Below are 56001 nucleotides of genomic sequence, written 5' to 3'. Positions count from 1 at the left end.
CCTCGCCAACTACGTCAGTGCGGTCGGCCCGGAGCCCGACGACGTACTCGAGGAGATGGACGCGTACGCAGAGGAACACGGTTTCCCCCACGTCGGTCCGGCGCTTGGCGGCTGGCTCCAGCTGCTCGCGCGAATGGTCGATGCCGAGCGCGTCTTCGAGTTCGGCTCCGGCTACGGTTACTCGGCGTACTGGTTCGCCCGGGCGCTGCCGGCCGACGGCGAGATAATTTGTACCGAGATCGACGCCGACGAGATCGAGATGGGCGAGACGTATCTGGAGCGTGGTGGCTTCGACGACGTCGTCACGTACGAACACGGCGACGCAATGGAGATTGCCGACTCCTACGATGGCCCGTTCGACGTCACGCTAATCGATCACCAGAAAACCCGGTACGTTGACGCGTTCTCGGCGTTCCGCGATAAGGTCGCACCGGGGGGCATCGTCGTCGCGGACAACGTCATGACCGGTGGCACGATCGAGTTCGAGCAACTGTTGCGCTCCTGGCACGACGACGAACCGCTCGCGAGCGACGACGAGATGACCCAGAGCATCGACGAGTATCTCCACACCGTTCGCGACGATCCGGCATTCGAGACGACGATCCTGCCGATCGGGTCGGGGCTGGCCGTGAGCCATCGCGAGTCCTGAGGCTACCGATCGGGGCCTTCAATGCTCGCGGTCGTCGCCTCACGCGCCACGCCGATGCGGTGTCGCTGACCGCGACGAACAGCCTTTTCTCGCCCAGTGATCGACGGGGTACCATGCCGCCGGCCATCGAAACAGAGCGTCTGGTGAAGGAGTACGGGGACCTCCGGGCGCTCGACGAAGTCTCTCTACGGGTGGAGGACGGCGAGTTCTTCGGCTTGCTCGGTCCCAACGGCGCGGGGAAGACCACATTCATCAGCATTCTCGTCGGCCTCGTCCGCCTGAGCGGCGGATCTGCGCGGGTCTTCGGCCACGACGTCGTCGACGACTACCGCGAGGCACGGGACGCGATCGGCATCGCGCCACAGGAGTTCAACGTCGACCGGTTCTTCCCGATCGAGGAGGTGCTGATGCACAAGGCCGGCTACCACGGGATTACCCACGACGAGGCGAAAGAACGAGCCCACGAGGTGCTGAAGACGGTCGGCATCTACGAGAAGCGCGAGCAGCGGTTCGACTGGCTCTCCGGCGGGATGAAACGCCGACTCCTCCTCGCGCGTGCGCTCGTGACGGATCCCGATCTCCTCATCCTCGACGAGCCGACTGCGGGCGTCGACGTCGAACTTCGTCACGATCTCTGGGAGATCGTGAGCGATCTGAACGCGAACGGGACGACCGTCCTCCTCACGACGCACTACATCGAGGAGGCCGAACGGCTCTGTGATCGCGTCGCGATCCTGGACCACGGCGAGGTCGTGACCGTGGAGTCGCCGGAGGATCTCATGGACCGTGGCACGGACACGATCTACGTCACGCTCGAGGCCGATCTCGACGCTCCGCCAGCCCTCGACGGCTACGCGATCGACGCGTGGATCGACGCAGGTCGCCTCGCGGTGCAGGTCGACGACGGTGGCGCCGTCGCACCGCGCTTGCTCCGCGATCTGAGCGACGGCGGGCACGAAGTAGTCGATCTCGAAATCGCGCGAACGTCGCTCGAAGACATCTTCGTGGACCTCACGGAGCGCTCCGGGGGGATCTCCTGATGTGGTCGATCGGCGGTCGCGCGCTGTTCAAGCGAGAAGTCCAGCGGTTCGTTCGCCGGCCCAAGAACACGTTCATGCCGCCGGCGATCACGAACGTCCTCTACTTCGCCGTGTTCGGCATCGTCCTCGGCGGTCGCATCGACGAGATCGCGGGCTTTCCCTACGTCCTCTTCATCCTGCCGGGCCTGATCGTTCTCGGCGCAGTCTCGAACGCCTTCGAGAACGCTGCGTTCTCGATCTTCCACGGGCGTTGGAACGAGTACATCGACGAGCCGCTGACTTCACCGCTGTCCTACACCGAAATCGTCGCCGCGTACGTGGGTGCGAGCGCGCTCAGAGGTCTGCTCGTCGGCGTCATTATCGGTGCAGTCGGTCGGATCTTCACGCCGATCGGCATCAAACACGCGGCCGTCCTGGCCGTGACGATGGTCATCGTTTGCGTGCTCTTCGCGGGACTGGGACTCATCGGCGGTCTCTACGCTCGAGATTTCGACGACCTGACGGTGATGAACCAGTTCATCCTCAGGCCGCTCGTCTTCTTCGGGGCCGTCTTCTACTCTCTCGACGTCCTCCCCTCGACCTGGCGGACGGTCTCGCTCTTGAACCCGATGGTCTACATGGTCGATACGATCCGCTACGGCCTGCTCGGCTACTCCGATCTGACGCCGACGGTGTCCGTCGGCGTCCTGCTGGGAGCCACGGTCGCCGTTCTCGCTCTTGACATCTGGTTGGTGAAGCGGGGCGTGGGACTGACCGATTGACGGGTCGGCCGATCCACTCTGCAACGCTTCTACCGACAGCTAGACGGGCCCCTTTGACGTCCCGAACAGCGGTACAACGACTTCTGCGGCGTCACGAATTCACGCCGGATATTTGCGCCTTCGGTGCGTTGTACGACCATGGAACTGCTCGAGGAGTCCGTCGTTCCGGAGCACGCTCGTCCGGTCAAGCAGGATGCTCGTGAGTTTGCCGCCGAGCACATCGAGCCGAACGCCGAGGAGTGTTTTCGTGAGGGCGAGTATCCCTGGGAGATCCTCGAAGCCGCTCGTGACGCCGATCTGATCGCACAGGACATCCCAGAAGAGTACGGAGGCCGCGGGCTCTCGCTGACCGAAGTGCTCGCGATCGCAGAGGAGTTTTTCCGCGCAGATGCAGGCATCGCGCTCACGCTCCAGCTCGCGAGCTTCGGCGCCGAACTGGTCACGGAGTACGGATCGGAGGCCCAAAAGGAGGAGTATCTTCGGCCAGTCGCCGAGGGCGAGCAGCTGACGGGGCTCGCCGTCTCCGAGCCAGAGACGGGCAGCGACCTCGCGGGGATGACCACGCGAGCGGACCTCGAAGAGGGAACTGGACCCGACGGCGAGGACGAGTACGTCCTCAACGGCGAGAAGTACTGGATCGGCAACGGCGTCGAGGCCGACTGGCTCACCGTCTACGCCCGGACTGATGACGACGAGGCGAACCAGTACGGCAATCACAGCTGTTTCATCGTGCCCACTGACGCCGACGGCTACCACGCCGAGCACATCCCCGAGAAGATGGGGATGCGGGCGTCGAAACAGGCACACGTCGTCTTCGACGACTGCCGGATTCCCGCCGAGAACGTGGTGGGAACGGAGGGTGCTGGTTTCTGGATGCTCGCGGAGTTCTTCAATCACGGCCGTATCGTGGTGGCAGGACACGGTCTCGGTCTCGCCGCCGCGGCCTTCGAGGAGGCCTGGTCGTTCACCCACGATCGCGAGGAGTTCGATCGAACCATCAGCGACTTTCAGGCAGTCCAGCACGGTCTGGCCGACATGCGAATGGACTTCGAGAGCGCCCGCGCGCTGACCTGGCGTGCAGCGAAGAAGGTGGAGGCTGGCGAGGAACCCGGCTTCTGGGCGGCGATGGCGAAGACCGTCTCGACTGAGGCAGCCGTCGATTGCGCCGAGCAGGGGATGCAGTTCCACGGGGGCCGTTCGATTCTAACCGATCGTCGGATCGCTCGCGTCTACCGAGACGTGCGGATCCCGGTCATCTACGAGGGCGCAAACGAGATCCAGCGGAATCTCGTCTACCGTCAGTCCGGAGACTGACGTCGTCCCTCGCTGACTTGCCGCCGCGATAGCTGGATCCCTTGCGGCAGTCGGTTTCGCGGTGGCAGGAAGCATTAAAGTCCAGTGCTGTGTATGGTTGATCAAGTGTCCGTACTCGTGGGAAACGGCAGTTGGTTCGGGGTGGGGGAACGGTGACGAGCCGCGTTCTCTGTGTGAGCGACGACGAATCGTTCGCATCTCGCGTCAGCGCGCCACTCGAGTACTCCTATCCAGGAGTGAGTGTTCTCTCTGTGACCGACGTCGCCGATGGCGTCGAGGTCATCGAGAACGAGCACGTCGACGCGGTCGTCACCGACGCCCGCACGATCGCGAGTGCACCACGCTTGCTGGCAGCGGTCCGCGATCGGCGGCCCGAGCTATCTCTGCTCGTCCTTTCGATGCAGTCCGTCGACTCCGATCGGCTTACCGCCGTCGCCGAGGTCGTGGACTTCCTCGACGCCAGCCGAGCGGCCGACGATCCGGCGCTCGCAGACTGGGTCGCGAACTCGGTCGTCGACGACGTTTCTTCAGGACCGTCCGCTGCTGACGACGGTCCTCCACTCACCGGAGGGACGAACCGGATCGAGGAGACGATTGCAGCGATCAAACGCCAACTCGTCGACGCCACGCGTCCGGGCGAGGTCGAGACTGCAGTTTGCGATCAGATCGTTCTCACCGATTCCTACGAGTTCGCGTGGATCGGCGAGTTCGATCGAGGGGAAGGTCAGGTCGTTCCGTGGGGGACTGCGACCTCTGGAGACGAGTGGCCGCGTTCTCGCACCTTCCCTGCGGGGAATGGGGCAGAGGGCGTGCTCGCTCAGGTCCTTGCCGAACGCACGCCGATATTTCTCGAGGACGTCGAGGGATACGACTCGTTCGTGCCCTGGCGGGAGGAGGCTATCGCGCGGGGCTGTCGGTCTATAGCCTTCGTTCCGCTCCAGACCGAGGACGAACTGTTCGGCGTGTTCGCGGTCTACTCGACTCACTCTGGCGGGTTCGACGCTGGCGAACGCTCGGCGCTATTGGACGTCGCCGAGACCACCGCTCGAGTTCTGGAAGGTATGGCAATCCGGGGACGCATCGATCAACAGGAACGCATCCTTCGCAGACACGAGCGACTCGTCGAGACTGTCGGTGACGGTATGTACGCGCTCGACGCGGACGGTCACTTCATGACCGTCAACGACGCGCTCTGCTCGATGACCGGCTACGCCAGAGAAGGGCTGTTGGGCGAGCACATCGAGATGATTCTTACCTCCGATAGCAGCACGTTCTGGCACGCGGCTGTGGAATCGCTCCAGGACGTCGAGAGCACCTCCCAGTCACTGGAGCTTACGGTGCAGCCCAAGAGGGGGGACCCCTTTCCCTGTGAGAACAAGGTCGGCCTCCTCCCGAGCGACGAAGCTGGTCGCTCCCGAGGAACGGTGGGAGTCCTTCGAGATATCACCGAGCGGAAGCAACGCGAACGCGAACTGCAACGTCAGAACGAACGGCTCGACGCATTCGCGTCCATCGTCTCCCACGATCTCCGGAATCCCCTCAGCGTTGCACAGGGGTATCTCGAACTCGTCGAGGAGTCTGCGGACGATCAGGAGTCGGTCGAACGGGTCGACGAAGCACTCGCCAGGATGAACGAGATGATCGACGACGTGCTCGCGCTCGCACGTGGTGGTCAGTCCGCGACGGATGCCGCTCCCGTTCAGCTAGCTGCCGTCGTAGACGCAGCCTGGTCGAATGTCGACACGGGGCAGGCACACCTGTCGATCGAGGCTGACGTGCTGATCAATGCCGACGAGTCTCGGCTCCTCAGGATGCTCGAGAACCTGTTCCGGAACGCAATCGAGCACGGTGGTGACGCTGCGAGTGCCATCGCACGTGCGGACGATCCTGAAGCCAGTTCCGACGATCAGTCCATGAATCCCCTCTCCGTTAGGGTTGGGGAGCTCGAACAGCCCGATCCCAGCATGGTCGGTTTCTACGTCGAAGACGACGGGAGTGGGATACCGCCGGACGTTCGGGACAGTGTATTCGAGTCAAACTTCACGACGTCTTCTGACGGCCACGGCATCGGACTGTGGGTAGTCAGCGAAGTTGCGGACGCCCACGGCTGGACGCCGACTGCGACTGTCGGATCCGAAGGCGGTGCCCGCTTCGAGTTCACGAACGTCGAACGGGCAGACTAATTCTGATCGCAGGCTATCGCCACCGGGTACGATGTACGATCAGATCTCGTCCCAGTACTCTGGCACGTTGCCGTCGCGCCACTTGATCGTACACCCTCGCGACGGTTGGGAATCGATGTCGACTGTCTCACCATCCAGTACTGCTTCGATTGCCTCGCGAATGTGCACTCGCGAGGCTACATCGTCGGGGTTCAGTGCGTCGTCGAGCTGGTCGTGGTAGGCCAGTTCGAACTCGTCGTTGTTGGTGAAGAGGAATGGGTCCGGTGTGCAGACGGCGCCGTACGCTGCAGCGGCTGTTTGGGACTCGTCGAAGAGATAGGCGTCGTACGCGATCTCGCCGTCTTCGACCCTCTGGATCATTTCGTCGAAGGAGTCCTCCTGGTACTCCTCCGGATCGTTGGCGTTGATACCGACGACGGCGACGTCGTCGTACTCCGCTGCGATTTCGTTGAGGAGCGGGTGTTTCGCTTTTGCGTAAGGGCAGTGGTTACAGGTGAACACGACGAGTAGCGCGCTTGCGTCGTCGAAATCCGCGAGTGAGTACGTTCCTCCGTCCGTCCCCCGCAGTTCGAAGTCTGGTGCCACGTCACCGGTCTCGAGTCGATCGACTGATTCTCCGGCCATGATCGACCGATCGGATGCGGCGTTCAAAATGATTTGCGTGCTGGTCAGTCCTCGACCACGACTGGCTGGACCCGGGTTTGCGGCCCAGAACCGGTACTTCCGTCCCCAACGTGCCCACATCAGCCAACAACGGATTTGATATAGCGGCATACGATTTACCAGTCTGGAATCTGTCGGCGTTATTGTTGACTGATATGATGGGTGTGTGGTACAAATCGTCTAGTTTCGGAGTTTCGAGCCGGCAGCTCGCGTGACGTGCACTGGTCCCCAGCGGTTTCTGGCACAGCGAATCCCGTATCGCGCGCCGAGCACAGGGGTTAAACCCAGTCCTCCCGCAGCAATCATATGGTCGAGAACGTTCTCTGGCCGGCGTACTTCGACGCCGCCCTCTCGCGCTCTAACGGCCGGCGCGTCCCCGGCGATATGGCCGTCGACGAACCCACCGTCGAAGAGATCGCCGAAGCCGTGGGGCAGGTCGGATACGACGCAACGGTAGAACGTGACGTAGCCTACCCTCGAGAACACTATACGGCTCGGGGCCGCGTTATCGTTCACGACGCGACTGACACGGGGAAAGCTGATCTGATACAGGCTGTCGGGGCGTACGTCACGGCACTTCGAAACTGACCGGCTTACCGCTGTACTCACGAGATGCCAATGGAACGACTTGGAACGACGAACCGGATCGCGCAGGGGCTCGCTGTGGTCCGCGTCGACGACCTTCCGGACATCGGTACCGAAGTCGTCGACGATCAGCTCGAGCCAGTCGGCACGGTGGTCGACGTCTTTGGACCGGTCACAGCGCCGTTTGCAACCGTCTCTCCGGTGGAATCGCGCCGTTTGCCTTCCCTACTTGGCGAACCGCTGTACGTTCGCTGAGGACGGTGTTGGACTGGCGAGAACCAACAGCCACGTCAGAAGCGTAACCGGGAAGGGGCGACCGACCGATCCTCCCGTATGGACGACCGGACGCGATCGTTTACCGCGGTCGCAGGGACGATCGGCCTCTTTCTTTGCATTCAACTGGGTGCACTCGCGTTGCTGGATCCGTACGTTGCTACCGGTGCCCAGCCAGTCGATGACCCCTCGAACGCCGGGAACGTTGCGTACTTCTTCGGCGTCATTCTGGTGGCGACGGCCGGGATGTTGGCAGCGATCAAGTTCGGCCTCGAGCGACTCATCCGCGGGTTCGTGTTGCTCTCGTGTGGCTGGATCTGCTGGATTGTCCTCGACACCATCCTGACGTCGCTCGAGCCAGGTGACCTGGCGTCTGGAACTACCGCTACGGCGCTCGAGAACCTGGCAATCGTGATTCCGTTCGCTGTGGCTGGCGGCCTCGTTATCGCGCTGTTCGTCTACCCAGAGTGGTACGTCATCGACGCGGCAGGCGTGTTGCTCGGCGCCGGTGCTGCTGGTCTGTTCGGATTGGCGTTTACCCCTGAGCTGACGGTTCTGTTCCTGTTGATCCTGGCCGCCTACGACGCCATCAGCGTCTACGGCACCGAACACATGCTGGCCCTCGCGGAGGGTGTTACGGACCTCAACGTCCCCGTGCTCCTGGTCGTGCCGACGACGACATCGTTCTCGTTGCTCTCCGACGACGGACCTGCTACACTCGACGACGGGGAGACATCCGACGAGCAGGGGGATTCGATCCTGGAATCAGAGCAGGAGAAGGGGCATGAGCAAGAGGAAATGGTGGGGAACTCCGAAAGCGAAGACGACGAGCAGGAAGCAGAACAGACGGAAGCAGCCGGGGGCCGCGATGCGATCTACATCGGCCTCGGCGACGCCGTCATGCCGACGATTCTCGTCGTCAGCGCCGCGTACTTCCTTCGGGATTCCGCGCCGCTGTTCGACGTCCCACTGCTCGCGATCAATCTCCCGGCACTGACGGCGCTCGTGGGTACCCTGATCGGTCTCAGCTTTCTCCTGCGGATGGTGCTCAAAGGGAGAGCACACGCTGGACTCCCGATGCTCAATGGTGGTGCAATTGGTGGTTATCTGATCGGTGCGGTCGCCAGTGGCATCGGGCTCGTCGAGGCGCTCGGCCTCCCGCTGTAAGCGGCTACCTCGTTTGTGTTCAACGCCCGGTGAGCGCTTCGCTGGCCGGTGAAAGCTGGATTTCCGTGCCCAGATCTCGGTCCCGAGCACGTTCGTAGAGGAGATGGGCACCTGCAACTGTCTCGATGCCGGTCCCACCGCTATCGAAGACGGTTATCTGTTCCTCGTCAGTCCGTCCAGAGGCACGGTCTGCGACGATCTCTCCGAGTTCTGCGTGGACGTGGGCCTCGTCGATCAGGCCCGCCTCCTGGGCGCTACGGAAGGATCCAGCGTCCTGTGAGATGCGATCCCGAAGGTCGGGCACGTACCGGGATCGTGCGACAGTTTCGTGGTCGAGTTCCCGCTTTTCCGGGTGGTACTGGCCCATGGCCGTAACGTGCGTCCCCGGTTCGAGGTTTTCACCGTCGAACACCGGCTCGCTGGCGTTCGTGGCCGTTACGACGACGTCGGCGTTTTCGACGGCACTGGCGCTGTCGGAAACGGCGCTGACGTCGGCCTCGAGCTGTTCGTCGAACTCCTCGGCGAAGGACGTTCTGTTGGCTTCCGTCGGCGAGAAGACGCGAATTTCGGCCAGATCACGTACTGTGGCGATGGCGCGGAGCTGTCCCCGTGCCTGCGCTCCAGAGCCGATGATGCCGACGGTGTCGGCGTCCTCCCGGGCGAGTTCGTCCACTCCGACGGCTCCCGTCGCTCCGGTTTTGTACGGGTTCATCCACGCACCATCGAGTATTGCGAGCGGCGCACCACTCTCTGCGTCGAACAGCGGTGTGACGAACCAGGCGTCCGCTGCTTCGAACCCTGCCGAGTAGGTGTAGCCGCCCATGACACCGGTGTCGGGGAGGATCGCTGTGTATCCCGTAAGCATCCCTGGCGGATCGGACGATCCGAGCGTCGTCCGTGGCTTGGCTGGACCGCCCATTCCACGCTGCCGGTACCCGTCTCGAACTGCGTCGACGAACTCTCCGGGCTCGGCGAGTCCTTCGAGCTCGTCGCTGGAGAGGAACACTGGCTGCATAGGAGGCATATAGAACCGCGGAAGGATAGTCCTGTTCAGTCGGCCTGCACGGACGCACCGGCGGTACCAGCAGACGCAGACGTGCTCTCGGTAGCGGTCGTATCGGTAGCTGCGACGGGGCCGTTGACGAATATCGCGTGCCCGATCATCCCGACCGCTGCGGCCCCTGCCAGGGAGACGGCGAGGGGGTGTGGGACGCCGGCGACCAGAAGAATGCCGCCGATCCCGAGCAGTGCGGTGGGAATGAGGGCGAGGACGAAATCGTAGTATTCAGTCATACTATGTTTCGGAATAGCACGGGATATGGTATAAGTGTTACCCCGATATGCGAGTTGAATTCCATCCGTCACTCTTCAATGCTGTAGCTGTGATTGATGAATAACTTATGCAGATTATACGGGCCCTCCTTTGTGACCGGTCTGCTTCTTTCGTTGCTCGGTCCCGCTGGCTTTCGCTGACTTTCCCGGTGCCCATTTTCCCAGTACTCACCCTTGCCCGTCTTCTCTCTTCTTTCGAAGTTCACGGATGCGCACAGTCTCCGGTTCCCGCATGCAGGTCCTCCAGCGGGTCCTCGATGGGTCAACTGCAGAGTCGGTCTTCGAGGCCAGATCACCCGCGGTCAAATGCGAGCAGTACACGCTTCCCACTGCCTTCAGATATACACACGATCGTGGGATATAACACTATGTCTGCAATAATGGTATCTTGATTGACAACAGATTCTGGTTACGGGCGAAATGGCGCCGAACCATGGGTTCATATATGACGATAAGAGTCCTTATCCACATATTTGGGGATAGATTGATGTGGGTGGCCCGAGAGCCTCGATCCATGGCTGATCAGGACACCGAACGCACCTCCGTTCGAACGTACGTGCCTGCCTACCAGAAGGACGAGTGGGCCGAACACGCCGAGGAGCTCGAAATGAGCCTCAGCGAGTACGTTCGGACGATGGTACAGGCCGGAAAACGTGGTTTCGAGGGCGTCGACGAATCCGCCGCTAAACCGTCCAAAGAGGAACCCGGTTCTGGCGACGCTACCCCTGGGGGTGACGGCCTCGAAGACACCGTCCTCCAGGCTCTCCAAAACGGGCCCCTCGAATTCGACGAGCTTGTCGACGCGGTGGCCGAGGACGTCCGCCGTGACGTCGACGCTGCGCTGAATCAACTCGAGGAGCGAGGCCTCGTCGAGCACGATCGACTCGACGGTGGCTATCGGGTGACCGACGATGGCTAGGACCGTTACGTCCGAAGCAGCCACCGGTGATCCGATCGCGCACTTCCTGGAGGAACAGCGCTATCACGGCAAGAGCCAGCGAACGCTCGACGCGTACGAACGCGTTCTCAGACGGTTCGAGACGTTTCTAGCCGATCCGGACCGTGTGCCCGGAGAGACGACCGTTCCAGCGGAGGCGACGCGCAGGGAGTGCATGGCGTGGATTCACGAACTCCGCGGCGAGTACGCCCGCAGCACGATCGCCTCCTACGCCGCCTACGTGCACCGGTTCTACGGCTACATGGTGCGCGTGGAGGAGTTCGACGCCAATCCGATGGCGCTCGTGCGCGAGGAGATGGACGAACGGATCGAGAAGAACCCGACGCGACGCGATCTCAGCGTGTCTGACGTCCGTTCGTTCGTTTCGTCGATCGACCATCCTCTCCACAGGGCGGTGATCGTAACCTTGCTCAAAACCGGCATCAGGGTCGGTGAGCTCTGTAATCTTGACCTCCGGGACTGCTCGCTGGAGAGTGATCTCCGGGCTGACGCGTCGGTTCGACCGCGGGCAGCACTCGACAACCGCCCGAACGCGCTCTACGTCGCTGCAGGCACGGAGCTCTCCGATGATCGACCTGCAGCGAACAAACGACAGCGGTCGACGATCGTCCCGATCGACGACGAGCTGGCCCGGGAGTTGACCTGTTGGCTTGCGATTCGTCCGGATTCCAGATCCGAGCTAGCGCCGCTGTTTCGATCGACCGACGGCGACTGGGGTGCGCGGCTCGAACCCCATGCAGTACGTAGAATCGTCCGCAACTACGCCGAGGCAGAGGGCTGGTACGAGGCCGGTGCAGGCGCCGGAGAGAACGTGACGCCGCATTACTTCCGTCACTTCTTCACGACACATCTTCGGGATCGTACGGGCGATCGAGGCATCGTCAAGTATCTTCGCGGCGACGTCGCGGAGGACATCATCGACACCTACACCCACAACTGGGGCGGTCGCGTCCGTGACGTGTACGAGTCAAATATGTACTCTCTGACGGCCGGGCCGGAGTAACGGGCGCGCTCAGTTGGTTCGTCTGCCGGAAACGTAGCCCCGGTGGGATCCTATCGCTATTACATACTGTACTGAATATTTACCAATTCGAACTGGTGGAGGCTGATACGCGACTGATATACTGTATGTCGCTATACAGAGTGCGGTGAGGGTTTTGCTCGGAATATTTCACGTGAGAAGCGGGGAGTCACCCTGCGAAAACCGTGTATGCGGAGGGCTCTCGCCGGCCGTCCTCCAGAGTGGAAAATCACAGGCGCTATGTTCCTCACCCGTCGAGAGTGAACATAGAATGGCACGAGCTAGCGTTATCGGGTGTGGCAACATGGGGAGCGCCCTCGTGCGCGGCCTCGCCCGCTCGGGCGATCACAACGTGATCGCCTACGACGTGGACGAGGAGGCACTCGCGTCGGTCGCGGAGTACTGCACGGAGACGACGACGGATCTCGAGATAGCGACGCAATCCGACGTCGTGTTTCTCGTCGTCAAGCCGGACATCGCCGTCGGTCTCGTTGAGGATCTGGATCTCTCGGACGATCAAACGTTGGTTTCCTTCGCTGCTGGCGTCTCGACGGACGTTCTCGAACCGATGACGGACGCCGCCATCGTCCGCGTCATGCCGAATCTCGCTGCTGCGAGCGGTAACATGGCTGCGGCAGTCACGGGCGAGGCCCTCACTCCCGAGATCGAGGCGCTACTGGAGGAAGCCGGTGTCTTCGTCGAAGTCGACGAGGAACAGATGGACGTGGCCACCGCGGTCAATGGGAGTGGCCCCGCGTTCGTCTTCTACCTGATCGACGCGATGAAACAGGCCGGCGTCGAGGCGGGGTTGAGTGAGTCGGACGCACGCGTGCTCGCCGCACAGACGTTCAAGGGCGCGGCTGAGACTGTGCTTCGCTCTGACGATTCCCTCGATGAGCTCATCGACGCCGTCTGTTCGCCACAGGGCACCACTATCGAAGGGATGGACGTCCTCTGGGATGGCGACGCCGACGAACAGCTCGCCGCGGCGGTTGGCGCAGCCGAGCGGCGATCCAGGGAACTCGCGAGCGAATCCGCGGGGGAGTGATTCGATGAGCGACACGACAGGCGACGCTGCGACGACGTTCGAATCTGTCGACGCCGACACGGTGGAGGCCGCCAGAGAGCAGGCAGCGAACGCCCAGAGAGTCGTCGTCAAGGCTGGAACGAACACCCTGACCGACGACGATTCGAACCTCGATCGCGAGAAGGTCGACAAACTCGTCGACGACATCGCCGATCTCCTCGCCGACGGTCGCGAGGTCCTGCTCGTCTCCTCGGGTGCCGTCGGCGCAGGGAGCGGTCGCGTCGACTACCCCAGCGACACCGTCGAGGAGGCGCAAGCACTCTCTACGGTCGGCCAGTCCCATCTGATGGCGACCTACGCCGACAGCTTCGGCCGGTACGATCGCAAGGTTGCCCAGTTACTCCTGACCGAGACCGATCTCGACGACAGCGAACGGTTCACGAACGTCACGAACACCGTCGAGACGCTCCTGGATTGGGACGTCGTGCCGATCATCAACGAGAACGACGCCGTCGCCACGGAGGAGATCCGTATCGGTGACAACGACATGCTTTCTTCCTCGGTGGCGATCGGCGTCGGCGCCGACCTGCTCGTCACGCTGACCGACGTTGGCGGCGTCTACACCGCGAACCCCAAACACGACGCCTCGGCGGAGCTGGTCGAAGCTGTCGGTAGCAACTACGCGGCGGTGCAGGAGACCGTCGAAGCCAGTTCGGAGGTGACCTTCGGTGGTATCCAGACGAAGGTCCACGGCGCACGCGCGGCTAGCGAACACGAGATCCCGGCGATCATCGGCAAGTCGACCGAGGAGTCGGTCCTCGCGAAGATCGGTGACGGCAAGCCCGTGGGAACCATCTTTGTCCCCACGAACGGTGAGTCCAATGAGTGAGACGACGGAGAAATCCACGGAGACGAAGGTCGCCGAGGCCGAGCGAGCGGCGCTCTCTCTCGCGAAATGCTCGGACGAGGAGCGATCCGCTGCGATCCACGCGATCGCCGATGCGATCGCGGCGAACCACGAGGAAATCCTCGCAGCGAACGAGCGTGACGTCGAGAAAGCCGAGGAACTGCTCGCGGCCGGAGAGTACTCCCAGGTTCTCGTCGATCGACTCGAACTCTCTGCCTCGAAGCTCGAGAGCATCGAATCCATGGTCCGAAGCGTCGCCGAGCAGGACGATCCCCTCGGTGAGACGCAGACTGCCCGCAAACTCGACGAGGGGCTGGAACTCTACCGGTGCTCCGTCCCGATCGGGGTCGTCGGGACGATCTTCGAGTCTCGGCCCGATGCTCTCGTCCAGATCGCCGCACTCTCCTTGAAATCCGGAAACGCGGTGATCCTCAAAGGCGGCAGCGAGGCCAGCCACTCGAACCGGGTCCTCTTCGATCTGATCGAGGACGCGACCGCGGAACACGCTGCCACCTCCGATTCGGCGGACGCGGTCCCGGACGGATGGGCGCAGCTCATCGAGGCCAGGGCAGACGTCGATACGGTCCTCGAGATGGACGACTCGATCGACCTCGTGATGCCGCGTGGTAGCTCCGAGTTCGTCGAGTACATCCAGCAGAACACGCAGATTCCCGTTCTCGGTCACACCGAGGGTGTCTGCCACGTCTACGTCGACGACGAGGCGGACCTCTCCATGGCGACGGAGATCGCGTACGACGCGAAGGTCCAGTATCCGGCGGTGTGCAACGCCGTCGAGACGGTGCTCGTCCACGAGGACGTGGCCGAGTCCTTCCTTCCTGGGATGGTCGAACGGTACGCGGACGCAGACGTCGAGGTTCGCGGTGACGAGACCACGCGCTCGATTCTCGAGAGCGAAGCCTCCGAGGCCGACGCCGCCACGGCCAACGTGGCCCCGGCGACCGAGGAGGATTGGCAGACGGAGTACGGCGACCTGATCGTCTCGATCCGCGTCGTCGACTCGATCGAAACTGCCGTCGACCACGTCACGACGTACGGCTCGAAACACACCGATTCGATCGTCACGGACAGTTCCGAGCACGCCCGACTGTTCATGCGGAGTCTCGACTCCGCGAGCGTGTTTCACAACGCGTCGACGCGCTTCGCCGACGGATACCGCTACGGGCTCGGTGCGGAGGTTGGCATCAGCACGGGAAAGATCCACGCGCGCGGACCGGTCGGTCTCGACGGGCTGACGACCTACCAGTACTACCTCGAGGGTGACGGGCAGATCGTCGGCACGTACGCGGGCGCGGACGCGAAACCCTTCCTCCACGAGGACTTCGGCGGCGAGTGGGAGCCGGGGCGGCGATCGACCGACCGATCGCAGTAGGCAGGCCACGCTGGACCACTCCGAAGCCCTCCGACGAATACGGGGCTTACCGGTACGTACGCTGTATATCTCCGTTGCAAGATGCTGCTTTATGCTAATATTATTTCAGCTACTGCCCATATTGGTACGAGGATGTAGTTTTGGTATAGTACTTTGAAAATACTATCCTATATGTCTCTATATTAACCATGAACTATTAGGCCACTTCGCGCATCGGTCTTGCTATGTCGGACGATCATTGGTTCGATCGGCGGTCGTTTCTCAAGCACGGCGGTGCCGCTGGCGCCTCAGTGGCCACTGTCGCACTCGCAGGCTGTTCGGGCGACGGCGGTGACGGCGACGACGGCAACAACACCGACGGCGAGAATGGCGGCGGTGTCGGCAACGGTGTCGATGAGGAGGAGAACTGGCAGGATCTCGACGAACCTAGCAACCGGGCTGGCTACCTCCAGCGCGCGAATCTCGCTGCTCACCAGGAAGCGCCGTGGATCTTCCTGAACCGACAGTACAGCAACTACGGCAAGCGGACGAGTCTCGACTGGGAGCCACGCAGCGACGAACTCATCTGGGCGTACACGATGGCGCCGGAGGGGAGCTCCGTCACTGTCACGCAGGGCAAGATGGACACCGGGCTCGACCCCCACAACCATCGGGAGACGCCGACCGACAACATCGTCACCCAGGCCTACGACCGGCTGTTGATGCGAACCAGTGACGGATCGATCGAGGCGGCACTCGCCGAGGACTGGGAGCGCATCGAGCCGGGACACGTCCGATTCCACATCCGAGAGGGCGTGACCTTCCACAACGGCGACGAGCTCCAGCCCTCTGACGTCGCGTTCAGCATCAACCGCGTCGTCGATCCGGAAGTCAGTCTGGAGAGCCCCCAGAACGACCAGCTCGCCGGCGTCACCGGCGCAGAGGTCGCCGACGAGGGGAACGCGGTCGACGTGTTCTCCGATGGCATCAACCCCGTCATCTTCTCCCTGTTTGCATCGTACTGTAACATCGTCCAGCAGGACTGGATCGAATCGCGGAACAGCGAGGAGATCAACCGTAACATGAACGGGACTGGCGCGTTCCAGCTCTCCAACTACGAGGCGAGCGTCGAGGTCTCCTTCGAGGCCTACGAGGATCACTGGCGCGGAGCCCCCGACTTCGATAGCCTCGTATTCCGCGCAGCCGGCGAGGACAGCACGCGGGTCAACCAGCTCGTCCAGGGCGAGACGGACATCATCGTCAACGTGCCGCCACAGCAGGTGTCGTCCGTACAGGACGCCAGCGGTGCCGAGATGGCGCCGGTGCCCAGTACGCGCATCATCTACAACGGCATGCGATACGACGTCGAGCCGTTCGACGATCCGCTCTTCCGCCGGGCGATGAACTACGCGATCGATCTGGAGACGATCGTACAGGATACGCTCCAGAGCTTCGCCGACCAGACTGCACAGCCCACGCTCGAAGGGTTCGTCGGCTACAACGAGGATCTCGACCCGTACCCCTACGACCCTGAGCGTGCCAATCAACTCATCGAGAAGTCTCAGTACGACGAGGCAGATCTCGTGCTTCACACGCCCGTTGGGCGGTATCTCAACGACCTCGAAATCGCACAGGCGACCGCCGGATACATCGACGATCTCGACAACGTCAGTGCCGAAGTGAACCAGGTCGAGTTCGGTGAGCTGGCCGGCAAGCTGACGGACGGAGACATCGAGACGAGCCCCGACTGGTATCTCATCGGGTGGGGGAACGCAGTGTTCGACGCGTCGCAGACCCTCATTCCGCTTCTCACCAGTGACGGCGCACTGACCTCCTGGAAGAACGACGAGTTCGACCAGCTGGTGAACGAGGCCCAGGGCCTGCCCGGTAGCCAGTAACTCGCCAGCGAGCGATGTCGCTGGGACGATTCCTCGTCAGACGAACCCTACAGGGCCTGCTCGTCGTCTGGGGCGTCATCACCGTGGTCTTCGTGCTCCGGTTTCTCTCGCCGGGCGACCCGGTGACGTTCGTCGCGCCACTCGACGCGAGCCCCGAGCTTCGCCAGCGGATCGCCGCTGATCTCGGATTGAACAAGCCAATGCACGTCCAGTACGCCGACTACCTCGCCGGCCTGCTCCAGGGCGACATGGGTTACTCCTATCAGCGAGGATTGCCCGCCAACGACATCGTTCTGTCACGGGTGCCGGCGACCGTCGAGCTCGCAGTTGCATCCAGCATCGTGGCGATCGTCCTCTCGATCCCACTGGGCGTGGTCGCGGCGACGCGTCGACACAGCCCGGCAGACTACGGCGCGACCCTGTTCTCGCTGGTCGGTATCTCGACGCCGAACTTCTGGCTGGGCATCATGCTCGTCCTGTTCCTGTCCGTGCAGCTGGACCTGTTCCCGACGAGCCAGCGTCCTGTCGGCTTCCTCGAGGCGTGGACGCATCTGATCCGGTTCAAATTGGCCGGACCGTCGCTCTCGGTGCCGCTCGACGCCGGTGCGTTCGCCGACGATATGGGGACCTGGCTCTGGCACATTACGCTGCCGGCGGTTACCCTCGGAACGTACTTCACGGCTCTCATCACGCGGCTGACCCGGAGCGGAATGCTCGACGAGCTCGGGAAAGAGTACGTCACTGCAGCGAGGGCGAAGGGACTCCCCGAGACGCTCGTGCGCTACCGGCACGCGCTTCGGAACACGCTCATCCCAATTCTGACCGTTCTCGGGCTCCAGCTCGGGACGCTCATCGGCGGCGCGGTCATCACCGAAGCGGTCTTCGCGTGGCCGGGTCTGGGATCGCTGCTGATCGACGCCATCAACAGCCGTGACTGGCCGATCATCCAGGCCGCGCTGATCGTCATCGGCGTGAGCTTCGTGGTCATCAACGTCGCCGTCGACGTCGTCTATGGCTACCTGAACCCGCAGGTGGGGTACGAATAATGGTCTCAGATCGAACCTGGCGCAATCTGACAGTCGAGCTCAAACGCAGCCACCTCGCGAAGCTGGGCGTGGTGTTGATTCTGTTCATCCTCCTCGCGGCGACCTTCGCGCCACTACTGGCGCCACACGACCCCAAGCAGACCAACCCGGGGGAGGCGAACCTTCCTCCGCTCGGTTTCAGCGAGACGCGGACGGAGTCGACGACGGTCATGGAGGACGGTGAGATCACGATCGTCGAGGAGCAGGTACAGGTGAACGCACAGATGGAGCATCCACTCGGCACCGATCACGTCGGGCGTGACGTGCTCTCGCGGGCGCTGTTCGGAGCGCGCACGTCGCTCATCGTCGGCATCGGCGGCACCGCACTCGCCGCGATGTTCGGCGTCATCGTGGGTCTCGTCTCCGGTTTCTACGGCGGTCGGATCGACGACGCGCTCATGCGCATCGCGGACATCATGTTGGCGTTCCCGTCGCTCGTGCTCGCGATTGCCCTGACCGGACTCTGGGGCCAGCAGTCCGAATCTATCCCTGACCCGTTTCACGAACTCGGGCTGGCACCCGATATGCCAGCCGAGATCGTGATACCCAGCACTATCATCGCCGTCGTCGCGCTCGTGAACTGGGTGTGGTTCGCGCGCGTCGCCAGGGGCGAGGCCCTGAGCGTCCGCAACGAGGAGTACGTCAAGGCTGCACGGAGCGTCGGCGCTTCGGACCTCGAGATCCTCTGGCGGCACGTCCTCCCCAACAGCCTGACGCCGATTCTCGTGCTCGGAACGATCCAGGTCGCAGCGATCATCCTGCTCGAAAGTTCGCTGTCCTTCCTCGGGTTCTCCGGGGCGAACCTCTCCTGGGGACTGGACATCGCACAGGGGCGGGACTACCTGTCCTCGTCGTGGTGGATCGCGACGGTGCCCGGCGCCGCCATCGTGATCGCCGTCGTGGGTATCAATCTCGTCGGCGACTGGCTTCGCGACGCGCTCGACCCTGGCATCGATCAGGGGGAGGGAGGGGTCTGATGCCCCGTGATCTCCTCAGCGTTCGCGATCTGACGACCCGATTCTTCACCCAGGAGGGCCAGGTCAACGCCGTCGAGAAGGTTTCCTTCGACGTGGAGGAAGGCGAGGTGCTCGGTATCGTCGGCGAGTCCGGATCGGGGAAGAGCGTCACTGCGCTCTCCCTCGTCGATCTGGTCGAGGACCCCGGGCGGATCGTCACCGGCGAAATTAACTACCGGAACTCGGAGCTGGCGGAGTCGGCCAGCGAGAACGCTCCGGACGCCGTCGACGGTGATTTCGTCGACGTCCGGAAACTCCCCGAACGCCATCGGCGAGCGCTTCGCGGACCGGACTTCGCGACGATCTTCCAGGATCCAGCGAGCAGCCTGAACCCGTCGCTCCCGGTCGGCGAGCAGATCGCCGAAGCTGTCGAGGTACAGCGTCGAGCCAGCGCGAACCCCCGGTCCACGCGCTCCCGGACCCAGTCGTACGGACTGGGCAAGTTCCTGCTTGGGACCGCGCTCCCAGGGCAGGGGTATCTCACGGAGGAGAGCAAGGCCAGGGCGATCGAACTGCTCGAACTCGTCGGCATTCCCGATCCTGCTGAGCGCGCCGAAGCGCTGCCCCACGAGTACTCCGGTGGGATGCTCCAGCGTGCGATGATTGCGCAGGCGCTCGCGGGCGAACCGGAGCTGCTGATCGCCGACGAGCCGACGACGGCGCTCGACGTTACGATCCAAGCGCAGATTCTCGACATCCTCGGCGACATTCAGGAGGAAACTGGCATGACGATCCTCCTCATCACGCACAATCTCGGAGTCATCGCCAGGATGTGTGACCGCGTCGGCGTGATGTACGCCGGCGAGATCGTCGAGCGAGGGTCGCTCGAAGACGTTTTCGACAATCCCGTCCATCCCTACACGCAAGGGCTGCTCGGGTCTATCCCCGATCTCGAATCCGCCGGAGGGCGGCTACAGCCCATCGAGGGCAACGTTCCGAGTCTCCTCGATCAGGAGATGGAGGACCGCTGTTACTTCGCCGATCGCTGTCCGAATGCGATGGAGGAGTGTCTCGAGAAGCCCCCGGAGTTCCCCGGTCCGGGCAGTCCGGACCACGCCGCGAAATGTTATCTCGCAGATCATCCCTACGAGCCGGAGCAGGCGTTGCCCGAGGACTACTTCGATGACGAATCCAGTGACACGACAGTTGGTCGGGACGATGGAAAGGACGACGCCAGCGGTGAGGGGGTGAGCGCCGATGACTGAGTCACTCCTCGAGGTGCGCGATCTCGAGAAACACTTCTACGAGCGGGACACCCTCGTCGACAGAGCGCTCGGCGGGGAGCCCGTGTCGATCCAGGCCGTCGACGGCGTCAGTTTCGACGTACGGGAGGGAGAAACGCTCGGCCTCGTCGGCGAGTCCGGTTGCGGGAAGTCGACCTGTGGCGAGACGCTGCTGCGCCTTCAGGATCCGACAGGTGGCACGGTCCGCTTCGACGGCGAGGACGTCCTCGATCTCTCCGGCGACGACCTGCGTTCCTTCCGCCGGAACGCACAGGTGGTCTTTCAGGATCCGTTCTCCAGCCTCGATCCCCGAATGACGGTCGGGGCGACGGTACGCCAGCCACTCGACGTCCACAGCGTAGGCACGAAAGCCGAACGCACCGAGCGCGTTTGCGAACTGCTGGAGCGCGTCGGACTGAGCTCAGATCAGTACGATCGCTATCCCCACGAGTTCTCCGGCGGTCAGCGCCAGCGCATCGGCATCGCGCGAGCACTGGCACTGGAACCGGATTTCATCGTGCTCGACGAGCCGACGAGCGCTCTCGACGTCTCGGTCCAGGCGCAGATTCTCAATCTCCTCTCCGATCTGCAGGACGAGTTCGACCTTACCTACCTGTTGATCTCCCACGACCTCTCGGTCATCCGGCACATCTCCGATCGGGTTGCCGTGATGTATCTCGGCGAACTCGTCGAGGTCGGGCCAGTCGCCGACATCTTCGAGTCGCCGAAACACCCCTACACGCAGGCGCTCCTCGAGAGCGTTCCACGAGCGTCCACCGACGAACGGGATCGCGAGATCGAGACGCTCTCGGGGGACGTCCCCTCGCCGCGGAATCCGCCGAGTGGGTGTCGATTCCGGACGCGCTGTCCCTCGGTCATCCCACCCGAGGACGTCACGATCGACCAGCGCGAGTACAGGCAGATCATGGACGTGCGAGAGCGCATCGAATCGCGCGAGGTGGACCTCGACTCCGCCTGGGAGTACGTCGCGGACGAGCAGCCCAGCTCCGGCGGATCGTCGCTTCGGTCGCTGCTCGGGGACGACGTTCGCGAGGACCCGTTTCGCGAGCGCCACGCCGAGGCGTTCGTGGATCGACTCGAGGAGCGAATGCTCGACGTCGAGCTATCGGGGTCCCACGCTCAGACTGTCCGCTCGGCACTTCACGAACTGTGTTACGAGGACTGGGAGGGTGCCGCTTCGATCCTGGCAGAGGAGTACGAGAGCGTCTGTGAGGTCGTCTCACCGGCGCTGCAGGACGATCGAACGCACCCGGTCGCCTGTCACCTCTACGACCAGCCAGACTCGGTGACGGCGAACGTCGCGGATGCGGACGTCTCGGCGCCAGTGGGCGATACAGTGCGTACCGACGGTGCAGAGTCGGACTGAGGGAGTGAGTGCGCAAAGAGACGGAGAGTGTGGATTGAGGACAGCGAAACAGACTCACGCTCCGCTTACGATCGGATCGACGCGTCGAAAATCGTTTTTTGCGCCGCTTACGCGATCGCGCCCTCGGCTTCGAGGAGCTCGTGGTACCGGTTTCGGATGGTCACTTCCGAGATGTTCGCTACTCGGCTGACCTCGTTCTGTGTGACCTTCTCGTTGGTGAGGAGGGAGGCGGCGTACACTGCCGCGGCAGCGAGGCCGACGGGCGATTTCCCGCTGTGAATCCCCTCGTCCTTCGCCGTCTTGAGGAGCTTTCGAGCACGTCGCTCGACCTCCTCGGAGAGTTCGAGCTCCGAGACGAACCGTGGCACGTACTGCTCGGGATCGGCGGGTTTGATCTCGAGGCCGAGTTCGCGGACGACGTACCGGTACGTTCGTGCGATCTCGTCCTTCTCGACGCGTGATACCGCGGTAATCTCGTCGAGACTGCGCGGAGTGCCTGCCTGTCGTGCGGCGGCGTACAGCGACGCCGTCGACACGCCCTCGATGGATCGACCGGGGAGGAGATCCTCTGCGAGAGCGCGCCGATAGATGACGCTTGCCGTCTCGCGAACGTTCTCGGGGAGCCCGAGCGCGCTCGCCATACGGTCGATCTCGCCGAGTGCCTGCTTGAGGTTCCGCTCCTTGGAGTCACGCGTGCGGAACCGCTCGTTCCAGGTGCGCAGGCGCTGCATCTTTTCGCGCTGGCGCGAGGATAGCTGGCGACCATACGCGTCCTTGTCCTGCCAGCCGATGTTCGTCGAGAGCCCTTCGTCGTGCATCATCTTCGTCGTCGGGGCACCGACGCGGGATTTCTCGTCCTTCTCGCGAGAGTCGAAGGCTCGCCACTCGGGACCGCGATCGATTTCGTCGGTCTCGACGACCAGTCCGCAGTCCTGACAGACGGTCTCGCCGTGTTCCTCGTCGTTCACGAGGTGTCCGCTGCATTCCGGACACTGGACCGTCTCGTCGACCTCCTCCGTCTGCTGCTCGGACTCGGTCTCGGTTCGCTCCCGTTCCCGGGTTCGTCGTCCATCTGACATTGTGTGTGGTGGCCCCCTCGGAAGAACCGCTCCCTTATTTGTTGCGCAGGACGGGACTTAAGGTCTTTGCCCAATTTTCCCCCAATTTCGCCGCCAAGTGGCAGTTCGTGGCGTCTCGCTGCCGTTTCTCTGTCCGCAGGAGGGGATGGTGTAGAGACCGGCTCTCCAGCCGAAAAACAGCATTTGCGATCGCAAATCGAGGGGACTCAGCGCGACCGGTCAAAACTGGACGTTCGGTCAGGATATGGTGTCAGATGGGTCCCCGTAAGAACCCTGGGTCCGCGTTCGGAGCGTCCGCCGATGGTAGAGGCTATCGGGCCGATCCGCTATTCGAAACGCTTACTCCCGGGCCGAAAGTGGATCTCGACATGAGCGAGCAACGCGTCGAGACGGACGACGTCGAACACGTCGCGGGCCTGGCGCGGGTGGACCTCGACGAGGGCGACGCCGAGCGGTTCGTCGATCAGTTTGCCGACATCCTCGAGGCCTTCGACGCGCTGGAGGACGTCCCCGACGTCGACCGGGACGTGGAACTGACCAACGTCATGCGCCCCGACGAGGAGCGCGCGTCGCTCTCACAGGACGACGCTCTCGCGAACGCCCCCGACAGCGAGGACGGCTACTTCAAGGGCCCAAACGTCTCCTGACATGGCCAGAGACGCATTCATCACCGAGGCGGAGATCGCCGGGAACGAGTCGGGACCACTCGCCGACGCGACCGTCGCCGTCAAGGACAACATCTCGACGCAGGGCGTGCCGACGACCTGTGGCTCAGCCATGCTCGAGGAGTACGTACCGCCGTACGACGCGACCGTCGTGGAGCATCTGCTCGATGCCGGCGCGACGATCGTCGGCAAGACGAACATGGACGAGTTCGGCATGGGGACGACGACGGAGACGTCGGCGTTCGGGCCGACGGAGAACCCCGCCGCACCGGGTCACGTTCCGGGGGGCTCTTCGGGTGGCTCTGCCGCGGCCGTCGCCGACGGCGAGGCAGATCTCGCGCTGGGCTCGGACACTGGCGGATCGGTCCGTTGTCCCGCAGCGTTCTGTGGCGTCGTCGGCATCAAACCGACTTACGGCCTCGTCTCGCGTTACGGTCTCGTCTCCTACGCCAACAGCCTCGAACAGATCGGTCCGATAGCACCGACAGTGGAGGAAGCGGCAGAGCTCCTCGACGTCATCGCCGGCCCGGATCCCAACGACGCGACGACCAGAGACGAGGGCGCCGACAGCGAGTACGCCGCCGCAGCCGACGGCGACGTCGACGGCCTCGAGATCGGCATCCCGACCGAGCTACTCGACGGCGCTCACGAGGGCGTCGTCGAGACGTTCTGGGACGCCATGGACGAGCTCGAAGCACAGGGCGCATCGACTCACGACGTCTCGCTGCCGTCCCTCGAGCACGCAGTCGAAGCGTACTACGTGATCGCCATGTCGGAAGCTTCCTCGAACCTCGCGCGCTTCGACGGCGTCCGGTACGGCCAGGGCGGCGGGTTCGACGGCAACTGGAACGAGACCTTCGCCCGGGCGCGACGAGATGGGTTCGGTGACGAGGTCGTCCGTCGGATCCTCCTCGGCACGTACGCGCTCTCGGCTGGCTACCACGAGAAGTACTACGACCAGGCCCAGGCCGCGCGAGCGTGGGTAAAGCAGGACTTCGACGAGGCCCTCGACGATGCCGACGTTCTCGCCTCGCCGACGATGCCGATCCCGCCGTTCGAACTCGGCGAGTCACTCGACGACCCGATGACGATGTATCTCGCGGACGCGAACACGACGCCGGTGAACCTCGCGGACCTCCCAGCGATCTCCGTCCCTGCCGGCGAGACAGACGGGCTGCCCGTCGGCCTGCAGCTCGTCGGCCCAGCGTTCGGCGAGGAGACGATCGTTCGGGCGGGAAGCGCGCTGGCGTAAGATCCGATACGATCCGCCGCTGACGGCACTTCTGAGACTGAGAACGACGATCAGTGGCAGTAGCGCTGAGGACGCTCAGTGGCAGCAACGCTGAGGGTAGCACCAACGCGGCCGCTAGAACCGACGCTGCCGCTGGCTGGATGAGACACTCTACGTACTGTCCGCGACGGTCACCGCGGTGGGCGCGGCGCTCGCTCGTAGCGGAGAATTCTGTCGGGCTTCTCGAGGCTTGCGTAGGTCTCGTGGAGCGCGCGCTGTCGGTCGTCGGTGAGCCGGCGATCGAGGATCTCGTCGCCGAAGTCCGTCGTTCCGAGGAACCGGTCCGGGAGCTTCGGTGACGGCGCGCCCTCCTCGAACCTGATTTCCTCGATGAGCCCCCGCTCGACGAGTCGGCGTACTCGACGCTTGATCAGCTCGCGACCGTGACCGCCAGCCGCCCAGCAGAGCTCCGGCAGCGTCGGCATCTCGTATGGGTGGCCGACGATCCCCGTCAGGATGGCGACGTCGGCCTCCGTCAGGTAGACCTCCGCTGGATCGTCTGGCTGGTCGATCGGCACACTCGGCGGTTCGCGTGGGATCGAATTAACCGTTCGGGAGGTCTGGGTTCCGAGTTTCACTCCTCCATGACGCTGGCCGGCCTCGGACTTAACCGCGTGACGACCGGAGAAACGAGACGGGAAGCGGGGACTATCACAGTCCCACCATGACCGACATCGGCTACACGTTATCGAGCGAGGAGCACAGTCCCACCGACCTCGTCGAACACGCGGTCAGCGCGGAGTCCGCGGGCTTCGACTTCCTCTCGATCTCGGACCACTACCATCCCTGGATCGGCGACCAGGGCGACTCACCGTTCGCGTGGGCGACTCTCGGCGGCGTCGCGACAGCGACTGACGATATCGACGTCGGCGTCGGCGTGTCGGCGCCGATCATCCGATTCCATCCGGCGATCTACGCACAGGCGAGTGCGACGGTCGCATCGATGTTCGACGGGCGGACCTTCTTCGCCGGCGTCGGTACCGGAGAGAATCTCAACGAGCACGTGCTCGGCGATCGTTGGCCCGAGCACGAGGTCCGCCTGGAGATGCTCGAGGAGGCCGTCGGGGTGATCGACCGACTCTGGTCAGGAGAGACAGTCAGCCATCACGGAGAGCATTACACTGTCGAGAACGCACGGCTCTACACGCTCCCCGAGGAGCGGCCGCCGATCTGCGTCTCCGCCTACGGCGAGCGTGCAGCGAAAGCGGCGGCGACGTTCGGCGACGGATTCTGGTCCGTCGGGCCGCAGGAAGCCGTCGAAACCTGGGAAGACCACGGCGGTGAGGGGCCACGATTCTGCCAGCTACAGGCCTGTGTCGCCGAAACGGAAGCCGAAGCGCTCGACATCGCGTACAACGAGTGGCCGAACTCGGCACTGACGGGCGAACTGAGTGCTCAGTTGCCGACGCCGGCGCACTTCGAGCAGGCCTGTGAGATGGTAGACGAGGACGACGTTCGGGAGAGTTCGATACTGCTCGGCTGGGACGTCGATCAGCACGTCGAGGCGATCCAGACCGCTCTGGATGCCGGCTACGATCACGTGTACGTCCATCAGATTGGCGACGATCAATCGGCACTCATCGAGCGCTATAAGGACGCAGTGCTGCCGTCGTTTTCCTAACGGTCGCTCTGTGGTTCGAGGGACCGGACGATGGCAGGGGGAACCGTCCGCTCTCAGACCGGACTAATTTCGTCGTTATCGTCGGTTATCAGGTCCTCTATCTCCTGTTCGCGGGCCTCGCGTTGTTTCTCGACGTTCGCCTGGGCGTCGAGGGCCTGTGACTGCAGGCGATCGATGCGCTCGACCTCGGTCACGTTCGAGACGATCACTGCCACGGAGAGCACGTCCGCAGAGGGCGTCGGGCTGTCGCCAGCGAGGACCTCGATACTGTCCGTCCGCTCTTCGACCCACCGGCGAGCGCTCTCGAGACCCTTCCGTGAGAACTCCTCTGCCGGTCCGGAGACGACGATCAGTGACCGCTCCGCGGAGTCGACGCTCGCGGGGAGCGTCAGCCGGGACTGGACGGCCTGGCGCACGAGGCCGCTGATCTTCTTCGCCGAGTCCGAGTCCTCCTCGACGCCGTTGCTCCGGAACCTGTTCAGAAACCCTCTGGACTCGTAGGTCGAGCGGTCGATGCCCGTTTCGGCGTAGGCGATAGAGCTGACGCCACCCGTTCCGAGCGTTCTGCGGACGTCGCTGGCGTCCATCGCGTTTTCGGAGATTTCCTCGCCGACGTTGCCCGCAGAGAGCAGCGTCTCGATGCGCTTGGCGATCTCGCGGTTCGTCCGGTCGTAGCCGCCGCCGACGGAGTCGGCGTGGCCTCGCCACGCGTCGTTGTCGAAGACGATCAGGTTCTCCGTCGCCTCGACGAAGGATGGGAAGGCGCGGGCGGCGTTGTAGGTCGCACGCCCACCTTCGTCACTACTGGGAAGCACGCCCAGGCCGTAGACCGGCTCCTCGTAGGTGTCTTGCAGCTTCTCACAGAGCACCGGCGCACCGCCGCTGCCTGTCCCGCCACCTAAGCCTGCGACGACGAGGAAGGCGTCCACGTCGTAGATCGGCACCTCTGCGAGAGCGTTCTCGATCTCGTGGAGGTCCTGGCGCGTGACCGCTGCGCCGAGATCGGGATCCGCACCGACGCCGTGGCCCTTCGCTCTGCCATCCGTCTGTCCGATCAGGATCCGATCTTCCTCTGGAATCCTGTCGAGCTTCGCGAGATCCGTCTGAGCGGTGTTGACCGCGAGCACTGCCCGGCAGAGCTCTCGATCGGAGTCTAGCTGATACTCGAACAGCTCATCGGCGATCTTTCCCCCGGCGTTTCCGAATCCGATGAGCGCGATTTTCATCGTGACCGACCATTTGAACCGTCCCCAATTTGTAATGGAGCGGTTATTGGGGTAGGGAGACGCTCCGTGCTGCCCATTGCCCGGATACGCTGTGGCCAATCGCCAGAACCGATCCGTAGGTTTATCCCCGCCGGGCGACCGTCTCGAAATGCTTCCTCAGGATCATTCAGGAAGCGGCGAGCCGCTTTGCGGCTCGTTTCCACTCCACGTGAGTGAAATCTCCGTCGTCGCGGTCGATATCATACATTGCCCGTCCATACTCTCACCATCCAACTGCGTCGACGCCGATCAGCGACCGATCGTCCCCTGTCGTGTGATCGGCGCGTCGGGATCGATGGTGAATGCGACGAGAGTCGAGTTTTCTGTAGCCGTCACGGGCACGTCGTCCTCGCCGATTACGAGGGCGCTCTCGGTGTAGTCGATCGCAGTCTCGCTCTCGCCGATCGTCACGGCGCCGTCGAACACGTAGAGGTAGGTGTCCCGGTCCGGGTGGGTGGGCAGTGAAATCGTCGTCCCCTCGGCCAGCCGACAGTCGTAGCAATCGACCTCGTTCCGGACCGACAGCGGCGGGTCTCCGTCAACTGATCCAAAGAGGTGACGCCACTCGTTCTGAGCTGCGTCGGGGATGGGCTCGTGCTGGATGTCCGGCTCGAGATCCAGACTGTGCGGACGGACGAAAATCTGGAGCATCCGCAGCGGCGGGTCGTCCTCGTACGTTTCCTCGGCGTGCCAGAACCCGCTTCCGGCGTTCATAACGAGCATGCTCTCCGGGTCCGTGACGAGTTCGTTGCCCAGGCGGTCGTCGTGGCGCATTACTCCGTCAGGCACCCACGAGATGATCTCCTCGTTCCGGTGCTGGTGCATCGAGATGAGCGTTCCCGGATCCATGAACGACTCGACGACGGTCGCGAGCGGACCGTAGCCGTGGTCGTCGTGGTCGGGAACTTGGCTTCCGGGGAAGTTGAAGTGGATCCTGAATTTCCCCTGGTTCTGGGATATCTCCGTCCGTGGCGCGGTGTAGATCCGAGGCTCTGAGGTCGTCTGCTCTGGGTTCTCCATTACCATCTGTACGCTGCCGACGGGGAAAGGCGTTCTGAGCACGTGTCCGTTTGCCGGTGTATTGGCGCACCCGCCGAGTCCGCGCCCGTGATGTTCCAGTAGTGATCGGGCGGGCATCGTTGGCGTCGTGCCGAGCGACCGCTCCAGACGATTCGAGAACTCGCAGAGACGGGACTGCTCGATACTGACGCCGTCGAGGAATGGACGCCCCGCAAAGGTGCGCAGTCGGTAGTGACGTCATTTGCTCGTTTTCCGGTGTTCTGCTACCCCCGCCTTCGAGTATTTGAATACGAATGCTGACCTCCATCGTCATCTCCGAACCCGCTTCGAAGGTTGAAGTGCATCGCTGCACAGTCTACTGTACGAATATGTCCTCGCCAACATCGGACGACGGTCCCCGAGAGTCTCCGGACGATTACGGGGCGAGTGAACAGCGTGCAAGTTCCGCCGCCACAGAGCGGACTGCTATCGACGTCGACGATCTCGAACTCGTGTACGCCGATGGCACTGCCGCGGTCGACGGAGTCACGATGCGTATTCCCGAGGGCGAATTTTTCGGCTTTCTCGGACCGAACGGCGCCGGTAAGACGACCACCATCAAGGTGTTTGCCACGTTGCTCTCCCCGACGAGCGGCGAGGTGGTGGTCAACGGGTTCGACGTTCGATCGGAGCCCCGGAAGATCCGGGAAACGATCGGCTACATGGCCCAGGAGACGAGCATCGATCCGGAGCTCACCGCCGAAGAGAACATTCGATTCGCGTGCGAAGCCTACGGCGTCCCGCGTGGCGAGCGATCCGACCGCGTTGCCGAACTGCTCGACCTCGTCGACCTCGGCGACGTCGCGGACAAACGGGCCGAGGAGTTCTCCGGCGGCATGAAGAAACGACTGGACGCTGCGACCGCGCTCGTACACCGACCGCCGCTCGTCTTTCTCGACGAGCCGACGACTGGGCTCGACCCGAAAGCCCGCAACCGCCTCTGGGAGTATTTTCGGCGGATCAACGACCGCGGCACGACGATCCTTCTCACGACGCAGTATCTCGAAGAGGCCGACCAGCTCTGCGACCGGCTGGCGGTCATTCTGGATGGGACGATCGTCGCCGACGGAACGCCTGCCGAACTGAAACGGCGCGTCGGCGGGGAGGTGCTCGACGTGGAACTGGAGGGTGGTGAGAGCGAGCACGCGGAATGGAAATCGCAGAGGAAATCGACGTGTTCGAGGACGCAGCCATCGCCGAAACCGAGACTGGCATCAGCGTGACGGCAGAGACGGCCCGCCAGCACGGGACGGATCTGCTGGTCGCGTTTCGGGACGCGGGGCTGACCGTGACCGGATTCAACGTTCGAGCCCCGACCCTCGACGACGTCTTCCTGGCGATAACTGGGGACGAACTCGACGCCGATCAGGTGGATGCCCAGGAGGGGGTGCGGAACTGATGAGCAGTCCCGATTCCGAGGGGGTTGCTGGCACTGCGGCGATGCGTGACGATCTCCAACGGTCCGGCAATACGTTCCTCGGGGACTTCTGGGTCAATTTCAAACGGTGGAATCTCAAGGCCGTTCGCAATCCGTTCGTGCTGGTCGTCTCGCTCGTGCAGCCGATCATCTTTCTCGTCCTCTTCACCGAGGTGTTCGGCAACGTCGCCGGGGGCGCTGTCAATCAGGGAATCCCCGGCATAAACTACGAGACCTTTCTCGTCCCGGCGATCGCCATCCAGGTCGCACTCGCTGCGGCAATCACGTCGGGCATCGGCCTGGTCAACGACATCGAGAACGGAATGTTCGAAAAGGTCCTCGTGACGCCGATGAACCGCACGGCCGTCTTCCTGGGCAAGACTGCCGCCGAGGTGTTCCGAATCGCCATCCAGATCGGCATTATCCTCGTGCTCGGCGTCCTCCTTGGCGCGGAGATCGTCAGTGGATTCGCTGGCGCCATCGGCATTATCGCGATCGGCGTCCTCTTCTCGCTCTGGTTCGTGGCGTTTTCGAACGCTCTCGCGATTCTCACGAGGGACCAGGAATCGACGATTATCGGTGCGAACCTGCTGCAGTTTCCACTGCTGTTCCTGTCGAGCGCGTTCCTCCCACTGGACGCACTTCCGGGCTGGATTCAGACGTTCGCCCGTCTAAACCCCGTTACCTACGGCGTCGATGCCGCCCGGTCGCTGATGCTCGATCGGGACGTGATGACGGTCATCGAGGTGTCGTGGTTCGGTGGCACGCTGGACGGCGTCCTCCCAGGCATTGCCGTCCTCCTCGGACTCGATATCGTACTGGGCGGTGTCGCTGTCTATCTGCTCTCTCGTGCATCGAGTTCGGACGTGAAGTGACGAGCCGGTCTCTGAATCGATCCCTCACGTCCATTCCCCGAAGCGGACTTGTAGCTTCGAGCAGTCGCTCGAACATCTCTCGACGGAGTCGCAGAGAAGTGGGCGCTGCAGGATTGTGAACTACGGCAAGACGGTCGCCTCGCTGCGCTCGGCGCTGCGACTTGCCTCGTTCAAATCCTTGGCGCTACACTTCTCGCTCCTCACGTCCGTTCGTCGCAGAGAAGTGGGCGCTGCAGGATTTGAACCCGCGACAGCTTGGTCCGAAGCCAAGCACTCTATCCAGACTGAGCTAAGCGCCCTGTCCAACCGTATCGCTGGACTGCGTTTAAGTCCGACGATTCTGCGCAGCAAATACTGTTAAACGGGTGGGGTGAGTGTATCGTCGCATGGCCGTCCGTCCCGGGACCGTTGGCCTCATTGCTGCGGACGCAAATCGCGCTAAGACGCTCGAATCTGTGCTGGCCGCGGAGGGGCATACCGTTCGGTGTGCGACCAATCTCGAGGATACTCGGAAGCTCGTCACCGAGCACGTCATCGATTGCGTCGCGCTCTGTGGCGGGCCGGAGCTCGACACGATCGACGTTCTCGAGGCGGTGACCGATCTCGACAGTCTCCTGCCGATCGTCTGCTGCCCGAACGACGGATCCGAAGCGCTGGCCGCGACGGTACTGGAGTTTGACGTGGAAGCGTACGTCCCCCGGTCGGCGGGCCAGGAGGCGGTCGTGGACGCCATTGGGACTGCTTGCCAGGCGGGTTCCGAGCCACTCCGGGATGCCGAGGGAATGCTTCGGTCCTTGACCGGGATGGTCCCGATTTCGCTGTCGATCTACTTCAAGGATCGTGAGGGCCGCCACGTTCACGTCTCCGACCATTTCCCGGGCTTGATCGGTACGCCGTATATGGAGACGCCGGATGGCAAGATTCTCCACACGCCGGAGGACGTCATCGGAATGACTGATTTCGACATCTACGGCTCGGAACTGGCGCTCCAGACGATCGAAGACGAACAGGAGATCATGGAGACCGGCGAGCCGGTAATCAACCAGATCGAACCCGCGGAGGTCGCAGACGACGAGCAGGACTACTACGTCTCGACCACGAAAGCACCCTGGTACGATTCGACGGGCCGACTCCGGGGGATCGTCGGCGTTACCATCGACGTAACCGAGCGCGAGCGCAATCGCCGTGCGCTCTCCCGACAGAACGACCGGCTGGAACGGTTCGCGAGCGTTCTGAGCCACGACCTCCGGAACCCTCTGGGGATCGCGAAAGGTCGGGTACGGGAACTCGACGGTGACTCGGGTGCGAAAGACGACGTCACCTGGGCGCTCGAACGGATGGACGAGTTAATCACGGAGGTCCTCGAGCTCGCACGCCAGGGTGCCGTGGTCGACGATCCCAAGCCAGTGTCATTGTCCGATCCAGTGTTCGCTGCCTGGGAAACCGTCGGCGGGGGAGGGTCACTCGAGTGTGAGGCGCTTCCCACCGTCTCCGGTGACGAGAAGCGACTCCGCGCCCTCTTCGAGAATCTCTTTCACAATGCGCTCCAACACGGGGGCGAAGACGTCACTGTCAGCGTGACACACCAGGACGACACGCTCGTGATCGAGGACGACGGGCCGGGTGTCCCCGACGATCAGCGCGACGAGATATTCGATCACGGGTTCACGACGAACGAGGACGGCACGGGGTTCGGGCTGTCGATCGTCCGAGAGATCGTCGAGGCACATGGCTGGCAGATTCGCGTCGAACCATCAGATTGCGGTGCACGATTCGTGATCGAGGACGCAATAGACCCCTCCTGACGCTCCTCCATCCGCTCTTGGCTGATTCGGGTCTTTTATCTCTCGGCCATCGCAGTGACCGAGCATGGACGCGGCCGCGACGCTCAAGGGGTATTTCGATCTGACGAGGGCCGGGAACGCCGTCGCATCTGGCGTCCTCACGTTCGTCGGCGCGTACGTCACCGGCGGTGCGTTCGACGCGCCCCTGGCAGCCGGTGCTGCGGTCGTTGCGACGATGTTCGGCGTCGCCGCTGGGAACGCGATCAACGACTACTTCGATCGAGACATCGACGAGATCAACGCTCCCGACCGCCCGCTCCCCCGCGGTGCAGTCTCTCCCCGCGGGGCCCTGCTGTTCAGTGCACTCCTCTTTGCCGGGGCCGTGGGACTCGCACTTACCTTGCCACCGCTTGCCATCGGGATCGCCGTAGTGAACCTCGCTGCCCTCGTCGCGTACACGAAACTGTTCAAGGGGCTCCCCGGAGCTGGCAACGCCGTTGTCGCGTATCTCGGAGGGAGTACGTTCCTCTTCGGTGCTGCGGCGGTGTCGACGCCTGGCCCAGCAGCACTGGTTCTGTTCTCACTCGCCGCGCTCTCGACGCTCTCCCGCGAGATCGTCAAAGACGTCGAAGACGTCGAGGGCGACCGGTCGGAGGGGCTTCGGACGCTCCCGATCGCCATCGGTGAGCGCCGATCGCTCCACCTTGCGAATGGACTGTTGCTGGTCGCGGTCTTCGTCAGTCCTGCGCCGTATCTCCTGGGAACGTTTGGTGTGACCTACCTGCTCGTCGTGGTGCCCGCACTCGCGTTGCTGCTGTTCGCGGGCTATCGGAGTTATGCGGATCCGACTGGCGGCCAGTCGATCCTCAAGTACGGTATGTTCGTCGCGACGATCGCGTTCGTGGCCGGCAGAGCGGTCCCAGCCGCCTAAATGTAGGTGATCCTATGGATCTCTGCCGGGAGGTCGAACGGACCAGTCCTGGGCTTGTAGCTGGGATCCTGACGGGTTCTGATCTTCGCACGAACGCCCGAAAGCGATCGTTTCGATCACAAGTACTATATGGGTATCTGCTCATTTTCCGGTAACACTCGTCGCCGCGGAGCAGCGAGACTCCACCACAGCATGTACGATCTGGACGACGTTCTACCGGACGCCGAGATCGGCCCCGGAACGAACCTCCTCATTTCGGGACCGCCAATGACTGGAAAGCGACGCGTCGCCTTCCAGATCCTCGCACGTGGTACCGAGAATGGAGAGGGCGTCATCGTCGTGTCGACGAAGGACGGAGCGGAGAAGGTCTTCGACGAGTACGGCTCCTTCGCACCCGACATCGAGGACGCTCCGGTCGGCATCGTCGACTGCGTCACGAAACAGCAGGGCGCCGGCGACGTCGAAGATTCTGCACGCGTCAAGTACGCTTCCTCTCCGGTCGACATGACCGGAATCGGGATCAAACTCTCCGAGTTCCTTGAGGAGTTCTACGACGGCCGAGGCGTCAAGCGCAACCGCATTCTCCTGCACTCGATCTCGACGCTGCTGATGTACTCGAACCTCCAGACCGTGTTCCGGTTCCTCCACGTGTTCACGGGCCGGGTCCAGAGTGCCGACGCGCTGGGACTCTACGTCATCGACTCGACGGCCCACGACGACCAGACGATGAACACGCTCAAGCAGCTCTTCGACGGCGTCATCGAGGTCGACGAGGACGAGGCCGGCGAGCAGTCGATCACGACGGCTGGCATCCAGTCCGTTTGAACCGGCCGAGCTGCGAACGTCTCGACGTCTCCACCTACGCCACATTCGTCGGTAGCTCTACTCGATTGCTGTACCCGACAGCGGCGTCCATTTATTGTCTCCCCGGTCCATATTGGATCTATGGCATCTCCGACCGATGCACAGCTTCGTGAAGTGCTCTCGCTCTCCCGAATCGCCGTCGTCGGCTGCTCGACGTCGCCCGGGAAGGCAGCCCACGACATTCCGAAGTATCTGATCGAACAGGGGTACGACGTGGTTCCGGTGAACCCTTTCGCCGACGAGATCTTCGGTCGCGAGGCCTATGACTCGCTCACCGACGTTCCCGGCGACGTCGAGATCGTCGACGTCTTCCGCCCGAGCGACGAGGTCGCCGGGATCGTCGATCAGGCACTCGAACGGGGTGACGTCGACGTGATCTGGACGCAACTGGATATCCGTGACGACGACGCTGCAGAGCGGGCCCGCGATGCCGGAATCGTCGTCGTTCAGGACCGGTGCATGAAGGTCGAGCACCAGGCACTCAGCAGCACGGAGTAGCGATTAGTTGCCTGACTACGACCTTCCACAGAAGCGCCGATAGCACCTATCCGTCCCACGCTTCGAACGAGCGGTAGACGCCCTTGGAGAGGTACCGTTCGCTCGAATCGGGAAACACGGTGACGACCGTATCGTGTGGCGCGTCGACACTGCCCCTCTCGATTTCTCCTGCAACCTGCTGGGCGGCCAGACTGTTTGCGGCAGCGCTGGAGGCGACGAGGTGGCCCTCCTCGGTTGCGAGCCGTCGCATTTCCGCGTGTATCTCACGGTCGTCGATAGCGACCAGCTCGTCGACGAGCGTCGGATCGAACAGCTCGTTCGTGTCGGCGTCGTGGGTGCCGATCCCCTCGGTCTTGTACTCCCCTTCCTCGCTGTTTCGTCCGAACAGCGTCCCGAACGTCGATCCCTCCGGCTCCACCGCGACGACGTGGACGTCGGGAACCCGATCGCGAACAGCTTTCGTGATGCCCATCAGCGTTCCGGCAGTCCCGCAGCCGGCGACGATCGCACCGACCTCTCCGTCGAGGGCGTCGAGGATCTCCGGACCGGTCGTCTTCCGGTGTGCCTCGACGTTGAGCGGATTCGAGAACTGCTGGGGGACGACGGCGTTGTCGAACTCCTCTGCGAGTTCGTGCGCGCGCTGGATCGCGCCGTCCATCCCATCGTCGGTCGGCGTGTTGATTACCGTCGCGCCCAGCGCGTCCATGAGCTGTTGTTTCTCGAGGCTGAACCGCTCGGGAACGACGAACACCGCATCGAGACCGAGCCGACCTGCTGCGATTGCGAAGCCGATTCCGGTGTTCCCGGCGGTAGGCTCCACGACGGTTCCGCCAGGCTCGACGTCGCCGCGGTCGAGCATCGCCTCCAGCATGTACTGGCCGATCCGATCCTTCACGCTCGCGCCGGGGTTGAACGACTCGAGTTTCGCGTAGATCGGGACGTCGGCCGGCGCCGCGTGGACGGAGACGAGCGGCGTCTCGCCGACGGTGTCGAGTACGGAATCAACTGGCTCCCGGTGACTCGTCATCGTTCGATTGTGGCGCCGCATCTGGTAAAGTGCTATCCCGACAGGGTCGTCCACCGTGGGACGACGGTGGACACTGGAGCGCGTTATCGATCCGGCAACAGTTCGGGTGGCGCACCAGCGAACGTTTCGAGCGCGTCGGCTTCGAGCGCGTGAGGATCGCCCGGGATCACGAGCAGGTGCAACGGATCGCCGAAAGATCGGTCGGCCAGCGCCGCGATCGTATCGGCGGCGACGACCGGCTCCGGGCTGCCTGCACGAGCGACGACGACGCCCAGCTGATCGCCGTAATCGTCCGTATCACCGTCCGAGTCGGCGAGCAACGACGCCGCACGATCAGCCGTCATGTACCGGTCTTCCGCCGCTTTGATGTCGAGGAAGACCAGCGTGTGGAGCCCGCGCTCGCGGTTCTCCTCGATCGTGTTCGTGACGCTCGCCGGAAGCCCGTCGGCGCCGTGGAACTCCGGAAACGGGAGTGTCGTCGACGGACCGAACCGGTAGTTCTGGAGCCCGGTCAGCGAGCTCGCAGCGGCCTGCGCGGTCACGCCGTGGACGACGCGCGTCTCGATCCCGCGCTCGGCTGCTCGAAGTCGGAGATCGACGTGCGTCGTCGCGATCATCGTGTCCCCGGCAGTGCAAAAGACCGCATCGCCGTCCTCGGCGGCCGCGAGGATTGGCTCGGGCTCCTGTTCGACGCCGGCGCGATCGCGGCGTTCGATCGACACGTCGTGGGAGTCCTCCAGATCCTCGACCGTGGCCCCGATCAGCGTGCTGGTGTACTCCTCGGCGAAGACGGCGTCCGCGTCGGCAATTGCGGCCGCGCCTTCGCGCGTGATCGAGTCCTCGTCGTAGAGTCCGAGACCGACGAAGGTTAGCATGGATGTTCTCCGGCTGGTGTGGGGAAAAACGAACCGGGTCGACGCCGCGGTCGCGAAGTGACAGGAACTCGGTGAATCAGTCGCCGCGAAGCTCCTCGACGTGATCGATCCTGGACTGGACGAGCTTCTCGGTACCCACGTCGTGACGTACGCGGAGTCCCTCGGTTCCAGCCTCCTCGAGTGCGGCCTCGGCGATCTCTTCTGCCTCGGCGATTGTGTCTGCGACGCCGACGACGGCGTAGGATCGGGAGGTCGTCGTGTAGATGCCGTCCTCGCGATCGTCCACGCTCGCGTAGAAGAGGAGCGCCTCACCGTCGTAGTCGGCGCTGACGTCTGCGATGACCTCGTCGTCGATCGTAACAGAGGCGCCGTCCTCTGGATCGGTCGGATACCCCTCCGGAACGGCGTACTTGACGACGGTCGCCTGTTCCGCGAAGGAGATATCCGGCATCGGCTGGCGATCACGCGCGGCCTGCATGATCTCGACGAAGTCGGTCTCGAGCGCTGGGAGCGTGTTCATCGCCTCGGGATCACCGAAGCGTGCGTTGAACTCGACGACCTTCAGCCCATCCTCGGTGAGCATGAACTGGCCGTAGAGGATGCCCCTGTAGGCCGGTAGCTCGTCGACGACGGCCTTGAGGATCGTGAGCGCTTCCGCGGAGTCGAGCTCGCTCATGAACGGTAGCTGGAACGTCGAATCCGTGTACGAGCCCATGCCGCCGGTGTTCGGCCCCTCATCGCCCTCGTAAGCGCGCTTGTGGTCCTGGACTGCAGGGGTGATGAGCACCGACCCGTTCGCGACAAAGGCCTGGACGGTCAGCTCCTCGCCGACGAGACGCTCTTCGAGGACGAACTCTTCGTAATCGCTCTCGAGGATGTACTCGATGCCCTCCTCCTTGGTGACCTGATCGCCGGTGACCCGAACGCCCTTCCCACCGGTCAGACCCCGTGGCTTGATCGCCATGTCACCCTCGTACCGGCGGAGGGTTTCGGCGGCTTCCTCCGGGTCGTCGAACACCTGGAAATCCGGCGTTCCAGGGATCTCCTTCTCTCGCATGAACTCCCGCTGGTAGGCCTTGTCCGTCTCGATGCGTGCCTCGGCCTCGCGCGGGCCGAACGCGTAGATTCCCGCGTCGTCGAGGGCGTCCACGACGCCGGCCGCCAGCGCGCTCTCCGGTCCGATGACCGCGAGCGTCGCGCCCACGGACTCGGCGAAGTCGACGATCGACTCCGCGTCCGTCTCGTCGACCGTGACGAAGCCGGCCGCCAGCTCGGCGATGCCCGGGTTCTTGTTGCTCGCCGCAGCGTACAGCTCGACGTCTTGCTCGCTGTCGGCGACGGAGCGGGCGATCGCGTGCTCTCGACCACCGCCGCCCACCAGAAGAACGGTTTCGCTCATGTCGAATTCGGGGGGTGGAGCAGGTGTAAAGGTTCCCGTTTTGTGTGCGCGGAGTGCTGTGTGATCGCTCGTGACTGCTCGCTGGCTCCGTTCGTGTCAGGATCCTGTAGTCCGCTACGAGTCCTCCGGTTCGAAGATGTCCTCGATCGAACACCCGAAGTGGTCGGCGAGCGCGAAGGCAAGCTCCAGCGACGGGTCGTACCGCTCGCGTTCGATGGCGTTGATGGTCTGGCGCGTGACGTCGACGGCGACCGCGAGCTCCTCCTGGCTGATGCTCTCGGCGTCCCTGCGGGAGCGGAGGTCGTTCTTCACGGTTCGATCGCCTCCTTCATGCTCGGATTCTGAGCGCCGTGTATACTGCGCTCCAAACGAGGTACAGGGCAGAGAGGGCGAGCAAGAGCGTGTCCTGGGTCTGGCTGAACTCGAAGTGACCGGCTGCTTCGAGGACGAACAGAGCCGGGAAGGTAGCGATCCCCGCGTATGCGAGTCCCATTAGGGTGTAGTGACTCGCACGGCGCTCGATGGCCGAGAAGCGCTCGTCGGAGATCGTGACCGATCCGACGAAGCACGCGTACAGACACAGGGCTGCCCCCGCAGTCACCCCGACGAAGTAGCCGATCGTGCCGACGAGCTCGAACCCGATGCCGACGCCGACCAGCAGGGCGGCTATTCCGACGGTGAAGCTGCCGTAGATCGCCTGCTTCCAGCGCTGGCGGCGGCGACCGACCTGAGTTTCGGGACGGTCAATCACGAGGAACACCTCCGTCGTCCGCTCCTGATGCCTGCTCCCATTCGGGTTGCTGGCGTTGTCCAGTCATGCTCGGTAGTTCAGCAGTCCCTGGATTGCGAGGTAGAGGTACACAATCCCGATGCAGACGACGCCGACCCCGAGCGCCCATCCCTGGAGTGGGACGATGCCGAACTGCTCGAGCACGATCGGTCCCACGAGCGCCGGTAGCGAAATCGCCATGACGACCATCATCGTGTAGCGGGCCGCTCGTTCGTCCATCCGCCGGTCGCGCTCGTCGAAGAGTGTGCGCCGAGCCAGCACCTTCGGGACGACGATCGCGATCCCGACGATCCCGACCGTCGCCAGCGCCGCGGCGGTGTGCTGGTCAGCGAGCAGGTAGCCGACGATGCCGCCGCCGACGAGCGAGGTCACCAGCACGTACGCCAGGTACCGGCGCTTCGTCATCCAGTCGATCCGATAGGCGTCTACGTTCACGCCGATTCACCCGGTTCAGACTCGGCGCCGGTAGTCGACGCGTCCTGTAGTTCCTCGTGGAGCGCGAGCCACGCCGTCGTCGCGCCCATGCCGGTGATCAGGAGGACGCTCACGTCGCCAGTCGTTCCCGTAAGGTACGCTCCCGCGACGATCGACGCGATGCCCAGCATCAGGAGTGCCCAGCCGAGGGGTCTCCAGTCGGTCATCGGTCGATCACCCACAGCACCCCGAGCAGTTCGAGCAGCCGTCGGCGTAGACCGCGACGCCGACTGCGGCCGCGATCGGGACGAGTTCGCTGGAGAGCAACGGTTCGCCATTGCCGACCGTCAATAGGAGCAGCGTCCCTGCGGCGGTCGCGACGGCGAGCAGCGCGCGTTGGAGTCGCGTGTCGGTGCGGATCATGGAAAGTTCGTTTTACAGTAAAGGGTGCTTTACATTCAAACTTAGTTCTGACGGTGAGCGATCCCAGTCGCTCTTCGTCAACTCACCGGTGAAGTACAAGGGATCGAACAGCGGACGTTCAGACGCCACCGCCGGCGTACTCCCCGAACTCCTCGCGGAGCACGCCGCAGATCTCGCCGACCGTGGCCTCCGCTTTCACTGCATCGATCAGCGGGGGCATCAGGTTCGCATCGCTTCGAGCAGCCTCTCCGACCGTCGCCAGCGCGGCATCGACGGCCTCGTCGTCGCGCTCCTCGCGGACGGCTTCGAGTGACTCGATCTGGCGCTGCTCGTCCTCCTCGGTTACTTCCTCCAGATCCATCTCCTGGCCGCCCTCATCGACGGTGAACTCGTTGACGCCGACGACGATCCGCTCGCCGGACTCGACGGCCTGTTGCCGGTCGTACGCGACGTCCTGGATCTGCCGCTGCACGTAGCCGTCGTCGATCGCCTGGAGCATTCCATCGCGCTCGTCGACCTCGTCGATGATCGACCGGGCCTCGGCCTCGACCTCGTCGGTCAGGGACTCGACGTAGTAGCTCCCCCCAAGTGGGTCGATCGTGTCCGCGGCACCGGACTCGTGAGCGAGGATCTGCTGGGTGCGCAACGCGGTGCGGACGGACTCCTCGGTGGGCAGGGCCAGTGCCTCGTCTTTCCCGTTCGTGTGGAGGCTCTGCGTCCCACCGAGCACTGCTGCCAGCGCCTGGTAGGCGACGCGAACGACGTTGTTCTCGACCTGCTGTGCCGTGAGCGTCGATCCAGCGGTTTGCGTGTGGAACTTGAGCTGCTTGGAGGCCGGTTTCTCCGCGTCGAACCGGTCCTCCATGATCGAGTGCCAGAGCCGTCGTGCGGCCCGGAACTTCGCGACCTCCTCTAAGACGTTGTTGTACGACGCGAAGAAGAAGGACAGCTGTGGTGCGAACTCGTCGACGTCGAGCCCGGCGTCGATGGCGGCCTCGACGTACTCGATGCCGTTGGCCAGTGTGAATGCAATCTCCTGGGCTGCGGTCGATCCTGCCTCGCGGATGTGGTAGCCCGAGATCGAGATCGTGTTGAAGTTCGGAATCTCCTCCGCCGCGAACTCGAAGACGTCGGTGACGATCCGCATCGAGGGCTCCGGCGGGTGGATGTACGTGTTCCGTGCGATATACTCCTTGAGAACGTCGTTCTGGATCGTTCCACGTAGTTCCTCGCGGTCGACGCCCTGCTGGTCTCCGAGCGCGACGTACATCGCCAGCAGCACCGACGCCGGCGCGTTGATCGTCATCGAGGTCGAGACCTCCGAGAGTGGAATGTCGTCGAACACCGTCTCGAAATCTCGAATTGTGTCGATCGCGACCCCGGATCTCCCGACCTCCCCCGCCGCCATCGCGTCGTCGGAGTCGTAGCCCATCTGCGTCGGGAGGTCGAACGCGAGCGATAGCCCGGTCTGCCCCTCGTCGAGCAGGTAGTGAAACCGCTCGTTCGTCTCTTCGGCGGTTCCCATCCCCGCGTACTGTCGCATCGTCCAGAGCCGCCCACGGTAGCCCGTCGAGTAAACCCCGCGGGTATAGGGCTCCGCACCGGGGAAGCCCAGGTCCTCCTGGTAGTCCAACTCCGCTACGTCGGCGGGCGTGTAGAGTCGGTCGACGGGCTGGCCGCCGGTGTCCGTGCGGAACTGCTCCTCGCGCTCGCCGAAGCGCTCCACCGTCGGCTCGACGTGTTCGGCCTCCCAGGCGTCCGTCCCCTCGCGAATCGTGGCGAGGTCCTCTTCGTCGAACATGATAGACCCTGAGAGTTCTCGTGGCTTAAGCGTGTTCGAGCATCCCGGAGCAAACGGACTCATGTTTTGCTGTTGACCTTTCGACCCCCGGAGCGCGGATCGCACTTCACCTCGACGGTCAGTCCCGGCTACTTACGTCCCGCTGCCGGCTTAGTTGCTACCACCGACTTCGTCACCCTGGCCGACGTAACGACGGATCTGCTCGGGGACGGACGATGCCTCGACGAGTCGGAAAGAGACCGCCTTGCGCGCCATGAACGAATAGTAAAGGAACCACAGTCCCGCGAGAATCCAGCCGACGACGAGGAACTGGAGAGCCATCAGTAGGAACAGCACCGCAATGCCGACGCCGACGAGGAGCGCCTCGGCGGAGCGTCGTTTGATACCGATCCAGAGCCCGAGGAGGACGAATGCCGAGAGGAGCGCGGCGGTAGTGTAACCGAAGAGCACCGTCACTGCAATTTGTGCGACGTCCGTGGCGATTCTGGCTGCCTCTCCCGATATTGCGTCCCCTCGCGCCGCAATGGAGACGACCAGCAGGATGAAAGCTCCAATGTAGAAGTAATGTCGGGCGAGTCGCCGACGGTGGCGCTCGCTGACCGGAGCTCGATCAGCCACCAGTTCGCCGTCGTCTGGGTTGTCGTACGTCCTGTCTTCCTGTGTCGTCGCGAGGACGTTGGCCAGAATCCCGGTGAGCACGTTCAACAGCGCACCCCCGAGTACCAGAGCACCGCCGCCCAGGAGTACGACGTACATCTGGTCGAGATTGATCGGTGCCGACACGGGACTGATACCAGCCTCGGCAGCGGCTTTGAGTGCACCCACCCCGACGGCGATCGTGCCCACGATGAAGAGGGCGATGCCCAGTCGACTGATCCACCGCGAGAACCGCTCTACCCCCCGAATGTTCCCCGACATGTTGCCTCACCTTGGTAACCACTACCAAAAAATCTGATTGCCGATCGTGTGCGTGCCGCCAATTGTCTCGTCGTATCCAGGTGCGAGTCACCGCTCGAAAGCGTGATCTGAGGCAGAAACAGCCGAGCCAGAGGCGTCTAATACACCTGCACCCGCCACTTCGTTCACTGCCGCCGAACGTCCTGGCCACCAGACCCCTCGGCGAACTCGTCGGCGGGTGCTACGGATCTGACGGAATCCGCTTGGGTAGCGTCCGGATCCGCGTAGACGACGTCTCCTCGGCGCATGGTCAGGAACGGGAACACGCCGTCCATCCCCTCGAACGGCGTCCAGCCGCAGCTGGTGTGGAGGGTCTCGGCGCTGATCGGTTCGACGTCGTCCGGATCGACGAGCACCAGATCCGCGTCTCGACCGGCTTCGACTCTTCCTTTCTGCGGGAGTTCGAAGATCCTCGCGGGGTTCGCGGCCGTCAGATCCCGAACGCGCTCGAGGGAGAGTGGTCCGTGTGTCCCCGCGTTCGCAAGTAGGAGTGGGAGCATCGTCTCGACGCCGGGTACCCCACTGGGTGCCTCGGTGATGGAAGCGTCCTTCTCCTCGCGCGTATGTGGCGCGTGATCAGTCGCGACCACGTCCACCGTCCCGTCGGCAATCCGCTCGAAGACGGCCTCGCGGCGATCCTCCGAACGCAGCGGCGGGTTCATACGCCCGAACGTGCCGAGATCGTCGAGATTCTCCCGCGAGAGAAACGCGTGGTGGGGCGTCACCTCGCACGTCGCCCCGGTTTCTGCGGCGAGGTCGATCCCTTCCGGCGTCGACGTGTGAGCGATGTGGACGGCTGCGTTGAAATCGCCAGTGACCTCGAGTGCGCGTTCGACGGCCGCCGCCTCCGCCGCAGCAGTGCGGAACGCCGACCACGCGTCGGCGTCTGCGTCCCGACCGACGCCCTCCCCGGCGTTCTCGAGGGCAGCATCCTCGAACAGCGTCGCGTCCTCCGCGTGGACGGTGACCGTGCAGTCTGCTGCGGCAGCGCGTTCGACCGCGTCTGCGAACAGGTCGCCCTCGATACCCATCTCGCCGGTCGAGTCCGCGAGGAACACCTCGCCGAGCGCGAACGGATCGGCTGCGAACAGCGACTCGGGCTCCCAGTCGGCGGTGACGCCGCCGTTGATCCCGAAGTCGACGATCGACTGCTCGTCGGCGATGGTACGCTTCTCTTCCAAGGCCTCTCCCGTCACGGTCGGCGGCTCGGTGTTGGGCTGGTCGACGACGGTCGTGACGCCACCCGCTGCCGCGCTCTGGGATCCCGTCGTCCACGTCTCCTTGTGGCTCCCTCCTGGTTCGCGAAAGTGGACGTGGACGTCGATCGCGCCAGGGAAGAGGTAGTTGCCCTCGGCGTCGATGACCTGCTCGTCGGCACCGACCTCGTCCAGATCGATTCCGCCCTGGTCCCGCTCCACGACGGCAGCGATCTGCTCCCCCTCGATCCGAACGTCGCACTCGCGGCCGTCGGGCAGCGTCGCATCGACGATAATCATGACAGACACTGGACGGGCGGGCGTCCTAAACGTCCCGACTCAGCGTCGCAGACCGGCACCTCGGTATGGCTCGGTCGGGATCAGTCAATCTGTGAGGCTACGACTGCTCGATCCGCTCGACGACGGGATCGTGCTGTCCGACGAGCCGCTCCTCGATGGCAGTTACGAGCGCGTCGGGGTCACCGTCGCCACCGGCGGCTTCGATGCTGCCGACGGTGCAGGGATCGAACGCCACGTCGAGCGCGTCGTACACGTCTTCCAGTACCTCGGCAATCGGCCACCGATCTCGTGGGATCGCCACGCCTGCGACGAGCGCTGCCTCGGTCGTCACACGCTGTGCGATGCCGACGACTTTGCCACCGCCGACGGAGAGCGAGTGAGACCCGGGACAGAAGGAGTCGTCGGGTTCGCCGGCTGAAATTTCCTCGACCCCGACCGTCTCGAGTGCGTCTTCGAGGGCCTCAGTCGCTGCCTCGTAGCGATCCTGGAGCCCGGTTCGGGGATCGTCGACGGGCTCAGCGCGGGCGAACGCAACCGTCGTGCCCTGGTAGGCGACAGCGCGGCCGCCGACCGAGCGCCCGACCGGCGCGTAGCCGTGCTGACGCGCGATCCGCCGGGCGCGGTCGTAGCCGGGTGCGCCCGAATCTCGTCGGCCGAAGGCGACCTGTGGCTGCGGTCGCCAGACCCGCACCGCTGGCTCGTCGTGTTCGGCGGCGTGTTCCCGAAGCTCCGCGGTGAGCGCTCGATCCGCTTCGATTGTGGTCCCTCTCCCGCGGACGACGCGCATGGACTGTGATAGTTGCAACGCCCGGAGCATAAGCGTGTGGTGAACTGGCACGCCGATAGGCTCCGCATCCGTTCCGGGTGGATGCCTGACCGATACCGACGCAACTGCCGAGGCATCTGGCAATCCGTCGGTCCGGACCGCCGCGTCTTTGTCAGGCCGCGCGGTAGTGGCATCCGATGCTCACCGTCCCGGAATCCGTGCTCGAGCGATTCCGGGCGTTCTCGCTGTACAACTCGCCGTATAGCGCCCACGACGATGGCAGTGCTATCGATTGTTATCCCGGCCCCGATCGCTCCTCGACAGCCACGCACGCTCCGTCGCCGGTCGCGGGGACGGTCGTCGCGATCGAGCAGGTTCGCGCACCCTCGAAACCGTACGCTCCGCCACACGATTATCTGATCGCCATCGACACTGGTGGCGTCGTTGTTGGGCCAGATTTCCGAACGGAGGACGGCTCCGCGCCGATCGCCCGGATCCTTCACGTCGATCCTACCGTGTCTGTCGGCGATCGCGTCGCGGCGGGTGACGACCTCGGAGACCCGATTCGGGCCGGGTTCTTCGCACCGTGGGTCGGACACCACCTCCACGTCGGGTTTCGCCATACGGATGATGATATTTTACGGGCCGCCGGATCGCGCCCCCTTCGACCCGGAGTCGACGTCGAGCCGGTGGCCTGGGACGGTACCGGTACCGTCGTCGAGACAGGCGACACCTACGCAGTATTGGACCAGCCACGCCATCCGGACCCCGGCGAGTGTTTCGCTGGAATTGGTGCGACGCTCGAACTCGATGATGGGACGGAGGAGTCCGTCGCGCTCGACGGCGGTCTCGCCCACTACGATCACGGCGGCATCCTGCCAGAGTGTGACCGTCCAACGGGCGCTTCAGTGTCGATCCTGAGCGAGCAGATCGGAACGACGACGAGCCGGTCGATCGAGTGGAGTCAGCCGACTGTTTCCGTGAACGGAACGCCGATCGAGGGGCTGTCATTCGCAGCGGTTCGGGACGATCTGGGCGCGAAACTGATCTGTCCGGAGCTGTCGCTGTCTGTTGGCGAACGGGTCCGCGTAGACGTCGAGGTCTGAGCTGGCGATTCGAATCGTGGCTTTACCGGTTGGATTCACTCGACGGTCCAGATCCGAGCGACGGTGCCACCGCGACGGACGTTCGTCCCGTAATGATTTTCCGCTCGCCGCGGGTAAGGCGTGTATGAGCAACGAGGAGGACATCGAGGATCTTCGCGAGCAGAAACTCCAGGAGCTGCAGGACCGTGCCGACGACGGCGATCAGGCCGAGGCCCAGCAGGCCCGCCAGGAGTCCGCCGAAGCGCAAAAGAAGGCAATGCTCCGCCAGCACCTCACCGACGGCGCGCGCAAACGCCTCAACACGGTGAAGATGTCCAAGCCCGAGTTCGGCGAGCAGGTCGAGCAGCAGGTGCTCGCACTCGCCCGCAGTGGTCGCGTCCAGGGCCGTATCGACGAGGACCAGATGAAGGAGCTACTGTCGGAGCTCAAGCCGGACTCCAAGAGCTTCGACGTCAAACGCCGATAGACGCACCGGAGGATGGGGGTTGGACAATGACGGCAGGGTCGCTTGCGCTCCTCTACAGCGGCGGGAAGGACTCGACGCTGGCAGCGCTCTTGCTCGAAGAGTTCTACGACGTGACGCTCGTGACCGCTCACTTCGGGGTGACGGACGATTGGGAGCACGCCGCAGACGCCGCCAAGCGGATCGATCACCCCTTCGAGCGGGTCGAACTCGATCGCGGCGTTGCCGACGACGCCGTCGAGCAGCTCCTCGAGGACGGATTCCCCCGGAACGCCATCCAGATGGTCCACGAGCACGCGCTCGAATCCGTGGCCGACCTCTCCTTCGATGCGATCGCGGACGGCACCCGTCGCGACGACCGCGTGCCTACGGTATCCAGGGCGTTCGCACAGAGCCTCGAGGACAGACACGCTGTCGACTACGTTGCGCCACTCTCGGGGTTCGGTCGCGGCGCGGTCGACAGACTCGTCGACGCGAACCTGGAGGTCACCGTCGGGCCGAGCGAGGAGATCCACCGGGCCGACTACGAGGGCGAACTCAGAGCCTTGCTCGCGGAACGAGAGGGCCAGACGGCAGTGGCCGACGTCTTCCCCGATCACGACCAGACGATCGTCACGGACGTCCGTCGGGAGTGACGGGCTCGTCCGGGCGCACCGTCGGTGCTCGCAGAACGGGTTTCCGGTAGCGGTCCACTCGTGTTTCAGCTATTCACTTGCTTGGTGAGCTGGCCCCGGCCCCCGCGGGCGCGGACCCACCGGGCTGCCCGTTCGGCGCCGAGTAGCGCCAGGGAGACGAGGAGTACCGAGACCGATGCGGTCCAGAACGATTGCGAACTGGAGACGAGATCGTGAACGCCGACCGCCGAGAGCACGACGCCGATAGAGAACGTGAGGAGACTGAGCTGGAGGCCAGCCAGTACGAGCGTCCGGATGCCCGCTGGATCCTGCAGCCGGAGGAACGCACCCAGACTCATCCGATCGAGTGGGTTCGCCTGCGTTAGGGCGTCGTGGCCTTCTGGCGAGAGCGGCCAGTTCGACTCCGGATGGTTGACGTAGTACAGAGAGATCGAATCGGGGTAGGTCTCCACCGTGACGACGTCGATCTCGCGGAGCTCGTCGAGTCTGTTCCGGACCGTTTCGGCGCTGACGTCCGGCTTCACTCGCGCCTTGAGCTGCGTGATCGAGAAGAAGGGCCGGTCGGCGTCGACCATCGTCTCGACGACGTGTCGCTGGCTCAGCTTGTGATCGAGATTCGGATCGAGGCGGGTGTCGATCCACGTCGGGAGGGTCGTCATCCTGCTCGGTCGTATCGCTGCGAGGCTCCTAAATCCCCCGTCGGTTTTGGCGCGCGCCAACCGCACTAATCCCCTCGATTGACTCCCGTTCCGCGCTTCATCCTCTCCACAATCTTCCTCCGATCCGCTGCACTCCATCGCAGGGCCAACCGCTCGGGACCGACCGATACTTGGGTACCCGTCGTCAACCTGTGGTCGATGGAATCGCCGCTGTGGACGGAGCGCCACGCCCCCGAAATCGCGGATCTGCGACAGGAGCTCGCTCGCGATCAGTTCGAGCGCGCGGTCGAGGACCCCGTCAACCTGCTCGTTCACGGTCCGCCGGGCGTCGGTAAGACGGCAGCGGTCCGCGCGATGGCCGAAGAAGCCCACGAGCAACCGGACTCGGATCTGATAGAGATCAACGTCGCGGACTTCTTCGCCCGTACGAAGACCGAGATCAAAAACGACGATCGGTTCGCCGCCTTCCTTCAGGGCAAATCTGACTTCTCCAAGCGGGACATGATCAACCACGTCCTCAAGGAGTCCGCGAGCTACGCGCCGGTCGCTGGCGAGTACAAAACCGTCCTGCTGGACAACGCGGAGGGCATTCGCGAGGACTTCCAGCAGGCGCTCCGGCGCGTGATGGAGCAGTACCACCGCAACACGCAGTTCGTGATCGCGACGCGCCAGCCGACGAAGCTCATCCCGCCACTTCGCTCGCGCTGTTTCGCCGTTCCGATGCCTGCGCCGCCGACGGACGAGATCGCGGACATCCTGGAATCGATCGCCACCGCAGAATCCGCCGAGTACGAACGCGACGGTCTCGAGTTCGTCGCCGGCACCGCCGACGGCGACCTCCGGGAAGCGATCCTGATCGCCCAGACCACCGCCGAGTCCGAGGGCGAGATCACGATGAACGCAGTGTTCGAAGCGCTGGAGGACGTCGGTCTGGAGGACCGGATCGAGACGATGCTCGACGCCGCAGAGGCCGGGGAGTTTACCGACGCACGCAGCGAGCTCGACGATCTACTCGTCGACGAGGGACTTTCCGGACGTGAGGTACTCGAAGAGGTGCTGGAGGTCGGCCGGAGCCGCTACGACGGCGACCGGCTCGCCGAACTCCACCGACTCGCCGGGGACGTGGATCTCGATCTGACGGAGGGATCGAACGAGCGGATTCAGCTCGGCCACTTCCTCGCGGAACTTGGACGGCCGGAGGACACGGTGCCGACCGCGGACTGATACTATCGGCCCAGGGCTGGAGCCTGGTGGACCGTCCCTTATTCGACTCGCTCGTAGGTCACGAACGCGAAGCCGTCGCGCTCGTCGCGCTCTATCTCGGTCCATGCCACCTCTGACGGCGGCCAGCCGGGGAACGTGGTTTCGCCGTCGTAGGACTCCTCTATCTCCGTCAGGACCAGCCGGTCCGCTCGATCGAGGAAGGCGTCGTACACCGAGGCGCCGCCCATGACGTAGGCTTTCCCTGCGCCAGTCGCTCTGGCCGCTTCGATCGCCGCGTCGATCGACTCCGTGACGACGATCGACTCGTCGTCAGGAAGGTCGGGATCGGAGCGGCTTAGGACGACGTTGGTCCGTCCCGGGAGCGGCCCGCCGAGGCCCGCGACGACGTTCTCGAAGGTCGTCCGTCCGACAATGACGGGGTGGCCCATCGTCGTCTCCTTGAAGTGGGCCATGTCCTCGGGGATGTCCCAGGGAAGCTCGCCATCACTGCCGATCACGCCGTTGGCTGCGACGGCGGCGATGAGAACGACGTCGAGATCCTGGTCAGTTCCCGCCATCTCACTCGGCGACGGCGAAGCTCAGGCCCGGATGGGCGCTGTACCCCTCGAGCTGGATGTCATCGAACTCGAGTTCGTCGAGTGGTTTGTCTGCAATCCCGATTTCGGGGCGCTCGCGCGGTTCGCGCGTCAGCTGCGTGAGGAGTTCGGGGACGTGATCGGCGCCGGCGTCGTCCTCTGCCTCCGACGGCGCGTTCCGCACGATCCACTCCCGGATCTCGCGGTACCCTTCGCTGACCTGTCGATCCTCGCCGCGAGCGGCGTCGGGATCGTCACGCTGCTCGACCTCGGCGATGCGCTCTTGCAGTTCTTCGAGGTTCTCCTCGTACCACGCGCCGCGCTCGCCACTACCACAGTAGACGTGCGCGTCGACGATCGTGTGGGAGAAGGTGCCGGGCTCGAAGCCGGTGCGCTGGGCGATGGCCTCGGTGAGCAGGGCGTACGCCGCGACGTTGAACGGGATTCCGAGCGCAACGTCGCCCGAGCGCTGCGTGAGGTGGCAGTTGAGTTGGTCGCCCTGCACGTTGAATACGAAGGTGTAGTGACACGGCGGGAGCGTCGAGACGGCGGCGTTGGCGGGATGCCAGGCGTTGACGACGAGCCTGCGGGTGTTGGGCTTTTCCTCCAGCGAGTCGAGCACGTACTGAATCTGGTCGAAGACGCGACGACTCTCGCCGTTATCGGATTCCTCCACGCAGACCCACCGGTGCGCGTCGTCGGGCCAGGACTCGCCCGCCAACTGTTCCGTTTCCTCAGGGATCGGATAGCGTCGCCAGAATCGACCGTAGGCGGTGTCGAGATGGCCGTCCTCGTCGGCCCAGTCGTTCCAGATGCCGGTCTCTTCGCGAAGCTCGCGAATGTGCTCCTGGCCGGAGAGGTACCAGAGCACCTCGTGGAGCATCGAGTTCCAGCGGAAGCCGTCCATCTGCTTCGTCGTCAGCAGGGGGTAGCCCTCCTGAAGGTCGACCTCGTAATGCTGGGAGAAGCCGGCGATGGTGTCGACCCCCGTACGGTTGGGCTTGTAGGTGCCCTCCCCGAGGACGTCCGCGACGAGATCGAGATACTGCTGCATGCGCGATCTCTACTTGCCGGTCGTGAAAAGTCTATGCGAGTCGGAACGGAAGTGAATGAGAACGTGAATAGACTGCCGTCCGTTGGGACGGCGATCAGTCAGGAGGGCGGGATTGGAGGGCGCTTCGGAGACGTTTGCGGTTGCAGTCACCGATCCAGCGAGTCATCCGGTCGCTCCAGAACGTGAATCGACCGGTTCAGCGATCTATGCACCCGCCGTCGGTGCACGCACTTCACGAACCACCCGGCAGAGCGCGCTGCGTCGATCCAGGATCGATCCGCGACTACGACCGCGCGAGGGGCGACGTCGATCGCCGCCGAGAGCGCGCCCTCGACGAGGTCGTCCAGATCGTCAGCAGCTACGGCGGACTGTCGCTCGTAGGGAACGTCCACGACGAGTCCGTCGGCCGCATCGTCCGCGAGCGGAAGACGTCGTGCGTCACCGCGAACGATCTCCCAATCTGCGTCCGCAGCCGCAATCGATTCCATATTCTCACGCGATCCCTGGGTCATCTTCGACTGTGCGTCGACCCCCACCATCCGCGCACCGAGCAGCGTGCCCTCCAGCAGGAGGCCACCGGTGCCGCACATCGGATCGACGATCGTCGCGCCGGGACGCGCGCCGGCGAGGTTCCCGAGGGCACGGGCAAGCGCCGGATCCATACTGCCGGGCTGGAAGAACGGCCGATCCGTCGGCGCGCGTTTGCCAAACGCCGCGTCGCGCTCGACGTCGACCCAGCCGAGGAGGCAAACGTCTGGCTCGTCGGCGTTCGCTTCGACGTCGATCAGGTCCGCCGATTCGATGCCGAGTGGATCTTCTGCAGCGTTCTCACTCGCATGATCTCGTGCGATCGGTCCGCTCGCAAACAGCGCTCGGAGCGTGTGATCCGGGTCGTCGAGATCGACCTCGAACCCGCGATCGGTGAGGACGGTACCCAGCTCCCGCTCCGCGCTCTGGGTGTCGACGCCTGCGCTCGATCGGAGGTCCCGCGCTCGGACGGCGACCGTTCCCTCGTGGTCGATCGCTGCCGTCTCGAGCAGGGCCCGCGCGCTCGCGATGCTTGCGTCGGTGTGGCCGACGACCGATCCTGCGGCACGCGTCATCGCGAGTCCAGCAGCGCGCTCGGGCGAGAGTGCTCGCGCGGTTCCGATCCCCGGCGCGAGGATGGACACGTCGCTGGCAGCCGCGGTCGCCTCCAACGCCGCGAAAGGATCGTCCTCGCCCGCGAACTCCAGCCAGTACACGGGCGAGAGTGGCCCGGGCCGAATTTGAGGGTGGCGGTGTTGGCTTCGAAGCCAGCGAGCCGGTCGGAGCGTATCGATTTGCGGTAGCGAACCCTCCGACCGTCACCTACTTCCTGTCCTCTGCCGACGTGTCGGGTATGTGGCCGCTCGGACACGCTGCGGGTGCCTATCTCCTCACGAGCGTCGGCGCCGAGCGGGAGTGGCTCCCGGATCCCGACGCCACGTCCGTCGCGTTCGTCCTCCTTGCATCGCAGCTCCCGGATCTGATCGACAAGCCGTTCGCGTGGTTCATTCCGGTTTTGCCGGCGGGCCGGTCGTTTGGCCACTCGTTGTTCCTGATTGCGCCGCTGTGCGTGCTCGTTATCGTCGTCGCGCGGCGGCTGGGACGCGCTGGCCTGGGCCTCGCGGTCGCGCTGGCGCTGTGTTCGCATCTCGCACTCGACGTGCTGCCCGCACTCTGGGGGCGCTCGGCGTGGCGGTATCTCCTCTGGCCGGTGCTGGAGGTCGAGGGGTACAACTCGCCGCCGTCGATCGTCGCGATGTTCGAGAACTCACTCGACGATCCGTGGTTCTACGCAGAGTTCGTGCTCGCTGGACTGGCGTTCGTTCGCTGGCGATCGGACGGCTGGCCAGGGCTCCCTCGACCGCGCGCGTCGGGCGAGCCGAGCGCTGACTGAGGCGGACTGGGCCTCGAACTGTGCGTTCTCCACCGAATCTGCGTCGGTTTTGGCCGATCTGGTCCCCATTTTTGCGGCCCGTTTCAGTGGCAGATGGCTCCGTGGCACCAACCTTTATAAGCCTTAAATACGGTTCTTAAAGTGTGGCTATGACCGACCCGAAGGATACTATCAATATCGAGAACGTCGTCGCCTCCACGGGGATCGGCCAGGAGCTCGACCTCCAGAGCGTCGCAATGGACCTCGAGGGCGCCGATTACGATCCCGAGCAGTTCCCGGGCCTCGTCTACCGGACCCAGGAGCCCAAATCCGCCGCACTGATCTTCCGATCCGGGAAGATCGTCTGCACCGGCGCGAAGAGCACGGACGACGTCCACGAGAGCCTGCGGATCGTCTTCGACAAACTCCGCGATCTCGAGATCAACGTCAACGACGACCCCGAGATCGTCGTCCAGAACATCGTCACGAGCGCCGACCTCGGTCGCAACCTCAACCTCAACGCGATCGCGATCGGTCTCGGTCTGGAGAACATCGAGTACGAGCCCGAACAGTTCCCCGGTCTCGTCTACCGCCTGGACGAGCCCGAAGTCGTCGCGCTCCTCTTTGGCTCCGGTAAGCTCGTCATCACCGGCGGGAAACAGCCCGAAGACGCAGAGCACGCTGTCGACGAGATCGTCAATCGGCTCGAGGATCTCGGCCTGCTGGAGTAACGACGCGACGTTCCCACCGGTCACCCGCTGCACCACGTTGGAACTATCGACCGTTCGCTCTGGACGCGTCGACGCGGTTTCCATTTTCTGTCGCGACGAGGGGTAGCGCCTCGCCTGTGCGTCACGGACGCGACCGCCGATCGTCAGTGCCAAGAGCGTGGTGGCGCCACTCCCAGCTATGACACTCGCCGAGGTGGCGGTGCAGGTGCTCGGGACGTTTATCGTCGCGACGGTGTTCTACTCCCTGACGGTCCACCTCTCGGCGACGTACGTTCTCGAAGAGGCGTCGATCTTCGAAGCGCTCCTCGTCGGTCCGGTCACCGCCGCGATCAGCGTCGGCGTCGGGTTCGCTGCGGAGTCGACGATGCCGATCCTCGCGCCCATCGCCGTCCCGCTCGTGGCGATCCCTGCGGACTTCCTCGTCATCGGGTGGAGCTACGAGATCGATCGGCGGCTGGCCGCACTCGTCACGCTCGGTCACTTCGTCGTGAGCGTGCTCTTGGCTGCGAGCCTGATCGGACTGTTCGCGGCGTAAGAATCGCGAAGCGATCGAACAGTACCGGCCGCACACACGCACCCACACTCTCGCTATTACTCGACGAGCCGCTCGATCTCCGTAACGAGGATTCCGCTCGCGCCTGCAGTCTTCAGGTTCGTGATCGTCTCGAATACGTCCCGTTCGTCGACGACGACGTGGACGGCGAGCATGTCTTCCTCGGTATCGGCGTCGACGCCCCCGGTATCTCCGCTGGCTGGACCCTCTCGATCGGCGACGTCCATGACCGTCGGGCCGCCGAGTCCGGGGATCTGTTCGCGAACGTCCTCGAGCTGATCGCGCGGAACGTTCATCATGAGATACCGCTTCCCCTCGGCGTCGAGGACGGACTCCATGGCTGTGGTGACCTGCTCGACCTTCTCGTCGGTCGCGGCGTCCTCGCGTGCGAACAGCTGCACGGAGCTCTGGAGCACCTCGTCGATGATCGCGAGTCGGTTGACCTGAAGCGTCGTGCCGGTAGACGTGATGTCGACGATCGCGTCGGCCATGCCCGCGTGTGGCGTCAGCTCGGTCGCGCCGGTGACCTCGACGACTTTGGCGTCGATGCCGGCCTCCTCGAGGTAGTTCCGCGTGATCGTCGGGAACTCCGTCGCGACCTTGCCGCCGGCGACGTCCTCGGGCGTCTCGATACCGCCTTCCTCGGGCGCGGCGAGCACCAGTCGGCACTCGCCGAAGCCAAGATCGAGCAGCTCGGTGACGTTGTCCGGAGCTGCTTCTGCGATCTGGTCGCGGCCGGTGATCCCGACCTCCGCAGCGCCGTCGGCGACGTACTCCGGTATGTCCGCTGCCCGGGCGAACAGGACGGAGACGTCGGGGTCGACGGTGTCGGCGTAGAGCTTCCGATCGGCGCCGTCGCGGAGGTGGAGCCCCGCGCGTTCGAGCAGTTCGATCGTCGGCTCGTGAAGGCGCCCCTTGTTCGGCACGGCGATTCGCATGGTCGTCAGTAAAGGGGCGGGGGTCAACTGTCTTTCCGTCCACCAGCGTCGGATCGAGCCGAGGGTCCGTCCTCGATGGACTCGCTGGCACCCGTGGTCCAGCGCTCTGTCGGGTCCCACGTTCCAGGGAGTGTCACCCCTCGCGCCGCGAGCCAGGGCCGAAGCGGTGGCCCGGCGGGACGCCGTTCGGTGGCCTGCTCGGGCAGGCGGCCCCCGTCGAACAGTTCGAGTTTGACGATCCCGCAGGCGAGCAGCATGACCGCGAGCCCCAGAAGCTGCGTCGTGGCAGTGCGCGCGATCGGGTCGAGGAGGCTCTGGACGATGCTCGGCAACACCGAGAGATCCTCGAGTACGCCCGATGGCCAGACGGCGTAGGCAAGCAACAGTCCGCCGATGAGAAAGACGATCTGGGCAGGGTGCCGGTCCAGGACGTAGGCAAGAACGATCACCGGGAGGAAGGTCAGCGCCACGTAATATTGGAGCGACGGCATGACGGTGACTGCGACAGCCGTCGCCGCGAACGCCCCGATCAGGCGGTCCAGCCGGTGCCGGAGCCGACGGAGCGCCAGGCCCGCCACGAGGAGGCCGATCGCGAGGGAGCCACCGACCAGCACTGGCGCGAGCCACTCCGGCGACCCGGGAACGACGCCCCAGATCAGGTTTGAGAGCGGCCGCTGGATCGTCACGTAGAACGTCGAGTCCGGGGCGATCCCGCCGACGAACAGGTCCGTGTCGCTCCGCGGGAACACGGCCTCGGTGAGCCACCGTTCGGTCATCCCGAATCCGAGCGCGCGATCGCCGGTGTCCCATCCGAACGGTCCGATTGCGAACAGCAACTCGCCTGCGAGCAGTCCACCGACGCCGACAGCGATCGCCGACGCGGTGGCCCACCACGCGCGGATTCGGAGCAAGTAGAGTCCGAGCAGCGCCGGGAACACCTTGATCAACGCGACGAGCGCGAAGAGCCCGCCCGCGACGGCCTCCCGACGCGGCGATTGCTCGCCGACC

General features: G+C 64.0%; 57 protein-coding genes, 1 tRNA gene and 2 pseudogenes (2 of these 60 cut by a window edge). 34 read left to right on the top strand and 26 right to left on the bottom strand.

Annotated features, from left to right (window positions below):
- The 5 genes and pseudogenes from MXF70_RS12340 to MXF70_RS12320 all read left to right on the top strand — a co-directional run.
- Positions 1–649, top strand: the 3' portion of a protein-coding gene (locus MXF70_RS12340) for an O-methyltransferase (protein WP_248515929.1). 20 nt of this gene lie to the left of the window's left edge; the window shows 649 of its 669 coding nt (coding positions 21–669); its start codon lies off the left edge, out of view; it ends in the stop codon at positions 647–649.
- Between the two features lie 113 nt (positions 650–762).
- Positions 763–1665, top strand: a pseudogene (locus tag MXF70_RS12335) (ABC transporter ATP-binding protein); the annotation flags it as partial.
- Positions 1666–1688: 23 nt separating this feature from the next.
- Complete coding sequence (locus MXF70_RS12330; RefSeq protein ID WP_248515927.1) at positions 1689–2450, top strand: ABC transporter permease; 762 nt, start codon at positions 1689–1691, stop codon at positions 2448–2450.
- Positions 2451–2588: 138 nt separating this feature from the next.
- A complete protein-coding gene (locus MXF70_RS12325) occupies positions 2589–3764 on the top strand; it encodes an acyl-CoA dehydrogenase family protein (protein WP_248515926.1) in 1176 nt (391 codons plus the stop codon).
- A 173-nt stretch (positions 3765–3937) separates the two neighbouring features.
- Positions 3938–5947, top strand: coding sequence for a PAS domain S-box protein (locus MXF70_RS12320; RefSeq protein WP_248515925.1), 2010 nt, complete (start codon positions 3938–3940; stop codon positions 5945–5947).
- Positions 5948–5986: 39 nt separating this feature from the next.
- On the opposite strand, the gene MXF70_RS12315 is transcribed toward MXF70_RS12320, so the two are convergent.
- Complete coding sequence (locus MXF70_RS12315; RefSeq protein ID WP_248515924.1) at positions 5987–6571, bottom strand: thioredoxin family protein; 585 nt, start codon at positions 6569–6571, stop codon at positions 5987–5989.
- A gap of 345 nt (positions 6572–6916) precedes the next feature.
- On the opposite strand from MXF70_RS12315, the gene srp19 reads away from it, so the two are divergent.
- The 3 genes from srp19 (at position 6917) to MXF70_RS12300 (ending at position 8635) form a co-directional block, all read left to right on the top strand.
- The gene (gene srp19, locus MXF70_RS12310; protein ID WP_248515923.1) at positions 6917–7198 is read left to right on the top strand and encodes a signal recognition particle subunit SRP19; all 282 of its coding nucleotides are present in this window, start codon (positions 6917–6919) and stop codon (positions 7196–7198) included.
- Between the two features lie 30 nt (positions 7199–7228).
- The gene (locus MXF70_RS12305) at positions 7229–7450 is read left to right on the top strand and encodes an H/ACA ribonucleoprotein complex subunit GAR1 (RefSeq protein WP_248515922.1); all 222 of its coding nucleotides are present in this window, start codon (positions 7229–7231) and stop codon (positions 7448–7450) included.
- A 78-nt stretch (positions 7451–7528) separates the two neighbouring features.
- Entirely contained in the window at positions 7529–8635 is a 1107-nt protein-coding gene (locus tag MXF70_RS12300; protein ID WP_248515921.1) for a presenilin family intramembrane aspartyl protease PSH, read from the top strand.
- Positions 8636–8654: 19 nt separating this feature from the next.
- Here MXF70_RS12300 and MXF70_RS12295 read toward each other — a convergent pair whose 3' ends face one another.
- Positions 8655–9650, bottom strand: coding sequence for an ornithine cyclodeaminase family protein (locus tag MXF70_RS12295; RefSeq protein WP_248515920.1), 996 nt, complete (start codon positions 9648–9650; stop codon positions 8655–8657).
- A 35-nt stretch (positions 9651–9685) separates the two neighbouring features.
- Positions 9686–9928, bottom strand: coding sequence for a DUF8015 family protein (locus MXF70_RS12290; RefSeq protein WP_248515919.1), 243 nt, complete (start codon positions 9926–9928; stop codon positions 9686–9688).
- Positions 9929–10481: 553 nt separating this feature from the next.
- Between MXF70_RS12290 and MXF70_RS12285 the strand changes: the two genes are divergently transcribed.
- From MXF70_RS12285 to MXF70_RS12240, 10 genes are all read left to right on the top strand, one after another.
- Positions 10482–10886: a DUF5805 domain-containing protein gene (locus tag MXF70_RS12285; protein ID WP_248515918.1), complete on the top strand. Its 405-nt coding sequence runs from the start codon at positions 10482–10484 to the stop codon at positions 10884–10886.
- The gene (locus MXF70_RS12280) at positions 10879–11928 is read left to right on the top strand and encodes a tyrosine-type recombinase/integrase (RefSeq protein WP_248515917.1); all 1050 of its coding nucleotides are present in this window, start codon (positions 10879–10881) and stop codon (positions 11926–11928) included. The genes MXF70_RS12285 and MXF70_RS12280 overlap by 8 nt, the downstream gene beginning before the upstream one ends.
- Before the next feature lie 289 nt (positions 11929–12217).
- A complete protein-coding gene (gene proC / locus MXF70_RS12275; protein WP_259370360.1) occupies positions 12218–12994 on the top strand; it encodes a pyrroline-5-carboxylate reductase in 777 nt (258 codons plus the stop codon).
- Positions 12995–12998: 4 nt separating this feature from the next.
- The gene (proB, locus tag MXF70_RS12270) at positions 12999–13862 is read left to right on the top strand and encodes a glutamate 5-kinase (protein WP_248515915.1); all 864 of its coding nucleotides are present in this window, start codon (positions 12999–13001) and stop codon (positions 13860–13862) included.
- Complete coding sequence (locus MXF70_RS12265; RefSeq protein WP_248515914.1) at positions 13855–15270, top strand: glutamate-5-semialdehyde dehydrogenase; 1416 nt, start codon at positions 13855–13857, stop codon at positions 15268–15270. Before proB ends, MXF70_RS12265 begins: the two co-directional genes overlap by 8 nt.
- Before the next feature lie 224 nt (positions 15271–15494).
- Positions 15495–17147, top strand: a complete 1653-nt coding sequence (locus MXF70_RS12260) for an ABC transporter substrate-binding protein (protein ID WP_248515913.1) — start codon at positions 15495–15497, stop codon at positions 17145–17147.
- Positions 17148–17161: 14 nt separating this feature from the next.
- Positions 17162–18193: an ABC transporter permease gene (locus MXF70_RS12255; protein ID WP_248515912.1), complete on the top strand. Its 1032-nt coding sequence runs from the start codon at positions 17162–17164 to the stop codon at positions 18191–18193.
- Entirely contained in the window at positions 18193–19209 is a 1017-nt protein-coding gene (locus MXF70_RS12250; protein ID WP_248515911.1) for an ABC transporter permease, read from the top strand. The genes MXF70_RS12255 and MXF70_RS12250 overlap by 1 nt, the downstream gene beginning before the upstream one ends.
- A complete protein-coding gene (locus tag MXF70_RS12245; RefSeq protein ID WP_248515910.1) occupies positions 19209–20453 on the top strand; it encodes an ABC transporter ATP-binding protein in 1245 nt (414 codons plus the stop codon). The genes MXF70_RS12250 and MXF70_RS12245 overlap by 1 nt, the downstream gene beginning before the upstream one ends.
- Positions 20446–21858, top strand: a complete 1413-nt coding sequence (locus MXF70_RS12240) for an ABC transporter ATP-binding protein (RefSeq protein WP_248515909.1) — start codon at positions 20446–20448, stop codon at positions 21856–21858. The genes MXF70_RS12245 and MXF70_RS12240 overlap by 8 nt, the downstream gene beginning before the upstream one ends.
- Before the next feature lie 107 nt (positions 21859–21965).
- Here the strand turns inward: MXF70_RS12240 and MXF70_RS12235 are convergent, their stop codons facing one another.
- Positions 21966–22937 carry a transcription initiation factor IIB gene (locus MXF70_RS12235; protein WP_248515908.1) on the bottom strand — a complete coding sequence of 324 codons (972 nt, stop codon included), beginning with the start codon at positions 22935–22937 and terminating at the stop codon, positions 21966–21968.
- Between the two features lie 368 nt (positions 22938–23305).
- On the opposite strand from MXF70_RS12235, the gene gatC reads away from it, so the two are divergent.
- Both gatC and gatA read left to right on the top strand, forming a co-directional pair.
- Complete coding sequence (gene gatC / locus MXF70_RS12230) at positions 23306–23584, top strand: Asp-tRNA(Asn)/Glu-tRNA(Gln) amidotransferase subunit GatC (protein WP_248515907.1); 279 nt, start codon at positions 23306–23308, stop codon at positions 23582–23584.
- Between the two features lies 1 nt (position 23585).
- Positions 23586–24854 carry an Asp-tRNA(Asn)/Glu-tRNA(Gln) amidotransferase subunit GatA gene (gene gatA, locus MXF70_RS12225; protein WP_248515906.1) on the top strand — a complete coding sequence of 423 codons (1269 nt, stop codon included), beginning with the start codon at positions 23586–23588 and terminating at the stop codon, positions 24852–24854.
- 170 nt (positions 24855–25024) lie between these two features.
- Here the strand turns inward: gatA and MXF70_RS12220 are convergent, their stop codons facing one another.
- On the bottom strand, positions 25025–25411 hold the full coding sequence (locus tag MXF70_RS12220) for a hypothetical protein (RefSeq protein ID WP_248515905.1): 387 nt from the start codon (positions 25409–25411) through the stop codon (positions 25025–25027).
- A 146-nt stretch (positions 25412–25557) separates the two neighbouring features.
- On the opposite strand from MXF70_RS12220, the gene MXF70_RS12215 reads away from it, so the two are divergent.
- Positions 25558–26514 carry a TIGR03557 family F420-dependent LLM class oxidoreductase gene (locus MXF70_RS12215; RefSeq protein ID WP_248515904.1) on the top strand — a complete coding sequence of 319 codons (957 nt, stop codon included), beginning with the start codon at positions 25558–25560 and terminating at the stop codon, positions 26512–26514.
- A gap of 53 nt (positions 26515–26567) precedes the next feature.
- Here the strand turns inward: MXF70_RS12215 and MXF70_RS12210 are convergent, their stop codons facing one another.
- Positions 26568–27740: a tubulin/FtsZ family protein gene (locus tag MXF70_RS12210; RefSeq protein WP_248515903.1), complete on the bottom strand. Its 1173-nt coding sequence runs from the start codon at positions 27738–27740 to the stop codon at positions 26568–26570.
- Positions 27741–28028: 288 nt separating this feature from the next.
- Complete coding sequence (locus tag MXF70_RS12205) at positions 28029–28799, bottom strand: pirin family protein (protein WP_248515902.1); 771 nt, start codon at positions 28797–28799, stop codon at positions 28029–28031.
- Positions 28800–29167: 368 nt separating this feature from the next.
- On the opposite strand from MXF70_RS12205, the pseudogene MXF70_RS12200 reads away from it, so the two are divergent.
- Together MXF70_RS12200 and MXF70_RS12195 are read left to right on the top strand one after the other, a co-directional pair.
- Positions 29168–30237, top strand: a pseudogene (locus MXF70_RS12200) (ABC transporter ATP-binding protein).
- Positions 30237–31130 carry an ABC transporter permease gene (locus tag MXF70_RS12195; RefSeq protein ID WP_248515901.1) on the top strand — a complete coding sequence of 298 codons (894 nt, stop codon included), beginning with the start codon at positions 30237–30239 and terminating at the stop codon, positions 31128–31130. The pseudogene MXF70_RS12200 and the gene MXF70_RS12195 overlap by 1 nt, the downstream one beginning before the upstream one ends.
- Before the next feature lie 224 nt (positions 31131–31354).
- On the opposite strand, the gene MXF70_RS12190 is transcribed toward MXF70_RS12195, so the two are convergent.
- A tRNA-Arg gene (locus tag MXF70_RS12190) sits at positions 31355–31429 on the bottom strand.
- An 87-nt stretch (positions 31430–31516) separates the two neighbouring features.
- Here MXF70_RS12190 and MXF70_RS12185 point away from each other — a divergent pair.
- The 4 genes from MXF70_RS12185 to MXF70_RS12170 all read left to right on the top strand — a co-directional run bounded on the left by MXF70_RS12185 (position 31517) and on the right by MXF70_RS12170 (position 35207).
- Entirely contained in the window at positions 31517–32935 is a 1419-nt protein-coding gene (locus tag MXF70_RS12185; RefSeq protein WP_248515900.1) for an ATP-binding protein, read from the top strand.
- Positions 32936–32999: 64 nt separating this feature from the next.
- Positions 33000–33845 carry a geranylgeranylglycerol-phosphate geranylgeranyltransferase gene (locus tag MXF70_RS12180; RefSeq protein WP_248515899.1) on the top strand — a complete coding sequence of 282 codons (846 nt, stop codon included), beginning with the start codon at positions 33000–33002 and terminating at the stop codon, positions 33843–33845.
- Between the two features lie 192 nt (positions 33846–34037).
- Positions 34038–34670, top strand: a complete 633-nt coding sequence (locus MXF70_RS12175) for an RAD55 family ATPase (RefSeq protein ID WP_248515898.1) — start codon at positions 34038–34040, stop codon at positions 34668–34670.
- A 120-nt stretch (positions 34671–34790) separates the two neighbouring features.
- Complete coding sequence (locus tag MXF70_RS12170) at positions 34791–35207, top strand: CoA-binding protein (RefSeq protein WP_248515897.1); 417 nt, start codon at positions 34791–34793, stop codon at positions 35205–35207.
- Between the two features lie 46 nt (positions 35208–35253).
- On the opposite strand, the gene MXF70_RS12165 is transcribed toward MXF70_RS12170, so the two are convergent.
- From MXF70_RS12165 to MXF70_RS12110, 12 genes are all read right to left on the bottom strand, one after another.
- Positions 35254–36234: a PLP-dependent cysteine synthase family protein gene (locus MXF70_RS12165; protein ID WP_248515896.1), complete on the bottom strand. Its 981-nt coding sequence runs from the start codon at positions 36232–36234 to the stop codon at positions 35254–35256.
- Positions 36235–36317: 83 nt separating this feature from the next.
- Positions 36318–37109 (bottom strand): diphthine synthase, encoded by a 792-nt coding sequence (dph5, locus tag MXF70_RS12160; RefSeq protein WP_248515895.1) that lies wholly within the window; start codon positions 37107–37109, stop codon positions 36318–36320.
- A 76-nt stretch (positions 37110–37185) separates the two neighbouring features.
- Complete coding sequence (purD, locus tag MXF70_RS12155; protein ID WP_248515894.1) at positions 37186–38508, bottom strand: phosphoribosylamine--glycine ligase; 1323 nt, start codon at positions 38506–38508, stop codon at positions 37186–37188.
- A gap of 114 nt (positions 38509–38622) precedes the next feature.
- Positions 38623–38820 (bottom strand): helix-turn-helix transcriptional regulator, encoded by a 198-nt coding sequence (locus MXF70_RS12150; protein ID WP_248515893.1) that lies wholly within the window; start codon positions 38818–38820, stop codon positions 38623–38625.
- A gap of 16 nt (positions 38821–38836) precedes the next feature.
- A complete protein-coding gene (locus tag MXF70_RS12145; protein ID WP_248515892.1) occupies positions 38837–39259 on the bottom strand; it encodes a DUF2178 domain-containing protein in 423 nt (140 codons plus the stop codon).
- A gap of 63 nt (positions 39260–39322) precedes the next feature.
- Entirely contained in the window at positions 39323–39733 is a 411-nt protein-coding gene (locus tag MXF70_RS12140) for a DUF2178 domain-containing protein (RefSeq protein WP_248515891.1), read from the bottom strand.
- On the bottom strand, positions 39730–39939 hold the full coding sequence (locus MXF70_RS12135; protein WP_248515890.1) for a hypothetical protein: 210 nt from the start codon (positions 39937–39939) through the stop codon (positions 39730–39732). The genes MXF70_RS12140 and MXF70_RS12135 overlap by 4 nt, the downstream gene beginning before the upstream one ends.
- 7 nt (positions 39940–39946) lie before the next feature.
- Positions 39947–40135 carry a hypothetical protein gene (locus MXF70_RS12130; protein WP_248515889.1) on the bottom strand — a complete coding sequence of 63 codons (189 nt, stop codon included), beginning with the start codon at positions 40133–40135 and terminating at the stop codon, positions 39947–39949.
- A 118-nt stretch (positions 40136–40253) separates the two neighbouring features.
- The gene (locus tag MXF70_RS12125; protein ID WP_248515888.1) at positions 40254–41936 is read right to left on the bottom strand and encodes an acyl-CoA mutase large subunit family protein; all 1683 of its coding nucleotides are present in this window, start codon (positions 41934–41936) and stop codon (positions 40254–40256) included.
- Between the two features lie 150 nt (positions 41937–42086).
- Positions 42087–42854, bottom strand: coding sequence for a hypothetical protein (locus MXF70_RS12120; RefSeq protein WP_248515887.1), 768 nt, complete (start codon positions 42852–42854; stop codon positions 42087–42089).
- A gap of 164 nt (positions 42855–43018) precedes the next feature.
- Positions 43019–44389: a dihydroorotase gene (locus MXF70_RS12115; protein ID WP_248515886.1), complete on the bottom strand. Its 1371-nt coding sequence runs from the start codon at positions 44387–44389 to the stop codon at positions 43019–43021.
- A gap of 97 nt (positions 44390–44486) precedes the next feature.
- Positions 44487–45176: a lipoate--protein ligase family protein gene (locus tag MXF70_RS12110; RefSeq protein ID WP_248515885.1), complete on the bottom strand. Its 690-nt coding sequence runs from the start codon at positions 45174–45176 to the stop codon at positions 44487–44489.
- Positions 45177–45352: 176 nt separating this feature from the next.
- On the opposite strand from MXF70_RS12110, the gene MXF70_RS12105 reads away from it, so the two are divergent.
- From MXF70_RS12105 to MXF70_RS12095, 3 genes are all read left to right on the top strand, one after another.
- Entirely contained in the window at positions 45353–46261 is a 909-nt protein-coding gene (locus tag MXF70_RS12105) for a DUF8155 domain-containing protein (RefSeq protein ID WP_248515884.1), read from the top strand.
- A gap of 124 nt (positions 46262–46385) precedes the next feature.
- Entirely contained in the window at positions 46386–46727 is a 342-nt protein-coding gene (locus MXF70_RS12100) for a DNA-binding protein (protein ID WP_248515883.1), read from the top strand.
- 26 nt (positions 46728–46753) lie between these two features.
- A complete protein-coding gene (locus MXF70_RS12095) occupies positions 46754–47359 on the top strand; it encodes a DUF7411 family protein (RefSeq protein WP_248515882.1) in 606 nt (201 codons plus the stop codon).
- A gap of 65 nt (positions 47360–47424) precedes the next feature.
- On the opposite strand, the gene MXF70_RS12090 is transcribed toward MXF70_RS12095, so the two are convergent.
- A complete protein-coding gene (locus MXF70_RS12090) occupies positions 47425–48018 on the bottom strand; it encodes a hypothetical protein (protein WP_248515881.1) in 594 nt (197 codons plus the stop codon).
- A gap of 198 nt (positions 48019–48216) precedes the next feature.
- Here MXF70_RS12090 and MXF70_RS12085 point away from each other — a divergent pair, with 198 nt between their 5' ends.
- Positions 48217–49242, top strand: a complete 1026-nt coding sequence (locus MXF70_RS12085) for an AAA family ATPase (RefSeq protein ID WP_248515880.1) — start codon at positions 48217–48219, stop codon at positions 49240–49242.
- A 38-nt stretch (positions 49243–49280) separates the two neighbouring features.
- Here MXF70_RS12085 and MXF70_RS12080 read toward each other — a convergent pair whose 3' ends face one another.
- The 3 genes from MXF70_RS12080 to MXF70_RS12070 all read right to left on the bottom strand — a co-directional run bounded on the left by MXF70_RS12080 (position 49281) and on the right by MXF70_RS12070 (position 52115).
- A complete protein-coding gene (locus MXF70_RS12080; protein ID WP_248515879.1) occupies positions 49281–49799 on the bottom strand; it encodes a dihydrofolate reductase in 519 nt (172 codons plus the stop codon).
- A 1-nt stretch (position 49800) separates the two neighbouring features.
- Positions 49801–50871, bottom strand: coding sequence for a thymidylate synthase (gene thyA, locus MXF70_RS12075; RefSeq protein ID WP_248515878.1), 1071 nt, complete (start codon positions 50869–50871; stop codon positions 49801–49803).
- 146 nt (positions 50872–51017) lie between these two features.
- On the bottom strand, positions 51018–52115 hold the full coding sequence (locus MXF70_RS12070; RefSeq protein ID WP_248515877.1) for a methyltransferase domain-containing protein: 1098 nt from the start codon (positions 52113–52115) through the stop codon (positions 51018–51020).
- A 137-nt stretch (positions 52116–52252) separates the two neighbouring features.
- Here MXF70_RS12070 and MXF70_RS12065 point away from each other — a divergent pair, with 137 nt between their 5' ends.
- The 3 genes from MXF70_RS12065 (at position 52253) to MXF70_RS12055 (ending at position 54037) form a co-directional block, all read left to right on the top strand.
- Positions 52253–52792, top strand: coding sequence for a metal-dependent hydrolase (locus MXF70_RS12065; RefSeq protein ID WP_248515876.1), 540 nt, complete (start codon positions 52253–52255; stop codon positions 52790–52792).
- A gap of 149 nt (positions 52793–52941) precedes the next feature.
- The gene (locus tag MXF70_RS12060; protein ID WP_248518404.1) at positions 52942–53502 is read left to right on the top strand and encodes a TATA-box-binding protein; all 561 of its coding nucleotides are present in this window, start codon (positions 52942–52944) and stop codon (positions 53500–53502) included.
- 178 nt (positions 53503–53680) lie between these two features.
- On the top strand, positions 53681–54037 hold the full coding sequence (locus tag MXF70_RS12055) for a DUF7473 family protein (protein WP_248515875.1): 357 nt from the start codon (positions 53681–53683) through the stop codon (positions 54035–54037).
- A gap of 56 nt (positions 54038–54093) precedes the next feature.
- Here MXF70_RS12055 and hisG read toward each other — a convergent pair whose 3' ends face one another.
- Complete coding sequence (gene hisG, locus MXF70_RS12050) at positions 54094–54993, bottom strand: ATP phosphoribosyltransferase (protein ID WP_248515874.1); 900 nt, start codon at positions 54991–54993, stop codon at positions 54094–54096.
- A gap of 23 nt (positions 54994–55016) precedes the next feature.
- Positions 55017–56001, bottom strand: partial view of a glycosyltransferase family 87 protein gene (locus MXF70_RS12045; RefSeq protein WP_248515873.1) — the 3' portion only. It continues 539 nt past the right edge of the window; 985 of the gene's 1524 nt are visible here — the last part of the coding sequence; the start codon falls outside the window, past its right edge; it ends in the stop codon at positions 55017–55019.

This window comes from Salinarchaeum laminariae (genome assembly GCF_023204835.1).
Taxonomy (GTDB): Archaea; Halobacteriota; Halobacteria; order Halobacteriales; family Salinarchaeaceae; genus Salinarchaeum; species Salinarchaeum laminariae.
The sequence above is the reverse complement of the archived record's forward strand: the minus strand, read 5'-3'. Positions and strand labels throughout refer to the sequence as shown.

Coding starts and splice junctions, on each gene's coding strand:
- MXF70_RS12330 (WP_248515927.1), top strand. CDS start 1,689: ATGTGGTCGATCGGCGGTCGCGCGCTGTTCAAGCGAGAAGTCCAGCGG.
- MXF70_RS12325 (WP_248515926.1), top strand. CDS start 2,589: ATGGAACTGCTCGAGGAGTCCGTCGTTCCGGAGCACGCTCGTCCGGTC.
- MXF70_RS12315 (WP_248515924.1), bottom strand. CDS start 6,571: ATGGCCGGAGAATCAGTCGATCGACTCGAGACCGGTGACGTGGCACCA.
- srp19 (WP_248515923.1), top strand. CDS start 6,917: ATGGTCGAGAACGTTCTCTGGCCGGCGTACTTCGACGCCGCCCTCTCG.
- MXF70_RS12305 (WP_248515922.1), top strand. CDS start 7,229: ATGGAACGACTTGGAACGACGAACCGGATCGCGCAGGGGCTCGCTGTG.
- MXF70_RS12300 (WP_248515921.1), top strand. CDS start 7,529: ATGGACGACCGGACGCGATCGTTTACCGCGGTCGCAGGGACGATCGGC.
- MXF70_RS12295 (WP_248515920.1), bottom strand. CDS start 9,650: ATGCAGCCAGTGTTCCTCTCCAGCGACGAGCTCGAAGGACTCGCCGAG.
- MXF70_RS12290 (WP_248515919.1), bottom strand. CDS start 9,928: ATGACTGAATACTACGATTTCGTCCTCGCCCTCATTCCCACCGCACTG.
- MXF70_RS12285 (WP_248515918.1), top strand. CDS start 10,482: ATGGCTGATCAGGACACCGAACGCACCTCCGTTCGAACGTACGTGCCT.
- MXF70_RS12280 (WP_248515917.1), top strand. CDS start 10,879: ATGGCTAGGACCGTTACGTCCGAAGCAGCCACCGGTGATCCGATCGCG.
- proC (WP_259370360.1), top strand. CDS start 12,218: ATGGCACGAGCTAGCGTTATCGGGTGTGGCAACATGGGGAGCGCCCTC.
- proB (WP_248515915.1), top strand. CDS start 12,999: ATGAGCGACACGACAGGCGACGCTGCGACGACGTTCGAATCTGTCGAC.
- MXF70_RS12265 (WP_248515914.1), top strand. CDS start 13,855: ATGAGTGAGACGACGGAGAAATCCACGGAGACGAAGGTCGCCGAGGCC.
- MXF70_RS12260 (WP_248515913.1), top strand. CDS start 15,495: ATGTCGGACGATCATTGGTTCGATCGGCGGTCGTTTCTCAAGCACGGC.
- MXF70_RS12255 (WP_248515912.1), top strand. CDS start 17,162: ATGTCGCTGGGACGATTCCTCGTCAGACGAACCCTACAGGGCCTGCTC.
- MXF70_RS12250 (WP_248515911.1), top strand. CDS start 18,193: ATGGTCTCAGATCGAACCTGGCGCAATCTGACAGTCGAGCTCAAACGC.
- MXF70_RS12245 (WP_248515910.1), top strand. CDS start 19,209: ATGCCCCGTGATCTCCTCAGCGTTCGCGATCTGACGACCCGATTCTTC.
- MXF70_RS12240 (WP_248515909.1), top strand. CDS start 20,446: ATGACTGAGTCACTCCTCGAGGTGCGCGATCTCGAGAAACACTTCTAC.
- MXF70_RS12235 (WP_248515908.1), bottom strand. CDS start 22,937: ATGTCAGATGGACGACGAACCCGGGAACGGGAGCGAACCGAGACCGAG.
- gatC (WP_248515907.1), top strand. CDS start 23,306: ATGAGCGAGCAACGCGTCGAGACGGACGACGTCGAACACGTCGCGGGC.
- gatA (WP_248515906.1), top strand. CDS start 23,586: ATGGCCAGAGACGCATTCATCACCGAGGCGGAGATCGCCGGGAACGAG.
- MXF70_RS12215 (WP_248515904.1), top strand. CDS start 25,558: ATGACCGACATCGGCTACACGTTATCGAGCGAGGAGCACAGTCCCACC.
- MXF70_RS12210 (WP_248515903.1), bottom strand. CDS start 27,740: ATGAAAATCGCGCTCATCGGATTCGGAAACGCCGGGGGAAAGATCGCC.
- MXF70_RS12205 (WP_248515902.1), bottom strand. CDS start 28,799: ATGGAGAACCCAGAGCAGACGACCTCAGAGCCTCGGATCTACACCGCG.
- MXF70_RS12195 (WP_248515901.1), top strand. CDS start 30,237: ATGAGCAGTCCCGATTCCGAGGGGGTTGCTGGCACTGCGGCGATGCGT.
- MXF70_RS12185 (WP_248515900.1), top strand. CDS start 31,517: ATGGCCGTCCGTCCCGGGACCGTTGGCCTCATTGCTGCGGACGCAAAT.
- MXF70_RS12180 (WP_248515899.1), top strand. CDS start 33,000: ATGGACGCGGCCGCGACGCTCAAGGGGTATTTCGATCTGACGAGGGCC.
- MXF70_RS12175 (WP_248515898.1), top strand. CDS start 34,038: ATGTACGATCTGGACGACGTTCTACCGGACGCCGAGATCGGCCCCGGA.
- MXF70_RS12170 (WP_248515897.1), top strand. CDS start 34,791: ATGGCATCTCCGACCGATGCACAGCTTCGTGAAGTGCTCTCGCTCTCC.
- MXF70_RS12165 (WP_248515896.1), bottom strand. CDS start 36,234: ATGACGAGTCACCGGGAGCCAGTTGATTCCGTACTCGACACCGTCGGC.
- dph5 (WP_248515895.1), bottom strand. CDS start 37,109: ATGCTAACCTTCGTCGGTCTCGGACTCTACGACGAGGACTCGATCACG.
- purD (WP_248515894.1), bottom strand. CDS start 38,508: ATGAGCGAAACCGTTCTTCTGGTGGGCGGCGGTGGTCGAGAGCACGCG.
- MXF70_RS12135 (WP_248515890.1), bottom strand. CDS start 39,939: ATGACCGACTGGAGACCCCTCGGCTGGGCACTCCTGATGCTGGGCATC.
- MXF70_RS12130 (WP_248515889.1), bottom strand. CDS start 40,135: ATGATCCGCACCGACACGCGACTCCAACGCGCGCTGCTCGCCGTCGCG.
- MXF70_RS12125 (WP_248515888.1), bottom strand. CDS start 41,936: ATGTTCGACGAAGAGGACCTCGCCACGATTCGCGAGGGGACGGACGCC.
- MXF70_RS12120 (WP_248515887.1), bottom strand. CDS start 42,854: ATGTCGGGGAACATTCGGGGGGTAGAGCGGTTCTCGCGGTGGATCAGT.
- MXF70_RS12115 (WP_248515886.1), bottom strand. CDS start 44,389: ATGATTATCGTCGATGCGACGCTGCCCGACGGCCGCGAGTGCGACGTT.
- MXF70_RS12110 (WP_248515885.1), bottom strand. CDS start 45,176: ATGCGCGTCGTCCGCGGGAGAGGGACCACAATCGAAGCGGATCGAGCG.
- MXF70_RS12105 (WP_248515884.1), top strand. CDS start 45,353: ATGCTCACCGTCCCGGAATCCGTGCTCGAGCGATTCCGGGCGTTCTCG.
- MXF70_RS12100 (WP_248515883.1), top strand. CDS start 46,386: ATGAGCAACGAGGAGGACATCGAGGATCTTCGCGAGCAGAAACTCCAG.
- MXF70_RS12095 (WP_248515882.1), top strand. CDS start 46,754: ATGACGGCAGGGTCGCTTGCGCTCCTCTACAGCGGCGGGAAGGACTCG.
- MXF70_RS12090 (WP_248515881.1), bottom strand. CDS start 48,018: ATGACGACCCTCCCGACGTGGATCGACACCCGCCTCGATCCGAATCTC.
- MXF70_RS12085 (WP_248515880.1), top strand. CDS start 48,217: ATGGAATCGCCGCTGTGGACGGAGCGCCACGCCCCCGAAATCGCGGAT.
- MXF70_RS12080 (WP_248515879.1), bottom strand. CDS start 49,799: ATGGCGGGAACTGACCAGGATCTCGACGTCGTTCTCATCGCCGCCGTC.
- thyA (WP_248515878.1), bottom strand. CDS start 50,871: ATGCAGCAGTATCTCGATCTCGTCGCGGACGTCCTCGGGGAGGGCACC.
- MXF70_RS12065 (WP_248515876.1), top strand. CDS start 52,253: ATGTGGCCGCTCGGACACGCTGCGGGTGCCTATCTCCTCACGAGCGTC.
- MXF70_RS12060 (WP_248518404.1), top strand. CDS start 52,942: ATGACCGACCCGAAGGATACTATCAATATCGAGAACGTCGTCGCCTCC.
- MXF70_RS12055 (WP_248515875.1), top strand. CDS start 53,681: ATGACACTCGCCGAGGTGGCGGTGCAGGTGCTCGGGACGTTTATCGTC.
- hisG (WP_248515874.1), bottom strand. CDS start 54,993: ATGCGAATCGCCGTGCCGAACAAGGGGCGCCTTCACGAGCCGACGATC.